At 57.4% G+C, this 57,671-nt stretch carries 44 protein-coding genes and 1 tRNA gene (1 of these 45 running past the window's edge); 24 read left to right on the top strand and 21 right to left on the bottom strand.

Translation table 11 applies throughout. From position 1 onward, the window contains the following. The 7 genes from menD to FHC52_RS18440 form a co-directional block, all read left to right on the top strand. Nucleotides 1-1,640 carry the 3' portion of a 2-succinyl-5-enolpyruvyl-6-hydroxy-3-cyclohexene-1-carboxylic-acid synthase gene (gene menD, locus FHC52_RS18470; protein ID WP_023344580.1) on the top strand. Its footprint begins 31 nt before the window's first position, so 1,640 of the gene's 1,671 nt are visible here — the last part of the coding sequence; its start codon lies beyond the left edge, outside the window; its stop codon occupies nucleotides 1,638-1,640. After that, the gene (gene menH, locus FHC52_RS18465; RefSeq protein ID WP_220420192.1) at nucleotides 1,637-2,413 is read left to right on the top strand and encodes a 2-succinyl-6-hydroxy-2,4-cyclohexadiene-1-carboxylate synthase; all 777 of its coding nucleotides are present in this window, start codon (nucleotides 1,637-1,639) and stop codon (nucleotides 2,411-2,413) included. The genes menD and menH overlap by 4 nt, the downstream gene beginning before the upstream one ends. Then, entirely contained in the window at nucleotides 2,410-3,267 is an 858-nt protein-coding gene (menB, locus tag FHC52_RS18460) for a 1,4-dihydroxy-2-naphthoyl-CoA synthase (protein ID WP_008500223.1), read from the top strand. Before menH ends, menB begins: the two co-directional genes overlap by 4 nt. Then, nucleotides 3,267-4,232: an o-succinylbenzoate synthase gene (gene menC, locus FHC52_RS18455; protein WP_220420191.1), complete on the top strand. Its 966-nt coding sequence runs from the start codon at nucleotides 3,267-3,269 to the stop codon at nucleotides 4,230-4,232. The genes menB and menC overlap by 1 nt, the downstream gene beginning before the upstream one ends. Further along, on the top strand, nucleotides 4,229-5,590 hold the full coding sequence (gene menE, locus FHC52_RS18450) for an o-succinylbenzoate--CoA ligase (protein ID WP_126289559.1): 1,362 nt from the start codon (nucleotides 4,229-4,231) through the stop codon (nucleotides 5,588-5,590). The genes menC and menE overlap by 4 nt, the downstream gene beginning before the upstream one ends. 124 nt (nucleotides 5,591-5,714) lie before the next feature. Then, complete coding sequence (locus FHC52_RS18445) at nucleotides 5,715-6,254, top strand: YfaZ family outer membrane protein (RefSeq protein ID WP_023616384.1); 540 nt, start codon at nucleotides 5,715-5,717, stop codon at nucleotides 6,252-6,254. A gap of 93 nt (nucleotides 6,255-6,347) precedes the next feature. Further along, nucleotides 6,348-7,547: a nicotinamide mononucleotide deamidase-related protein YfaY gene (locus FHC52_RS18440; RefSeq protein WP_126289561.1), complete on the top strand. Its 1,200-nt coding sequence runs from the start codon at nucleotides 6,348-6,350 to the stop codon at nucleotides 7,545-7,547. A gap of 33 nt (nucleotides 7,548-7,580) precedes the next feature. On the opposite strand, the gene glpC is transcribed toward FHC52_RS18440, so the two are convergent. Genes glpC through glpA form a run of 3 tightly spaced genes read right to left on the bottom strand, consistent with a single transcriptional unit; the run spans nucleotide 7,581 to nucleotide 11,603 of the window. Then, nucleotides 7,581-8,771: an anaerobic glycerol-3-phosphate dehydrogenase subunit GlpC gene (glpC, locus tag FHC52_RS18435; RefSeq protein WP_126289564.1), complete on the bottom strand. Its 1,191-nt coding sequence runs from the start codon at nucleotides 8,769-8,771 to the stop codon at nucleotides 7,581-7,583. Continuing rightward, the gene (gene glpB, locus FHC52_RS18430) at nucleotides 8,768-9,985 is read right to left on the bottom strand and encodes a glycerol-3-phosphate dehydrogenase subunit GlpB (RefSeq protein WP_126289566.1); all 1,218 of its coding nucleotides are present in this window, start codon (nucleotides 9,983-9,985) and stop codon (nucleotides 8,768-8,770) included. Before glpB ends, glpC begins: the two co-directional genes overlap by 4 nt. Beyond that, complete coding sequence (glpA, locus tag FHC52_RS18425) at nucleotides 9,975-11,603, bottom strand: anaerobic glycerol-3-phosphate dehydrogenase subunit A (RefSeq protein ID WP_220420190.1); 1,629 nt, start codon at nucleotides 11,601-11,603, stop codon at nucleotides 9,975-9,977. The genes glpB and glpA overlap by 11 nt, the downstream gene beginning before the upstream one ends. A gap of 251 nt (nucleotides 11,604-11,854) precedes the next feature. Between glpA and glpT the strand changes: the two genes are divergently transcribed. Together glpT and glpQ are read left to right on the top strand one after the other, a co-directional pair. Continuing rightward, entirely contained in the window at nucleotides 11,855-13,207 is a 1,353-nt protein-coding gene (glpT, locus tag FHC52_RS18420) for a glycerol-3-phosphate transporter (protein ID WP_025913159.1), read from the top strand. 11 nt (nucleotides 13,208-13,218) lie between these two features. Continuing rightward, nucleotides 13,219-14,274 carry a glycerophosphodiester phosphodiesterase gene (gene glpQ, locus FHC52_RS18415; RefSeq protein WP_063615900.1) on the top strand — a complete coding sequence of 352 codons (1,056 nt, stop codon included), beginning with the start codon at nucleotides 13,219-13,221 and terminating at the stop codon, nucleotides 14,272-14,274. 89 nt (nucleotides 14,275-14,363) lie between these two features. Here glpQ and yfaE read toward each other — a convergent pair whose 3' ends face one another. The 4 genes from yfaE to ubiG all read right to left on the bottom strand — a co-directional run bounded on the left by yfaE (nucleotide 14,364) and on the right by ubiG (nucleotide 19,165). Beyond that, nucleotides 14,364-14,618, bottom strand: coding sequence for a class I ribonucleotide reductase maintenance protein YfaE (gene yfaE / locus FHC52_RS18410; protein WP_023294104.1), 255 nt, complete (start codon nucleotides 14,616-14,618; stop codon nucleotides 14,364-14,366). Then, entirely contained in the window at nucleotides 14,618-15,748 is a 1,131-nt protein-coding gene (gene nrdB / locus FHC52_RS18405) for a class Ia ribonucleoside-diphosphate reductase subunit beta (protein ID WP_008500235.1), read from the bottom strand. Before nrdB ends, yfaE begins: the two co-directional genes overlap by 1 nt. Before the next feature lie 54 nt (nucleotides 15,749-15,802). Next, the gene (gene nrdA / locus FHC52_RS18400; protein ID WP_008500237.1) at nucleotides 15,803-18,088 is read right to left on the bottom strand and encodes a class 1a ribonucleoside-diphosphate reductase subunit alpha; all 2,286 of its coding nucleotides are present in this window, start codon (nucleotides 18,086-18,088) and stop codon (nucleotides 15,803-15,805) included. Nucleotides 18,089-18,436: 348 nt separating this feature from the next. Then, nucleotides 18,437-19,165, bottom strand: a complete 729-nt coding sequence (gene ubiG, locus FHC52_RS18395) for a bifunctional 2-polyprenyl-6-hydroxyphenol methylase/3-demethylubiquinol 3-O-methyltransferase UbiG (protein WP_025913163.1) — start codon at nucleotides 19,163-19,165, stop codon at nucleotides 18,437-18,439. Between the two features lie 146 nt (nucleotides 19,166-19,311). Between ubiG and gyrA the strand changes: the two genes are divergently transcribed. Together gyrA and rcsC are read left to right on the top strand one after the other, a co-directional pair. Further along, nucleotides 19,312-21,948 carry a DNA topoisomerase (ATP-hydrolyzing) subunit A gene (gene gyrA / locus FHC52_RS18390; protein ID WP_008500239.1) on the top strand — a complete coding sequence of 879 codons (2,637 nt, stop codon included), beginning with the start codon at nucleotides 19,312-19,314 and terminating at the stop codon, nucleotides 21,946-21,948. A gap of 135 nt (nucleotides 21,949-22,083) precedes the next feature. After that, nucleotides 22,084-24,930, top strand: coding sequence for a two-component system sensor histidine kinase RcsC (gene rcsC, locus FHC52_RS18385; RefSeq protein WP_008500240.1), 2,847 nt, complete (start codon nucleotides 22,084-22,086; stop codon nucleotides 24,928-24,930). Between the two features lie 78 nt (nucleotides 24,931-25,008). On the opposite strand, the gene rcsB is transcribed toward rcsC, so the two are convergent. Together rcsB and rcsD are read right to left on the bottom strand one after the other, a co-directional pair. Further along, nucleotides 25,009-25,659 carry a response regulator transcription factor RcsB gene (gene rcsB, locus FHC52_RS18380; RefSeq protein ID WP_003859405.1) on the bottom strand — a complete coding sequence of 217 codons (651 nt, stop codon included), beginning with the start codon at nucleotides 25,657-25,659 and terminating at the stop codon, nucleotides 25,009-25,011. Nucleotides 25,660-25,675: 16 nt separating this feature from the next. After that, nucleotides 25,676-28,348 (bottom strand): phosphotransferase RcsD, encoded by a 2,673-nt coding sequence (gene rcsD, locus FHC52_RS18375; RefSeq protein WP_021241536.1) that lies wholly within the window; start codon nucleotides 28,346-28,348, stop codon nucleotides 25,676-25,678. A 743-nt stretch (nucleotides 28,349-29,091) separates the two neighbouring features. Between rcsD and FHC52_RS18370 the strand changes: the two genes are divergently transcribed. From FHC52_RS18370 to mgtE, 6 genes are all read left to right on the top strand, one after another. After that, nucleotides 29,092-30,204, top strand: coding sequence for a porin OmpC (locus FHC52_RS18370; RefSeq protein ID WP_008500242.1), 1,113 nt, complete (start codon nucleotides 29,092-29,094; stop codon nucleotides 30,202-30,204). Between the two features lie 114 nt (nucleotides 30,205-30,318). Continuing rightward, nucleotides 30,319-31,374, top strand: coding sequence for an FAD:protein FMN transferase ApbE (gene apbE, locus FHC52_RS18365; protein ID WP_008500243.1), 1,056 nt, complete (start codon nucleotides 30,319-30,321; stop codon nucleotides 31,372-31,374). 72 nt (nucleotides 31,375-31,446) lie between these two features. Further along, the gene (gene ada / locus FHC52_RS18360) at nucleotides 31,447-32,505 is read left to right on the top strand and encodes a bifunctional DNA-binding transcriptional regulator/O6-methylguanine-DNA methyltransferase Ada (protein ID WP_023344569.1); all 1,059 of its coding nucleotides are present in this window, start codon (nucleotides 31,447-31,449) and stop codon (nucleotides 32,503-32,505) included. Next, nucleotides 32,505-33,161 carry a DNA oxidative demethylase AlkB gene (gene alkB / locus FHC52_RS18355; protein ID WP_023344568.1) on the top strand — a complete coding sequence of 219 codons (657 nt, stop codon included), beginning with the start codon at nucleotides 32,505-32,507 and terminating at the stop codon, nucleotides 33,159-33,161. Before ada ends, alkB begins: the two co-directional genes overlap by 1 nt. A 69-nt stretch (nucleotides 33,162-33,230) precedes the next feature. Beyond that, nucleotides 33,231-34,874, top strand: a complete 1,644-nt coding sequence (locus FHC52_RS18350; protein WP_032638019.1) for a multidrug ABC transporter permease/ATP-binding protein — start codon at nucleotides 33,231-33,233, stop codon at nucleotides 34,872-34,874. A gap of 190 nt (nucleotides 34,875-35,064) precedes the next feature. Then, nucleotides 35,065-36,501 (top strand): magnesium transporter, encoded by a 1,437-nt coding sequence (gene mgtE / locus FHC52_RS18345; RefSeq protein ID WP_023344566.1) that lies wholly within the window; start codon nucleotides 35,065-35,067, stop codon nucleotides 36,499-36,501. Here the strand turns inward: mgtE and FHC52_RS18340 are convergent. Continuing rightward, nucleotides 36,464-37,753 (bottom strand): SulP family inorganic anion transporter, encoded by a 1,290-nt coding sequence (locus tag FHC52_RS18340; RefSeq protein ID WP_172513854.1) that lies wholly within the window; start codon nucleotides 37,751-37,753, stop codon nucleotides 36,464-36,466. The genes mgtE and FHC52_RS18340 overlap by 38 nt on opposite strands. A gap of 187 nt (nucleotides 37,754-37,940) precedes the next feature. Here FHC52_RS18340 and mqo point away from each other — a divergent pair, with 187 nt between their 5' ends. Next, nucleotides 37,941-39,590 carry a malate dehydrogenase (quinone) gene (mqo, locus tag FHC52_RS18335; RefSeq protein WP_023325740.1) on the top strand — a complete coding sequence of 550 codons (1,650 nt, stop codon included), beginning with the start codon at nucleotides 37,941-37,943 and terminating at the stop codon, nucleotides 39,588-39,590. A 93-nt stretch (nucleotides 39,591-39,683) separates the two neighbouring features. Here mqo and eco read toward each other — a convergent pair whose 3' ends face one another. Next, entirely contained in the window at nucleotides 39,684-40,187 is a 504-nt protein-coding gene (gene eco, locus FHC52_RS18330; protein ID WP_032652775.1) for a serine protease inhibitor ecotin, read from the bottom strand. Between the two features lie 209 nt (nucleotides 40,188-40,396). Here eco and FHC52_RS18325 point away from each other — a divergent pair, with 209 nt between their 5' ends. Beyond that, a complete protein-coding gene (locus FHC52_RS18325; RefSeq protein ID WP_008500962.1) occupies nucleotides 40,397-40,657 on the top strand; it encodes a DUF2534 family protein in 261 nt (86 codons plus the stop codon). Between the two features lie 124 nt (nucleotides 40,658-40,781). Beyond that, nucleotides 40,782-41,969 carry an MFS transporter gene (locus FHC52_RS18320; protein WP_046091527.1) on the top strand — a complete coding sequence of 396 codons (1,188 nt, stop codon included), beginning with the start codon at nucleotides 40,782-40,784 and terminating at the stop codon, nucleotides 41,967-41,969. Between the two features lie 37 nt (nucleotides 41,970-42,006). Here the strand turns inward: FHC52_RS18320 and FHC52_RS18315 are convergent. The 3 genes from FHC52_RS18315 to FHC52_RS18305 all read right to left on the bottom strand — a co-directional run bounded on the left by FHC52_RS18315 (nucleotide 42,007) and on the right by FHC52_RS18305 (nucleotide 44,163). Beyond that, nucleotides 42,007-42,083, bottom strand: a tRNA-Pro gene (locus tag FHC52_RS18315). A gap of 72 nt (nucleotides 42,084-42,155) precedes the next feature. Continuing rightward, on the bottom strand, nucleotides 42,156-43,916 hold the full coding sequence (gene yejM / locus FHC52_RS18310) for an LPS biosynthesis-modulating metalloenzyme YejM (RefSeq protein ID WP_023294051.1): 1,761 nt from the start codon (nucleotides 43,914-43,916) through the stop codon (nucleotides 42,156-42,158). Nucleotides 43,917-43,935: 19 nt separating this feature from the next. After that, a complete protein-coding gene (locus tag FHC52_RS18305) occupies nucleotides 43,936-44,163 on the bottom strand; it encodes a YejL family protein (RefSeq protein ID WP_008500958.1) in 228 nt (75 codons plus the stop codon). Between the two features lie 134 nt (nucleotides 44,164-44,297). On the opposite strand from FHC52_RS18305, the gene yejK reads away from it, so the two are divergent. Then, on the top strand, nucleotides 44,298-45,305 hold the full coding sequence (yejK, locus tag FHC52_RS18300) for a nucleoid-associated protein YejK (protein WP_008500957.1): 1,008 nt from the start codon (nucleotides 44,298-44,300) through the stop codon (nucleotides 45,303-45,305). 50 nt (nucleotides 45,306-45,355) lie between these two features. Here the strand turns inward: yejK and rplY are convergent, their stop codons facing one another. Both rplY and FHC52_RS18290 read right to left on the bottom strand, forming a co-directional pair. After that, a complete protein-coding gene (gene rplY / locus FHC52_RS18295; RefSeq protein ID WP_008500956.1) occupies nucleotides 45,356-45,640 on the bottom strand; it encodes a 50S ribosomal protein L25 in 285 nt (94 codons plus the stop codon). A gap of 125 nt (nucleotides 45,641-45,765) precedes the next feature. Further along, nucleotides 45,766-47,526, bottom strand: a complete 1,761-nt coding sequence (locus tag FHC52_RS18290; protein WP_126289502.1) for a DEAD/DEAH box helicase — start codon at nucleotides 47,524-47,526, stop codon at nucleotides 45,766-45,768. Between the two features lie 281 nt (nucleotides 47,527-47,807). Here FHC52_RS18290 and rsuA point away from each other — a divergent pair, with 281 nt between their 5' ends. From rsuA to FHC52_RS18275, 3 genes are all read left to right on the top strand, one after another. Further along, on the top strand, nucleotides 47,808-48,515 hold the full coding sequence (rsuA, locus tag FHC52_RS18285; protein WP_008500954.1) for a 16S rRNA pseudouridine(516) synthase RsuA: 708 nt from the start codon (nucleotides 47,808-47,810) through the stop codon (nucleotides 48,513-48,515). A gap of 15 nt (nucleotides 48,516-48,530) precedes the next feature. After that, the gene (locus FHC52_RS18280; RefSeq protein WP_220420189.1) at nucleotides 48,531-49,727 is read left to right on the top strand and encodes a Bcr/CflA family multidrug efflux MFS transporter; all 1,197 of its coding nucleotides are present in this window, start codon (nucleotides 48,531-48,533) and stop codon (nucleotides 49,725-49,727) included. A gap of 279 nt (nucleotides 49,728-50,006) precedes the next feature. Beyond that, complete coding sequence (locus tag FHC52_RS18275; RefSeq protein WP_008500952.1) at nucleotides 50,007-50,351, top strand: YejG family protein; 345 nt, start codon at nucleotides 50,007-50,009, stop codon at nucleotides 50,349-50,351. 3 nt (nucleotides 50,352-50,354) lie between these two features. On the opposite strand, the gene yejF is transcribed toward FHC52_RS18275, so the two are convergent. From yejF to FHC52_RS18250, 5 genes are all read right to left on the bottom strand, one after another. Further along, nucleotides 50,355-51,944 (bottom strand): microcin C ABC transporter ATP-binding protein YejF, encoded by a 1,590-nt coding sequence (gene yejF / locus FHC52_RS18270; RefSeq protein WP_021241521.1) that lies wholly within the window; start codon nucleotides 51,942-51,944, stop codon nucleotides 50,355-50,357. 1 nt (nucleotide 51,945) lies between these two features. Continuing rightward, nucleotides 51,946-52,971: an ABC transporter permease gene (locus FHC52_RS18265; protein ID WP_008500950.1), complete on the bottom strand. Its 1,026-nt coding sequence runs from the start codon at nucleotides 52,969-52,971 to the stop codon at nucleotides 51,946-51,948. Next, nucleotides 52,971-54,065 carry a microcin C ABC transporter permease YejB gene (locus FHC52_RS18260; protein ID WP_220420188.1) on the bottom strand — a complete coding sequence of 365 codons (1,095 nt, stop codon included), beginning with the start codon at nucleotides 54,063-54,065 and terminating at the stop codon, nucleotides 52,971-52,973. The genes FHC52_RS18265 and FHC52_RS18260 overlap by 1 nt, the downstream gene beginning before the upstream one ends. Nucleotides 54,066-54,074: 9 nt before the next feature. Next, complete coding sequence (locus FHC52_RS18255) at nucleotides 54,075-55,880, bottom strand: extracellular solute-binding protein (RefSeq protein ID WP_220420187.1); 1,806 nt, start codon at nucleotides 55,878-55,880, stop codon at nucleotides 54,075-54,077. Between the two features lie 73 nt (nucleotides 55,881-55,953). After that, nucleotides 55,954-57,510, bottom strand: a complete 1,557-nt coding sequence (locus tag FHC52_RS18250) for a cyclic di-GMP phosphodiesterase (protein WP_008500947.1) — start codon at nucleotides 57,508-57,510, stop codon at nucleotides 55,954-55,956. Between the last annotated feature and the right edge of the window lie 161 nt (nucleotides 57,511-57,671).

Below are 57,671 nucleotides of genomic sequence, written 5' to 3'. Positions count from 1 at the left end.
CGGCGGTGATCCTTGAAGCCCTGACGCGCCATGGCGTCAGGCACGTGTGTATTGCACCGGGTTCTCGCTCAACGCCGCTGACGCTGGCGGCCGCCGAAAACCGGGCGTTGATTCACCACACCCACTTTGATGAGCGCGGCCTCGGTCATCTTGCGCTCGGTCTGGCGAAGGTCAGCAAAGAACCCGTGGCGGTGATTGTCACTTCCGGTACTGCCGTGGCGAACCTCTATCCGGCTCTGATTGAAGCCGGGTTAACCGGTGAAAAGCTGATTCTGCTGACGGCCGATCGTCCCCCTGAGCTTATCGACTGCGGCGCCAATCAGGCCATCCGTCAGCCGGGACTCTTTTCTTCGCATCCTTCGCAGACGATTTCGCTGCCCCGTCCCACCCAGGATATTCCGGCAAGCTGGCTGGTCTCCACCGTCGATCATGCCATGGAGACGCTGCGCGGCGGGGCGCTGCATATTAACTGCCCGTTTGCCGAGCCGCTGTATGGCGAGCTGGACGATACGGGTCTTGACTGGCAGCAGACCCTCGGTGACTGGTGGCAGAGTGAAAAACCGTGGCTGCGCGAGCAGACGCACCTTGAGAGCGCGAAGCAGCGCGACTGGTTCTTCTGGCGGCAGAAGCGCGGCGTGGTTATCGCCGGGCGCATGAGCGCTGCCGAAGGCAAGCTGGTCGCCGAATGGGCGCAAACCCTGGGCTGGCCGCTGATCGGCGACGTGCTTTCCCAGACCGGGCAGCCGCTGCCGTGCGCGGATCTCTGGCTGGGTAATGCCAAAGCGGTCACCGAGCTGTCGCAGGCGCAGATTGTGGTCCAGCTTGGATCGAGTTTAACCGGCAAGCGGTTACTGCAGTGGCAGGCCACCTGCACACCGGACGAATACTGGCTGGTGGACGCGCTGGAAGGGCGTCTTGATCCGGCGCACCACCGCGGTCGTCGTCTGGTCAGCCGTATCGACGCCTGGCTGGCGCTCCATCCGGCTGAAAAACGCAAACCCTGGGCGGTTACCCTCCCGGACCTGTCGCGCCAGGCGTGGGAATTGACCCATGCGCGCTGTGAAGCGTTCAGCGAGGCCGGGCTGGCGCACCGTATTCGCCAGTACCTGCCCGAGCAGGGGCAGCTGTTTGTCGGCAACAGCCTGGTCGTGCGGCTGATTGACGCCTTTTCGCAGCTGCCCGCGGGCTACCCGGTGTACAGCAACCGTGGCGCCAGCGGCATCGACGGGCTGATCTCGACGGCGGCGGGCGTGCAGCGCGCCAGCGCAAAATCGACGCTGGCCATCGTGGGGGATCTCTCCGCGCTTTACGATCTCAACGCGCTGGCGCTGCTGCGTCAGGCGTCTGCCCCGTTTGTGCTGATCGTGGTTAACAACAACGGCGGGCAGATTTTCTCCCTGCTGCCCACGCCGCAGAGCGAGCGCGAGCGCTTCTATCTGATGCCGCAGAACGTGCAGTTCGAACACGCCGCGGCGATGTTCAGCCTGAAATATCATCGCCCGGAAAGCTGGGAACAGCTGGATGCGGCGTTAAGCACCGCCTGGAAGCAGCCCGGCGCGACGCTGATTGAGCTGGTGGTGAACGAGGCTGACGGTGCGCAGGCCCTGCAAAGCCTGCTGGCGCAGGTGAGCCAGCTGTGATCCTCTCTGGCGTGCAGCAGGCTGGAAAACCAGGCTATCCCTGGCTGGTCTTTTTGCACGGTTTTTCCGGCGATTGCCGCGAGTGGCAGGGTGTTGGTGAGCGGCTTTGCGATTACCCCAGGCTGTATCTGGATCTGCCGGGACACGGCGGATCCCGGAATCTGGGCGTAACGGGCTTCGACGAGATGAGCGCGTTGCTTACCCGAACTTTTGTTAGTTACAACATACTGAAATTCTGGCTCGTCGGGTACTCCCTCGGCGGCCGCATTGCGATGTTCCATGCCTGCCAGCAGCCGAAGGGGCTGTTGGGCGTGACGGTAGAAGGCGGCCATCCGGGCCTGCAGGATGCCGATGCGCGACAGGCGCGGCTGGCATCCGACCGCCGCTGGGCGACGCGTTTTCGCAGCGAACCGCTGGAAAAGGTATTCGCTGACTGGTACCAACAGTCCGTGTTTGCCTCCCTGACGGACGCCCAGCGCGACGCGCTGATTACCCTGCGCAGCCAGAACAGCGGCGCGGCGCTGGCGATGATGCTCGAGGCGACGTCGCTGGCCGTGCAGCCCGACCTGCGTACCGCGCTCAGCGCACGTGATTTCACTTTTGATTATCTCTATGGCGAACGTGATGAGAAGTTTGCGGCCCTTGCTGCGGAGCTGAACGCCGTTTGCCATGCAATTCCCAACGCCGGACACAACGCCCACCGGGAAAACCCCGACGCGGTTGCCGCGAGTCTGGCTCAGATACTGCGTCTTCGAATAAAGGACACTCTATGATCTATCCTGATGAACACATGCTTTACGCCCCGGTTGAATGGCAGGACTGCTCCGAAGGCTACACCGACATTCGTTACCACAAATCCACCGACGGTATTGCCAAAATCACCATCAACCGCCCGCAGGTGCGTAACGCCTTCCGTCCGCTGACCGTGAAAGAGATGATTCAGGCCCTGGCGGATGCGCGCTACGACGACAACATCGGCGTGATTGTCCTGACCGGCGAAGGCGAGAAAGCGTTCTGCTCCGGTGGCGATCAGAAAGTGCGCGGTGACTACGGCGGATACCAGGACGACGCGGGTACGCATCACCTGAACGTCCTCGATTTCCAGCGTCAGATCCGCACCTGTCCAAAACCGGTGGTGGCGATGGTGGCGGGCTATTCCATCGGCGGTGGCCACGTGCTGCATATGATGTGCGACCTGACCATTGCCGCCGAGAACGCCATCTTTGGCCAGACGGGCCCGAAAGTGGGATCTTTCGATGGCGGCTGGGGGGCCTCCTACATGGCGCGCATCGTCGGTCAGAAGAAAGCCCGCGAAATCTGGTTCCTGTGCCGTCAGTACAACGCGCAGGAAGCGCTGGATATGGGCCTGGTGAACACCGTGGTGCCGCTTGCCGATCTCGAAAAAGAGACCGTGCGCTGGTGCCGTGAAATGCTGCAAAACAGCCCGATGGCGCTGCGCTGCCTGAAAGCGGCACTCAACGCCGACTGTGACGGTCAGGCGGGGCTGCAGGAGCTGGCGGGCAATGCCACCATGCTGTTCTACATGACCGAAGAGGGCCAGGAAGGGCGCAACGCGTTTAACGAAAAACGCCAGCCAGACTTCAGCAAATACAAACGGAATCCGTAATGCGTCGCGCGCAGGTTTACCGCTGGCAGATACCGATGGACGCGGGCGTGGTGCTGCGTGAACGGCGGTTAAAAACCCGTGACGGCTTCTTTGTGCATCTGCAGCAGGGCGAGCGGGAAGGCTGGAGCGAGATTTCGCCTCTGCCGGGATTTAGCCTCGAGTCGCTGGATGACGCGCGGGCGGCCTTGCTGGCGTGGGCGGACGCGTGGCGCGAGGGTGCAAATCCGGCGCTGCCGGAGGTGCCTTCCGCGGCCTTTGGTATCAGCTGCGCGCTGGCCGAGCTGGACGGCAGCCTGCCGGAGGCGGGGAATTACCGCACAGCACCGCTCTGCACGGGCGATCCGGACGAGCTGTTCGCGCTGCTCTCCGCCATGCCGGGCGAGAAAGTCGCGAAAATCAAAGTCGGGCTGTATGAAGCGGTGCGCGACGGCATGGTCGCCAACCTGCTGCTGGAGGCGATCCCCGATCTGCATCTGCGTCTGGACGCCAACCGCGCCTGGACGCCGCTCAAGGCGCAGCAGTTTGCGAAGTACGTCAACCCGGCCTACCGCAGCCGCATTGCCTTCCTGGAAGAGCCGTGCAGAACCCGCGAGGATTCGCGCGCGTTTGCCCGCGAAACGGGGATTGCCATCGCCTGGGATGAAAGCCTGCGCGAGGCCGATTTTGAATTTGCTGCAGAGCCCGGCGTCAGCGCGGTAGTGATTAAACCGACGCTGACCGGCAGCCTGGCGAAAGTGCGCGAGCAGGTCGCGGCGGCGCATGCCCTAGGGCTGACGGCGGTGATCAGCTCGTCGATTGAGTCCAGCCTTGGGCTAACCCAGCTGGCGCGCGTGGCCGCCTGGCTAACGCCGGATACGGTGCCTGGCCTCGACACGCTGAACCTGATGCAGGCTCAGCTTCTCCGCCCGTGGCCGGACAGCGCGCTGCCGTGCCTGGGCTCCGAGGCGCTGGAGCCGTTGCGATGAGTTTTACCGACTGGCCGTGGCGACACTGGTGCGCGCTGTTTGCCGATAAACCGGCCCTGAGGCTGAACGATGAGGTGCTCAGCTGGCAACAGCTGTGCGCGCGCATCGACAGCCTTGCGGCGGGCTTTCACCGGCAGGGCGTGGAGGAGGGCTGCGGCGTGCTGCTGCAGGCCCATAATCATCCGCAAACCCTGCTGGCGTGGCTGGCGCTGCTCCAGTGCGGGGCGCGTATTCTTCCCGTTAATCCGCAGCTACCGCGCCCGCTGCTGGACGTGCTGCTCCCGCAGATGACGCTGCGCTTTGCGCTGGTGCTGGACGGCAGCTACGACGCTCTTCCTGCCCTGTGCATGCGCGAGACAGCCGATGCGTATTGCGCTTCGTGGCAACCGGCGCGGCTGGCCTCCATGACGCTGACCTCCGGCTCCACCGGGCTGCCGAAAGCGGCGGTCCATACCTGCGAGGCCCACCTTGCCAGCGCGCGCGGCGTTTTGGCGCTGATGCCCTACGGTGAAGACGACGACTGGCTGCTTTCGCTGCCGCTGTTTCACGTTTCCGGCCAGGGGATCTTATGGCGCTGGCTGCAGGCTGGCGCGCGGTTAACCGTACGCGAGAAACAGCCTCTGGAGCAGGCGCTGTGCGGCTGCACCCACGCCTCGCTGGTGCCAACCCAGCTCTGGCGTCTGCTGAATGCCCACCAGCCTGTCGCACTGAAAGCGGTGCTGCTTGGCGGGGCGGCCATCCCTGTTGAATTGACCGAACAGGCGCGAGAGCAGGATATACGCACCTTCTGCGGCTACGGTCTGACCGAGTTTGCCTCTACCGTCTGTGCGAAAGAGGCGGACGGCGAGCCGGACGTGGGCTGTGCGCTGCCGGGCAGAGAGGTGCAGGTCGTTAACGGTGAAGTCTGGATCAGGGCGCAAAGCATTGCCTCAGGCTACTGGCGGGATGGCGAACTGATTCCGCTGACCAACGCGCAGGGATGGTTCGCCACACGCGATCGCGGCGAATGGCATGACGGCCGTCTGACGATCCTTGGCCGCATGGACAACCTCTTTTTTAGCGGCGGAGAAGGGATCCAGCCGGAATCGCTGGAGCGCGTTATCGCCACGCACCCACAGGTTAACCAGGTGTTTATCGTTCCGCTGGACGACGCTGAATTCGGGCAACGTCCGGTGGCGGTCGTGGAGTGCGAGCCGGAAACGGATATCACCTGCTTACCCGACTGGGTCAGGGACAAGGTGGCGCGTTTTGAGCAACCCGTCCGCTGGCTGCTGCTGCCGACTGAACTCAAAAATGGCGGCATTAAAGTTTCGCGCCGCGCGCTGCAGGAGTGGGTTAACGCAGCGCTGAAGGGATAATAGCCGTTTCAAATAGTTACAATCTACTGACCGGCCGCACGCAGAGTGCTTGATCCCCGGAAGACCCAGGTTAAAATCTCGCGGTTTTGGGACTTCTCTATAAAAATTGTGCGGGATCACGACAATGAAAAAAGTGGCATTACTGGGCTTCGGCCTGATGGTTGTATCTGCGGCGGCGAACGCCATTAGCATTAACGGCTCGGCGGGTCAGGATTATACCCACCTGGGCTTTGGCATGGGTACCGAGACATCCGGTCTGGCGATGACCGGCGGCTGGACGCATAACGATGACGACGGCGACGCGGCCAGCCTCGGCCTGGGTCTCAACGTTCCTCTTGGCCCGTTCCTGGCGACCGTCGGCGGTAAAGGTATCTATACCAACCCAAATGACGGTGATGAAGGGTACGCGGCAGCAGTGGGCGGCGGTCTGCAGTGGAAAATTGGCGACAGCTTTGGCCTGTTTGGTGAGTACTACTACTCTCCAGATTCCCTCTCAAGCGGTATCGACAGCTATGAAGAGGCCAACGCTGGCGCACGCTGGACCATCATGCGTCCAATCACAATCGAAGCAGGCTATCGCTATCTGAACCTGGCCGGCAAAGACGGTAACCGCGATAACGCGCTGGCCGACGGCCCGTACGTGGGCGTCAGCGCAGGCTTCTAATCTCTCCGGCGCGGCATGCTGTCGCGCCAGTTTCTCTCTGCTCCACCCCGCGTTTGCGCTATAGTGTTTTGACCAAATAAGCGGGAGAACACAATGATTAACGTGGAGATGTTATCCACCGGCGACGAAGTGCTGCATGGACAAATTATTGATACCAATGCTGCCTGGCTGGCCGATCTTTTCTTTGAGCAAGGATTACCGTTAACGCGCCGCAATACGGTGGGCGACAATCTTGAGTCACTGGTCGCTGTTCTGCGCGAGCGCAGTGAACAGTGCGACGTGCTGATTGTGAACGGCGGGCTCGGCCCCACCAGTGACGATCTCAGTGCCCTGGCCGCCGCGACCGCAAAAGGCGAAGGGCTGGTGCTGCATGAGGCGTGGCTCTCGCAGATGGAGCGTTTTTTCTCCGAACGTGGCCGCGTCATGGCCCCCAGCAACCGCAAACAGGCTGAAATTCCCGCCAGTGCTGAACTGGTCGATAACCCGGTCGGTACCGCGTGTGGGTTTGCCATGCAGTTGAACCGCTGTCTGATGTTCTTCACGCCGGGCGTGCCCTCAGAATTTAAAGTGATGGTCGAGCAGCAGATCCTGCCGCGCCTTCGCGATCGTTTTACCCTGCCGGAACCGCCGCTGTGCCTGCGTCTGACCACCTTTGGTCGCTCGGAAAGCGATCTGGCCCAGAGCCTCGATCACCTTCCGCTGCCGCCGGGCGTGTCCATGGGCTATCGCTCCTCCATGCCGATCATTGAGCTTAAGCTGACAGGCCCGGCCGAACAGAAAGAGGCGATGCTGGCGTTGTGGCCCGAGGTGCAGCGCGTGGCGGGCGAAAGCCTGATCTTTGAAGGTACGGAAGGGTTGCCCGCGCAGATTGCGAAGCAGCTGCAGGCGCGTCAACTGAGCGTGACCTTAAGCGAGCAGTTCACCGGTGGCCTGCTGGCACTTCAGCTGTCGCGCGTCAATGCGCCGCTGCTGGCGAGCGAAGTGGTGCCGTTCCAGCAGGAGACCCTGGCGCAGACCGCCCGCTGGGCGTCCGAGAGAAGGGTGAAGCATTTTGCCGGTCTGGCGCTGTTTGTCGGCGGGCTGGATGAAGAACATCTCAACTTCGCGCTGGCGACGCCTGAGGGCACCCACGCCCTGCGGGTGAAAATGAGCATTACCCGCCATAGCCTGGCGGTGCGTCAGGAGGTGTGCGCCATGATGGCGCTGAACATGCTGCGCCGCTGGCTGAATGGCAAAGAGGTGGCCAGCGAGCACGGCTGGATTAACGTGGTTGAGTCGCTGTTCGTGGAGTAACGCCTGTGCCGGGGCCTTTCGCCCCGGCCATGTTCACCCGAGCGCCTTTGCCAGCAGCGTAATCGGATGCTCGCAGCGCTTGCTGGTGGACATCTCAATCTGCCACTTGCAGGTTTCGCAGTCCGTCACCACGATATCCGCGCCGCTCTCCTCAATCTGACGGAACAGCGGAGCGCCGATCGCCTGCGACGTTTCGTAGTTTTCACGCTTAAAGCCGTAGGTTCCCGCAATCCCGCAGCAGCGCGAGTCCAGCACCGTCAGCTCCAGCCCCGGGATTAACCGCAGCAGCTCCAGCGTATAGAGCGACCAGCCCATCTTCTCCATATGACACGGCGTGTGATACACCACTTTCAGCGGCAATTTCCCCAGCGGCAACGTCTGCCCGCTGTCCAGCTTGCGCCACAGGAAGCGTGTTGCCAGCTCGATGTGCTCTCGCAGGCCGGTGTTATCTACGTCCAGCAGATGCGGATACTCATCGCGCAGGGTGAAGGTACAGGTGGACGAGGTCGCCAGCACCGGTATGCCCTTGTCGACGATGGCTTCGCGCAGGGAGGTGACATTGCTTTGAGCCTGCCTGCGCGCTTTATCGGTAAACCCGTTAGCAATCAGCGGCACGCCGCAGCACTTCTCCTTGCTAAGCAGCTGTACGCCGGTTCCCATGGCGTTCAGCACCTTCAGCAGATCTTTACCCAGCTGCGGATGGTTGTAATTCACATAGCAGCCGTGGAAAAAGGCCACCTGCTCGGCGTACTGCGCCTGCTCCGCCGCCACGGATTTATACCAGCGGCGGAAGGTGCCGTGGGAATATTTCGGCAGGCTGCGGTGATGGTCTATCTTCAGCGTGGCATCCAGCAGTTGGCGCACCGGTTTGAGAGCGGTCGCGGCATTCACGATGGGGGCAAAGGGCGTAGAGACGCTGCCCATCAGATCGGTGTGGCTCAGAATCGCGTCCCGCAGCGACGGCTTTTGCGTACTGTAGCGCGCCCGGGCGCGCTGGATAATATCGCCGATTTTCACATCCGACGGGCAGGCGACTTCGCAGCGTTTGCAGTTGATGCAGTATTTCAGGGCTTCATCGTACAGCTTGCCGTCCTTCAGGCGCAGACGCTCGCCGTCCGGCCCGGCCTGTTTAGGGCCGGGATAGCGTGGGTTCACGCCGCTGACCGGGCAGACGGTGGTACACACCGTGCATTTGATGCAGCTTTCAAAACGGGTGTCGTTCATTGTTCAGCCTCCGTGCGCTGGCTAATCTGCTCTGCCACATACAGCGCCGTGATGGCGCAGACTCCGCCACCGCATCCCTGGGCGATGGGATCGTATCCGCCCAGCAGCGAACCGATGGCAAAAAGAGTACTGACGGGCTTACCGGAAAGCTGCGGATGCAGGTGGTTATCGACAATCACGCCGAACTGCTGCCAGGGCTGCGGCGAGAAGAAATCACTCTGATACCAGTCCGCGCGAGAGGCTCGCTGGCGAACATCCAGCCCCATAATGGCTTCCCGAATGCCTTCCCGGCTGCTCAGCAGCCCGTTGCTGAAGAAACTGCCGCTTGCCAGCACCGTATAGCGGGCGCGAAGCGGAATATCCTCGTGGTTTCGCGTCCAGATTTCGCTTACCGCGCCGTCCACCAGGGTAATTTTCTTCACCTCATCCCCCGCCATCCACACGCCGCCCTGGGCAACAAACTGGCGCTGGAGCTGGGTGTGCAGGCGGATGCCGGGGACAGACGGGGGCAGCGTTGGCAGCAGGCCGAGCGAGCAGGGCAGACGATCCGAGAGCCAGCGCCAGAGCCGGTTGTCGCGTAAACCGAAGCAGGCGGGCATCAGCAGGGCGTCACAGTTGTCGCTAAGCGGCCTGAGGGCGTCATACAGCAGCGGCCATTTTTCTTCGTTATCCAGAAAACGGGCGATATTCACCGCGCGAAACTCGCTCGGGTTATCGCGCAGGACATCAAGCTCAGGTAGTTCTATCTCTGCCGTTTCGGCGTTAACGCCCTGGCGACAGAGCGATGCCGCCGCGAGATGGGGCTGGAAATCCAGAAAGCCGCTAATCCCTACCACCCGCACGCGTTCCGCGCGAATGGGGGCAACGGGCACCTCCTCCGGGCTGAGCCACGCGGAACGCAGGGTGCCGAGCGGCGTGACGCGCTGGTGATTGAGCCGGGCGCTGCCCTGCAGACGTGCGCCGCAGTCCGCCAGCAGCGCTTCGGTCTCCAGCGCAAAGCGGTCAATATGCTGCGCGCCAATCAGGTGATACGGATGCTCGGGTGGCAGCTTATCGCGGTACGCTTCGTCCACCAGATCCAGCGAGCCCGACGAGAAGTGCAGGGCGCTCTGCCCCCGGGTGATAATGGCGCAGCGCAGCCCCTGCTTCGTGAGCTTAATGCCGCAGAGCAGGCCCGCCAGCCCGCCGCCGACAATCACGGTATCAAATTTCATCGTGTTGCTCCTTCTCCAGACCGCAAAGTCCCTGGTAGACCCAGCGGGTAAATTCACTTTCACGCAGGGCATCGCCCCAGGCGACAGGCTGAATGCCTTTCCAGCGCTCGTTTAAAAACGCGCTGAGCTGATCGAGCGACTGGGTGGCGGTGGTGGTATGAAAACGCTGCAGCAGCCCCGCAGCACGGCAGGCGCACAGCTCGCCCTGACAGGTGCCCATTCCGACGCGGGTGCGGCGGCGGAGATCGAGCAGGCTGTTGACCATCAGGTTCTCCACCGCGTACTGCACTTCCCCGGCCGTCACGGCTTCGCACTCGCACACCAGGCTGCGGCTCAATCTTCCTTCACCAAGCCACGGTGGCGTTCTGTCGCCGTGGCGGTATACCGCGGACCCGCGCAGCGGCGCGGGCAGGGAGATAATTTTTTGCAGCGTTTTTTCGGTGGACTGCCGCGAGCCGGGCAGGGCTTGTTCTGCCGTCACGCACCGTTCGGTATTGCCCAGCTTGCGGCAGACGGCATCGGTCGCCCACTCGGCCATCAGGCGGTAGGTCATCAGCTTGCCGCCGGTGATGGTGATAAACCCGTCCATGCCGTCGCGCGCGGCGTGATCGAGCAGCACGATGCCCCGGCTGACGTTCCGTCCGCTCGGGTCGTTGTCGCTGGCGACCAGCGGACGCACGCCCGCGTAGGCGCGCAGAATCCGCGTCTTGGCCATCACCGGGGCCAGTTTTTCCCCTTCCCGCAGCAGGATATCTACCTCTTCAGCGGTGACGCGGTTGTAATCAATCTCGCTGTAGTCCACGTGCGTTGAAGTCGTCCCGATTAACGAAATGGTGTCGCCCGGAACGAGGATATCGGCGTCAGACGGCTTGCGGCAGCGGTTAATCACGTGGTTATTGATGCGGTGGTCGAGGATCAGCAGCGAGCCTTTCGCCGGGAACATGCGCACCGACAGGTCCGCATATTCCGCTATACGCTGGCCCCAGATCCCCGCCGCGTTAACCACTACGGCGGCATACAGCTCGCCGTGCTCGTTGTACTGCGTATCAAACACCCGCACCCCACAGATGCGATGACCTTCGCGAATAAGCCCGGTCACTTCATGTCCGGTCAGAATGCGTGCGCCATGCTCACGGGCGTCCAGCATGTTGGCGGCGGTCAGGCGAAACGGATCGACGGTACCGTCAGGGACTTTAACCGCGCCGATAAGCGCCGGGTTGACCGACGGTTCCAGCCGCCGCGCCAGCGCCGGATCCATGGCCTCCGCCTGAATGCCCGCGGCAGTGCAGGCGGTAATAAAGGTCTCCTGAAAGGCGAGGTCATCTTCGGGAAGGGTAATAAAGAGGCCGTCGGTCGGCTCAATGCAGTGGCGTGCGATACGCTTGAGGATCTGGTTTTCAGCAATACATTCGCGCGCGGATTCCGCGTCGGTGACCGCATACCGGGCACCGCTGTGCAGCAGGCCGTGGTTCCGTCCGGTTGCGCCCGTGGCGATATCATGGCGTTCCAGAAGCGTAACGCTTAAGCCGCGAAGGGCGCAATCGCGCGCGATCCCGGCGCCGGTTGCGCCACCACCAATGATTATCACATCACTATAACGAGGATCGTGACTGGTCATTGTTTACCCTCTATGTTCGTTTTTTATCATTTAGCCATAGTAATTTTGTGGTTTGTTTGATTTCGAACATAAACGCGCGGAATTCGAAAGTGAAACGTGATTCCATGCGCTTTTTTGCGCATTCTGTCATATTTCTGTAACAATCTGTGCGTTGATTCACAGTAACAATCACCGTGATTTCTTAACATCCCCGCCTCTGGAATTCAGGTGCGAGCCACCTGCTCATTCATTTCAAGGCCACGGAGGCTGTTATGCTCAGTATCTTCAAACCTGCGCCCCACAGGGCGCGTCTGCCAGAGGCAGAAATAGATCCGCTCTATCGCCGTCTGCGTTGGCAAATCTTCCTGGGGATCTTCTTCGGGTACGCGGCGTACTACCTTGTACGTAAAAACTTCGCGCTCGCCATGCCGTATCTGGTAGAGCAGGGCTTCTCCCGCGGCGATCTGGGGTTCGCGCTGTCGGGGATATCCATCGCCTACGGTTTTTCCAAATTCATCATGGGTTCCGTGTCGGATCGCTCGAATCCGCGCGTGTTCCTGCCTGCCGGTCTGATCCTGGCGGCAGCGGTGATGCTGTTTATGGGCTTTGTGCCATGGGCAACCTCCAGCATTGCCATCATGTTCGTGCTGCTGTTCCTCTGCGGCTGGTTCCAGGGAATGGGGTGGCCGCCGTGCGGACGCACCATGGTGCACTGGTGGTCGCAGAAAGAGCGCGGCGGCATCGTGTCGGTGTGGAACTGCGCCCATAACGTGGGCGGCGGTATTCCGCCGCTGCTGTTCCTGCTGGGGATGGCCTGGTTCAACGACTGGCACGCGGCGCTCTACATGCCTGCCTTTGGTGCCATTCTGGTGGCGATTATTGCCTTCGCCCTGATGCGCGATACGCCGCAGTCCTGCGGCCTGCCGCCGATTGAAGAGTACAAAAACGACTATCCGGATGATTACAGCAAGGAGCACGAAGAAGAGCTGACCGCAAAACAGATCTTCATGAAGTACGTCCTGCCGAACAAGCTGCTGTGGTACATCGCGGTCGCCAACGTGTTCGTTTACCTGCTTCGCTACGGCATCCTCGACTGGTCCCCGACCTACCTGAAAGAGGTGAAGCACTTCGCGCTGGATAAGTCCTCCTGGGCGTACTTCCTGTATGAATACGCCGGGATCCCGGGCACGCTGCTTTGCGGCTGGATGTCAGATAAGGTGTTTAAAGGCAACCGCGGCGCGACGGGCGTGTTCTTTATGACCCTGGTGACCATCGCGACGGTAGTGTACTGGCTCAACCCGCCGGGAAATCCGGGTGTGGATATGGCCTGTATGATCGTCATCGGCTTCCTGATTTACGGTCCGGTGATGCTGATCGGTCTGCACGCCCTGGAGCTGGCGCCGAAGAAAGCGGCAGGCACGGCGGCGGGCTTTACCGGCCTGTTCGGCTACCTCGGCGGTTCGGTCGCGGCGAGCGCCATCGTGGGCTATACCGTTGACTTCTTCGGCTGGGACGGCGGCTTTATGGTGATGATCGGCGGCAGCGTGCTGGCGGTACTGCTGCTGGTTGTTGTGATGATCGGTGAAAAACGTCACCACGCGGAAGTGCTGGCGCGTCGTCAATAAGGAGCTTTGCGATGAAATTAACTCAGTTAGCAACCGGCCTGCTGCTGGCGGGCCTGATGACAGGCTCCGCGCTGGCGGCGGATAAAATCGTTATTGCCCACCGAGGTGCGAGCGGCTATCTGCCAGAGCATACGCTGCCGGCAAAAGCGATGGCCTATGCGCAGGGGGCGGATTACCTGGAGCAGGATCTGGTGATGACGAAGGACGACCAGCTGGTCGTCCTGCACGACCATTATCTTGACCGCGTGACGGACGTGGCAGAGCGTTTCCCGGATCGCGCCCGCAAAGATGGCCGCTTCTACGCCATTGACTTCACGCTGGCGGAGATCCGCTCCCTGAAGTTCACCGAAGGCTTCGAGATTGAAAACGGCAAGAAGGTGCAGGTCTATCCGGGACGTTTCCCGATGGGCAAATCTGACTTCCGGATCCATACCTTCCAGGAAGAGATTGAGTTTGTTCAGGGACTGAACCACTCCACCGGTAAAAACATCGGCATCTACCCGGAAATCAAAGCCCCATGGTTCCACCATCAGGAAGGGAAAGACATTGCCGCGAAGACGCTGGAGGTGCTCAAACAGTACGGCTACACCAGCAAGCAGGACAAAGTCTACCTGCAGTGTTTTGACGCCGCCGAGCTGAAGCGCATCAAAACCGAGCTGGAGCCGAAGATGGGCATGAACCTCAATCTGGTGCAGCTGATCGCCTATACCGACTGGAATGAAACCCAGGAGAAGCAGCCGGACGGCAAGTGGGTGAACTACAGCTACGACTGGATGTTTAAGCCGGGCGCGATGAAGCAGATTGCGCAGTACGCCGACGGCATCGGGCCGGATTACCACATGCTGGTGGCGGAAGGCTCAACGCCGGGCCACGTGAAGCTGACGGCGATGGTGAAAGAGGCGCATGCCAGCAAGATGCAGGTGCATCCGTACACGGTGCGTGTTGACCAGCTGCCGCCGTATGCCACGGATGTGAATCAGCTTTATGAGGTGTTGTATAACCAGGCGGGCGTGGACGGACTGTTTACGGATTTCCCGGATAAAGCGGTCAGCTTCCTGAAGGATTAACGCTGAAATTGCCGGGTGGCGGCTGCGCCTTACCCGGCCTACGAACTGCGGTTTTGTAGGTCGGGTAAGCGAAGCGCCACCCGACACCATCACATCTCGATCTCGATATCGCCTTTTGCCCGGCAGCAGCAGGGCAAAATTTCCCCTTCGTTGATAAAGGCCAGCGGTTCGGTCAGCCAGTCCACCTGGCCGGCGACCAGACGGCAGCGGCAAGAACCGCAGTAGCCGGAACGACACTGGTACTCTACTTCGACCTGATGCGCCTCAAGCGCCACCAGCAGAGAAGGGTGCTCTTCCCGACACAGTACCTCAGTGCCGGAAAGACGTAACGTGACGCGTGACATCAGAGCTGGAAGTCGCTCAGGTCGTCGGTGTTGACTTCAGAATCAATCTGACCGACCAGATAAGAACTCACTTCCACTTCCTGCGGCGCAACCTGCACGTTATCGGACACCAGCCAGGTGTTGATCCACGGGATAGGGTTAGAGCGCGTCTGGAACGGCAGGTCGAGACCGACCGCCTGCATGCGGATGTTGGTGATGTACTCAACGTACTGGCACAGGATGTCTTTGTTCAGGCCAATCATGGAGCCGTCGCGGAACAGGTAGTCTGCCCACTCTTTCTCCTGCTGAGCCGCCAGCACGAACAGGTCGTAGCACTCCTGCTTGCACTCTTCGGCGATTTCCGCCATCTCCGGATCGTCCGTGCCGCTGCGCAGCAGGTTCAGCATGTGCTGGGTACCGGTCAGGTGCAGGGCTTCATCGCGGGCAATCAGACGGATGATTTTGGCGTTGCCTTCCATCAGCTTGCGCTCGGCAAAGGCGAAGGAGCAGGCGAAGCTGACGTAGAAGCGGATCGCTTCCAGCGCGTTAACGCTCATCAGACACAGGTACAGCTGTTTTTTCAGCGCGCGCAGGTTCACGGTGATGGTTTTACCGTTCACATGGTGAGTGCCTTCGCCCAGCAGGTGCCAGTAGCTGGTCATCTCGATCAGCTCATCATAGTAATGGGCAATGCCTTCCGCGCGCTTCTGGATCTGCTCGTTGGTGACGATATCGTCAAATACCACCGCCGGATCGTTCACGATGTTGCGAATGATGTGGGTGTAAGAGCGGGAGTGGATCGTCTCAGAGAACGCCCAGGTTTCCACCCAGGTTTCCAGCTCAGGAATCGAGATCAGCGGCAGCAGCGCCACGTTCGGGCTACGGCCCTGGATGGAGTCCAGCAGCGTCTGGTACTTCAGGTTGCTGATGAAGATATGTTTTTCGTGATCCGGCAGCGACTGGTAGTCAATACGGTCGCGGGAGACGTCCACTTCTTCCGGACGCCAGAAGAAGGAGAGTTGCTTTTCAATCAGCTTTTCGAAGATGTCATATTTTTGCTGATCGTAGCGTGCCACGTTGACCGGCTGGCCGAAGAACATCGGCTCTTTGAGCTGGTCGTTTTTCGTCTGTGAAAAGGTGGTATATGCCATGAGTGTGTCCTAAAAACGTAGGCCGGGTAAGCGTAGCGCCACCCGGCATTTACATTAGATCTTACATGCGCCGCTTTCGCAGCCATCGTCCTGAATTGACGGAACCAGGTCATCCTGCGCGTCTTCCGCACCGTCACGGGTGTTGTGATAGTACAGCGTTTTCACGCCAAACTTGTAGGCGGTGAGCAGGTCTTTCAGCAATTGCTGCATCGGAACCTTGCCGGACGGGAAGCGCGTCGGGTCATAGTTGGTATTGGCAGAGATCGACTGGTCGATAAACTTCTGCATGATACCCACCAGCTGCAGGTAGCCGTCGTTGTTTGGCATTTCCCACAGCAGCTCGTAGTTGTCACCCAGCGTCTCGTAATCCGGTACCACCTGACGCAGCACGCCGTCTTTCGAGGCTTTGATGCTGACGTGGCCGCGCGGCGGCTCAATACCGTTGGTGGCGTTAGAGATCTGCGAAGAGGTCTCGGACGGCATCAGGGCAGAGAGCGTGGAGTTACGCAGGCCGTGAGTCTTGATGGACTCGCGCAGGCCTTCCCAGTCGAGGTGCAGCGGCTCGCTGACGATCGCATCCAGGTCTTTCTTGTAAGTGTCGATCGGCAGAATGCCTTTCGCGTAGGTGGTTTCGTTGAACCACGGGCACGCGCCTTGCTCTTTCGCCAGCTCGTTGGACGCTTTCATCAGGTAGTACTGAATCGCTTCGAACGTCTGGTGCGTCAGGTTGTTGGCGCTGCCGTCGGAGTAACGCTTGCCGTTTTTCGCCAGCCAGTAGGCGAAGTTGATCACGCCGATACCCAGGGTACGACGTCCCATCGCACCGCGTTTCGCGGCCGGGATTGGGTAATCCTGGTAGTCCAGCAGGGCGTCGAGCGCACGAACCGCCAGCACGGCCAGCTCTTCCAGCTCGTCCAGGCTCTTGATGGCACCCAGGTTGAACGCGGACAGCGTACACAGCGCAATTTCACCGTTTTCGTCGTTCACGTCTTCCAGCGGTTTGGTCGGCAGGGCGATCTCCAGGCACAGGTTAGACTGGCGCACTGGTGCAACCACCGGATCAAACGGGCTGTGGGTGTTGCAATGGTCAACGTTCTGGATGTAGATACGGCCGGTAGAGGCACGTTCCTGCATCATCAGGGAGAACAGGTCCACCGCCTTCACGCGCTGCTTGCGGATGCTGTCGTCTTTTTCGTATTTGGTGTACAAACGCTCGAATTCGTCCTGATCGGCGAAGAACGCGTCGTACAGGCCCGGGACGTCGGACGGGCTGAACAGGGTGATCTCTTCGCCCTTCAGCAGGCGGGTGTACATCAGCTTGTTGATCTGCACGCCGTAGTCCATGTGACGCACGCGGTTGCCTTCAACACCACGGTTGTTTTTCAGGACCAGCAGGCTTTCCACTTCCAGGTGCCACATAGGGTAGAACAGGGTCGCAGCACCGCCGCGCACGCCGCCCTGAGAGCAGGATTTTACTGCCGTCTGGAAGTGCTTATAGAACGGGATACAGCCGGTGTGGAACGCTTCACCGCCGCGAATCGGGCTGCCCAGCGCACGGATGCGACCGGCGTTAATGCCGATACCGGCACGCTGGGAAACGTATTTCACGATGGCGCTGGAGGTGGCGTTGATGGAATCCAGGCTGTCACCACACTCGATCAGTACGCAGGAGCTGAACTGACGGGTTGGGGTGCGCACGCCAGACATGATTGGCGTCGGCAGTGAAATCTTGAACGTCGATACCGCATCGTAGAAACGCTTCACGTAATCCAGACGGGTGTCACGCGGATAGTTAGAGAACAGGCAGGCGGCCACCAGAATATAGAGGAACTGGGCGCTTTCGTAGATCTCACCGGTTACACGGTTCTGAACCAGGTATTTGCCTTCGAGCTGCTTCACCGCCGCGTAGGAGAAGTTCATGTCGCGCCAGTGATCGATAAACCCGTTCATCTGCTCGAACTCTTCTTCCGTATAGTCTTCCAGCAGATGCGTGTCGTATTTGCCCAGCTCAACCATTTTCACCACGTGATCGTAAAGCTTCGGCGGCTCAAACTGGCCGTAGGCTTTTTTACGCAGGTGGAAAATCGCCAGACGTGCAGCGAGGTACTGATAATCCGGTGCTTCGCGGGAGATGAGGTCCGCCGCCGCTTTAATGATCGTTTCGTGGATATCAGACGTTTTGATGCCGTCGTAGAACTGGATGTGTGAACGCAGTTCAACCTGGGAGATAGATACGTTGTTCAGTCCTTCTGCTGCCCAGTCGAGAACTCGATGGATTTTGTCCAGATTGATACGCTCGGTAGTACCGTCGCGCTTTGTCACCAGCAGACTCTGATTCATGTGGGGTTTACCTGTCCGTGAAATAAAAAAATATCCCCCGCTTATCCACAGAACCGTCTTGTGACTAACTCTGTGGATAAATACTACATATAGGGGGTTTGCGATAAGAAAAACGCTATATGGTGAGTATTCTAGTAAGGATTCTTTTCAGTACAAGGGTTGATTTTGACGTTAAATTGAGGTTGTGAAAGGGTAAAAAAGGCTAAGTCCTCGTGCTGTAAGGCCTGGAAGACATGTCAATAATTAAGAAAAAAAATTCAAAATTTGATCGAGTGCTGATTTCTTCAACGGGCGGTCAGAATTGCGCAACATGATGTCGCGCAATCTTTATAAGAATAACGAATGACGTTAGTCGTTTTTGGCGGTTGTATGCAACATATAGTTAACATCAACGCCCGGTGCGAGTTTGAATTTATTGGTCAGCGGATTGTAGTGCAGACCGGTGATGTGCTGCTCCTTGAGCCACGTCTGGTCGACCCAGCCTAACAGTTCGGCAGGCTTGATGAATTTCTTCACGTCATGCGTGCCTTTCGGCACCATGCGCAGCACATACTCCGCGCCAACGACGGCCATCAGCCAGGCTTTACCGTTGCGGTTGATGGTCGAGAAGAAGACCTGTCCACCCGGTTTCACCAGTTTTGCACAGGCGTGCACCACGGACTGCGGATCGGGAACGTGCTCCAGCATCTCCATGCAGGTCACCACATCGTACTGATGGGCATGTTTTGCCGCGTGTTCTTCCACGGTTTCCTGCACGTAGTCCACCTGTATGCCAGACTCCAGCGCATGAAGACGAGCAACCTGCAGCGGTTCAAAGCCCATATCCAGGCCCGTGACGTTCGCCCCTTCGCGCGCCATGCTTTCCGCCAGGATACCGCCGCCGCAGCCGACATCGAGCACTTTTTTACCGAACAGACCGCCGGAGCGCTCCGCGATATAGCCCAGACGCAGCGGGTTAATACGGTGCAGCGGTTTGAACTCGCCTTCGAGATCCCACCAGCGGGACGCCACCGCTTCAAATTTGGCAATCTCTTCGTGGTCAACGTTGTGAGCCACCGGGGATTTTTCGGCATTCATGGGCGCTTTTACTCCTTATTTAGCAAGACGAATGAGTATATCAGGCAATCCCTGTGAATAAAGCGTATAGGTTTACCTCAATCATCTCGGCTGTGTTATAATTTGCGACCTTTGAATCCGGGATACAGTAGAGGGATAGCGGTTAGATGAGCGACCTTGCGAGAGAAATTACACCGGTTAACATCGAGGAAGAGCTGAAGAGCTCCTATCTGGACTATGCGATGTCGGTCATTGTTGGCCGTGCGCTGCCGGACGTCCGCGATGGCCTTAAGCCGGTACACCGTCGCGTACTATACGCCATGAACGTATTGGGCAATGACTGGAATAAAGCCTATAAAAAATCTGCCCGCGTCGTCGGTGACGTCATCGGTAAATATCACCCGCATGGTGATACCGCCGTTTATGACACCATCGTTCGTATGGCGCAGCCATTCTCCTTGCGCTACATGCTGGTAGATGGTCAGGGTAACTTTGGTTCAGTCGACGGCGACTCCGCTGCGGCGATGCGTTATACGGAAATCCGTATGTCGAAAATCGCTCATGAGCTGATGGCCGACCTGGAAAAAGAGACCGTTGATTTCGTCGATAACTACGACGGCACCGAGCGCATCCCAGATGTGATGCCCACCAAGATCCCGAACCTGTTAGTGAACGGTTCGTCCGGTATCGCGGTCGGTATGGCAACCAACATTCCGCCGCACAATATCACCGAGGTGATCAACGGCTGTCTGGCTTATATCGACGATGAAGATATCAGCATTGAAGGGCTGATGGCACACATCCCGGGCCCGGACTTCCCGACGGCGGCGATCATCAACGGTCGTCGCGGCATTGAAGAAGCGTACCGTACCGGCCGCGGCAAGATTTACATCCGTGCCCGCGCTGAAGTAGAAGCGGACGCCAAAACCGGCCGTGAAACCATTATTGTTCACGAGATCCCGTATCAGGTGAACAAAGCGCGTCTGATTGAAAAAATCGCCGAGCTGGTAAAAGAAAAACGCGTTGAAGGCATCAGCGCGCTGCGTGACGAGTCTGATAAAGACGGTATGCGCATCGTGATTGAGATCAAACGCGACGCGGTGGGTGAGGTTGTCCTGAATAACCTGTACTCCCAGACGCAGCTTCAGGTCTCCTTCGGTATCAACATGGTTGCGCTGCACCATGGTCAGCCGAAGATCATGAACCTGAAAGAGATCCTGAGCGCGTTCGTCCGTCACCGCCGTGAAGTGGTGACCCGTCGTACCATCTTCGAACTGCGCAAAGCGCGCGACCGTGCGCACATCCTTGAAGCGCTGGCGGTTGCGCTGGCCAACATCGACCCGATCATCGAGCTGATCCGTCGTGCGCCAACCCCGGCGGAAGCGAAAACCGCGCTGGTTTCCCGTCCCTGGGATCTGGGCAACGTCGCCGCGATGCTGGAACGTGCGGGCGATGACGCGGCGCGTCCTGAATGGCTGGAACCTGAGTTCGGCGTGCGTGACGGTCAATACTACCTGACTGAACAGCAGGCCCAGGCGATTCTGGATCTGCGTCTGCAGAAACTGACCGGCCTTGAGCATGAAAAACTGCTCGACGAATACAAAGAGCTGCTGGAACAGATTGCTGAGCTGCTGCATATCCTGGGCAGCGCAGAGCGCCTGATGGAAGTGATTCGCGAAGAGCTGGAGCTGGTCCGCGATCAGTTCGGCGACGAGCGCCGCACCGAAATCACCGCCAACAGCGCGGACATCAACATCGAAGACCTGATCAACCAGGAAGACGTTGTGGTGACCCTGTCTCACCAGGGCTACGTGAAGTATCAGCCGTTAACGGACTACGAAGCACAGCGTCGTGGCGGTAAAGGTAAATCTGCAGCACGTATTAAAGAAGAAGACTTTATTGACCGCCTGCTGGTGGCGAACACCCATGACACGATCCTCTGCTTCTCCAGCCGCGGTCGTCTGTACTGGATGAAAGTCTATCAGCTGCCGGAAGCAAGCCGTGGCGCACGTGGTCGTCCAATCGTTAACCTGCTGCCGCTGGAAGCGAACGAACGCATCACCGCCATTCTGCCGGTACGCGAGTACGAAGAGGGCGTGAACGTCTTTATGGCGACCGCCAGCGGTACCGTGAAGAAAACCGCGCTGACCGAATTCAGCCGCCCGCGTTCTGCCGGTATTATCGCCGTGAACCTGAACGAAGGCGACGAGCTGATTGGCGTGGATCTGACCTCGGGCTCTGATGAAGTCATGCTCTTCTCTGCGGCCGGTAAAGTGGTGCGCTTCAAAGAAGACGCCGTCCGTGCAATGGGCCGTACCGCGACGGGCGTTCGTGGTATCAAACTGGCTGGCGAAGACAGCGTTGTTTCTCTGATTATTCCGCGCGGTGAAGGGGCTATCCTGACCGTCACGCAGAATGGTTACGGTAAACGTACGGCGGAAGGGGAATACCCAACCAAGTCTCGCGGCACGCAGGGCGTTATCTCCATCAAGGTGACCGAGCGCAACGGTTCCGTTGTCGGCGCGGTGCAGGTAGACGATGCCGACCAGATCATGATGATCACCGATGCCGGTACGCTGGTGCGTACCCGCGTGTCTGAGATCAGCGTGGTGGGCCGTAACACTCAGGGCGTGATCCTCATCCGTACAGCGGAAGATGAAAACGTGGTGGGTCTGCAGCGCGTTGCCGAGCCGGTGGATGACGAAGAGCTCGACTCCATCGACGGTAGCGTCGCGGAAGGCGATGAGGACATCGCGCCAGAAGCCGACACCGACGATGACGTAGCGGATGACGCTGACGAGTAATGTCTCCTGATGCAAAAAAGGGCCGGATTCCGGCCCTTTTCTTTTGCAGAAGCAGATAAGTCAACGTTGCGACCTGGCGCGTTTACCGCTACCTTAACCACATTCTTTTGACCCCGACGGCGGAGCCTCGCCCCCTTGAAATACCTCGTCTCCTTTCGTACTACGCTGAAAGTCTCTCGCTATCTGTTTAGAGCGCTGGCGCTCCTGCTTTGGCTGCTGGTGGCCTTGTTCTCGGTGTTTTACATCGTTAATGCGCTGCATCAGAAAGAAGCGGAGATCCGCCAGGAGTTTAACTTAAGCTCCGACCAGGCCCAGCGCTACATTCAGCGAACGTCTGACGTCATGAAGGAGCTGAAGTATATTGCCGAGAATCGTCTGACGGCGGAAAACGGTATTCTTGCGCTCCGCGGGCGTAACGACAAAACCGAAGTTCCGGACTTCCAGCCGCTGTTCCCGGATTCCGATTGCTCCACCATGAGCAATACCTGGCGCGGGTCGCTGGAATCGCTAGCCTGGTTTATGCGCTACTGGCGCGACAACTTCTCCGCCGCCTATGACCTGAACCGCGTCTTCCTGATTGGCAGCGAAAATCTCTGCATGGCTGACTTTGGCCTACGCGACGTGCCCGTTGAGCGTGACAATGCGTTGAAAAGCCTGCATGAACGTATTGTGAAATACCGCAATGCACCACAGGACGAGCGCGGGAATAACATCTTCTGGGTGAGCCAGGGCCCGCGCCCCGGTGTGGGCTATTTCTATGCCCTGACGCCGGTTTATCTCGGTAATCGCCTGCAGGCGCTGATGGGGATTGAGCAGACCATCCGCATGGAAAACTTCTTCACCCCTGGCAGCCTGCCCATGGGGGTGACCATTCTGGATGAAAACGGCCATCAGCTGATCTCGCTTGCCGGGCCCGATAACCGGCTGAACGTCGAACCGCACTGGATGCAGGAGCGGTCGTGGTTTGGCTATACCTCGGGCTTCCGCGAGCTGGTGCTGAAGAAGAGCCTGCCGCCTTCGTCGCTGAGTATCGTCTATTCGCTGCCGGTGGATATGGTACTTGAGCGGATACGCATTCTTATCATGAATGCGATTCTGCTCAACCTGCTGGCGGGGGGCGCGCTGTTTACGCTGGCGCGCATGTATGAGCGGAAAATCTTTATTCCCGCCGAAAGCGACGCCCAGCGCCTGGAGGAACACGAGCAGTTTAACCGCAAGATTGTTGCCTCGGCGCCGGTGGGGATCTGTATCCTGCGTACCCAGGACGGGACCAACATCCTGAGTAACGAACTGGCGCATAACTACCTGAACATGCTGACGCACGAAGACCGGCAGAGGCTGACGCAGATTATCTGCGGTCAGCAGGTTAACTTCGTTGACGTGCTCACCAGTACGCACACCAACCTGCAGATTAGCTTTGTCCATTCCCGCTATCGCAATGAAAACGTGGCGATTTGCGTGCTGGTGGATGTCTCCGCGCGCGTGAAGATGGAAGAGTCGTTGCAGGAGATGGCGCAGGCGGCGGAGCAGGCCAGCCAGTCAAAATCCATGTTCCTTGCGACCGTCAGCCACGAGCTGCGTACGCCGCTGTATGGGATTATCGGTAACCTCGACCTGCTGCAGACTAAAGAGCTGCCGAAAGGCGTCGACCGGCTGGTGACGGCGATGAACAACTCCTCCAGCCTGCTGCTGAAAATCATCAGCGATATTCTCGACTTCTCTAAAATTGAGTCCGAGCAGTTGAAAATCGAGCCGCGCGAGTTTTCACCGCGCGAGGTGATGAACCACATCAGCGCCAACTATCTGCCGCTGGTGGTGCGTAAACAGCTGGGGCTCTACTGCTTTATCGAACCGGACGTGCCGCTGACGCTGCACGGCGATCCGATGCGCCTGCAGCAGGTCATCTCTAACCTGCTCAGCAACGCCATCAAATTTACCGATACCGGCTGTATTGTGCTGCACGTCTGCCGGGCAGGGGATTACCTGAGCATTCGCGTGCGCGACACGGGGGTCGGCATTCCGGCGAAGGAGGTGGTTCGCCTGTTCGATCCGTTCTTCCAGGTCGGTACCGGCGTGCAGCGTAACTTCCAGGGCACCGGACTGGGGCTGGCGATTTGTGAGAAGCTCGTCAGCATGATGGACGGCGATATCTCCGTAGATACCGAGCCCGGCATGGGCAGCCAGTTCACCATCCGCATTCCGCTCTATTCTGCGCAATATCCGGCAAAAGCCACGGTAGATGGCCTGAGCGATAAGCGCTGCTGGCTGGCGGTGCATAACGCCTCGCTGAATGACTATCTGACGGCGCTGCTGACCCACTGCGGCGTGAGGGTGTGCCGCTATGAAGGTCAAACACCGGACGTTGACGATGTGCTGATCGCCGACGAGATGCAGGAGCAGCCGTGGCAGGGGAGAGGGTCGGTGCTCTTCTGCCGTCGCCACATCGGCATTCCCGTCGAGCGCGCGCCTGGGGAATGGGTACACAGTGTTGCGACGCCGCACGAGCTGTTGAGCCTGCTGGCACGCATCTACAAAGTGGAGCTGGAAGAGCGCGACGGCGCGGGCGGATTGCCGTCACCGGAGTCTCTGGCGTCGGTGAATGACGATATGATGATTCTGGTGGTGGATGACCATCCGATTAACCGCCGCCTGCTGGCTGACCAGCTTGGATCGCTGGGCTACCAGTGCAAAACCGCCAATGACGGCGTGGATGCGCTGAACGTACTGAGTAAGAATCATATTGATATCGTGCTGAGCGACGTCAACATGCCTAACATGGACGGCTACCGTCTGACGCAGCGCATCCGGCAGCTTGGCCTGACGCTGCCGGTGGTGGGCGTAACGGCGAACGCGCTGGCGGAAGAGAAGCAGCGCTGTCTGGAGTCAGGCATGGACAGCTGTCTGTCGAAACCGGTGACGCTGGACGTGCTGAAGCAGACATTGTCGATTTACGCAGAGCGCGTGAGAAAAACGAGAATATAAAAAAGGCCCGGAAGGGCCTTTTCTGCGGGGTCTGTAGGCCGGGTAAGCGTGAGCGCCACCCGGCATAGACAGCGGAGATCAATCTTTGTCAGTTGCACTCAGCGTGACGGAGGAGAGATAGTTCAGCAGAGCAATATCGTTGTCCACACCCAGCTTCATCATCGCTGATTTCTTCTGGCTGCTGATGGTTTTAATACTGCGGTTCAGCTTCTTGGCAATCTCGGTCACCAGGAAACCTTCTGCGAACAGGCGCAGAACTTCACTCTCTTTCGGCGACAGACGTTTGTCACCGTAGCCACCCGCGCTGATTTTTTCCAGCAGACGAGAAACGCTTTCAGGCGTGAACTTCTTGCCTTTCTGCAGCGCCGCAAGCGCTTTAGGCAGATCGGTCGGTGCGCCCTGTTTCAGCACAATCCCTTCGATATCCAGATCCAGTACCGCGCTCAGGATCGCCGGGTTGTTGTTCATGGTCAGAACAATGATCGAGATATCCGGGAAGTGACGTTTAATATATTTGATGAGCGTGATCCCATCACCGTATTTGTCTCCGGGCATGGAGAGATCGGTAATGAGCACGTGTGCATCAAGCTTTGGGAGGTTATTGATCAGTGCTGTAGAGTCTTCAAATTCACCGACTACATTCACCCACTCGATCTGTTCAAGTGATTTGCGAATACCGAACAGTACAATCGGATGGTCATCGGCAATAATTACGTTCATATTGTTCATGTATAAGGCTACCTTGCTACAGCAAGCTTTTGACGTAGGCGTCAATGTCGCTGATGTATTTTTCAATGCCAGAGGCATCTTTCTCACGAATTAGATGTTCCAGCGTTTCACATAACTGCTTGCCGGGAACCAGATTAAGCATGGCAAACACCCCTTTAAGCCGGTGTGCTGTCTGTGCCAGCGCTGCAAAATCATTCGCAGCGGACTCAGTATACAACCGCTTAACATCATCTGGTACTGTATCAACAAAGAGTGAATAGTATCCGCTGGCGTGAAGCTCGGCATTTTCATTACCGCCAAGCGGGGATTCCGCTATCTCTTCCTGCGCCAGCTGCTCTTCTATTAGTTGTAGTACAGCTTCCTGCATCGCATTGCTTATATTAAAGTTGACGCGCAGCTGGCCAGGGCCGATTTTCCGCACGCCTGACTCATCATCGCTTAAAAGCAAGCCGGAGGCAGTAAGATTAGACGGATTATCAGTTAAAAACAGATCAAATTCTTGACTTGCAAGTCTTTCATCCGGCGTGATGCAGGCCGCCCCCCAGTTTTCTAACTGACGAACGACAATATTGCGGATCTCGTTCGAGGTCACATCGACCATCACCACGACATCATCCAGCAGACGCTCTTCATCTTCTTCCTGCGGATTGGCCGCCATTTTCACGTGCAGAGAATAGCGGGTGCCGAGGGATTCACGGGCTTTGATATTCAGATGGCCGCCGAGCTTGCGTGCCAGCTGATCGCACAGCCAGAAGGTGAGGGCATTGGCCTTGCCGTAGCGATCGCTTTGCGTGTCGTTCAGGAACGGGAAGTGGAGATTATCAATTTCACTCGTGGTGACGCCTTCCCCGGTGTCGAGGATGCGGAACGTCAGGCGGTCTTCTGCCGACTCCTCCGTACTGACTTCGAGGGTGATCTTGCCGATCTGCGTGGTCGTCACCGCGTACTGAATGATCATCAACAGTATGCGGCGCAGCGCTTCACGATCGCCGTGGCGCTCGTCATTTGCTGGAAGATTGTTATTGATCAGCAGCTGCAACCCTTTACGCTTAATCACGGGCAGGACTTCCGGAACCACTTCATCGATCAGATCCTGAATAGAGAAGAGGGTTGGTGTTCCTTTCCAGAAATCATTCTCCAGCATGTTCGCCAGCTGGATCTCGTCAACCATTCTGACCAGCGAGTCGGCCTGACAGGCAAGCTGGTGGCTTTCTGACGTATTTAACGCCGCCGCCTGGGTCGCCAGCGTTTTTAACGGCTGCTTGAAGGCATCGCCAATATTCTGCATAAATGCGGCGCGCCCCTGCTGGTTTTTCTCATACAGTCTTTGCGCCTGCTTGAGCTTTTTATTCACCAGCACCTCGCGATCCTGATCGCGAATGATGAAAATTTGCGTGCGGGAGGCGACCTGGCTGCGGAACTGACGGATCTCGTACAGCTCATTGTTGATGGTGGCCTGGATCACCCCCTGGTGCTGATCCGCCATGGTGGTGATGTTCTGCAGGTTAAGATGCGGCAGCAGATGGTCGGCAATTTTATTGCTCATTACCGTACGATTCGCTTCCTGATCGTGAACTAAGACCCCAAGCGGCAGCACGGAAATAATCTCTTCATTTAGCGCACGTAACACGCGCAGTTCATTGCTGGTGCCTGCCGGGACCGCAGAGGCGTCGCTCTGACGCCCCGGCTGGAAACGGAAGGTGCTGTAGCCAAACAGCGCCAGCGCCAGCAGACCGATATTCAGCAGCAGAGGCAGCAGGATATTTTGCAGGGTATCGAGCAGCAGCGTGCCAAACGGCACCTGCCACACCAGACGCATACCGGTCGAGTTCAGGGACGAGGCAATTTCGATTTTTGAGCCGTTAAAGGAGATCGAGACGCTCTCTGCGGCCTCTTTGTCAGAAGCCGCACGCATGTTCTGGGTGCTGTTGTCGGGCTCCAGACGGAAGCTGTCGAGCGGCATGTCCGGCGGGATTAAATCGTTAATCGGTAAATCGAAGGCCACTACCGTCGCCAGATGTCCCGGCTGGTTGAAGGTGGTGCGCAGGGTAAAATAATGACCGTTTTGCCAGGCCAGACGACGCAGGGAAGAGAAGCTCTCACGTTCATCAAGGGCATTCGCCTGCTGCAGCATCTCTGCCCGGCGGGAGTCGACGATGCTGCCCACCGTGGTCTCTTTAAACCCGGAAGAGAGATCTTTTAACGGCAGGGTTGAGATCAGGATCATGCTGTTGTCCTGACCGTTCAGATAGTACATCGACCACGGCACCGTTTCGGCCCCCCAGAGGGTATCCAGATAGGTCGAAATACGCTGTGTCATCTCGAGCGTTGCGCTGTCGTGAGAGCCAAAAATGAGCGCCTCAGTCTTACGCTGCGGTTTTTCGAGGTAATAGACATCCTGCTTAAGCCGCGTCTCCTGAAGTCCATCTCCGGATGAGGAGGCCGGGGCGGCCGCAATATTGTCGTAAATCTGCCAGGTGGCGTAGCGCCAGGTATCGATGCGCTTATGCACGGCGTGGGTGATATCGACGACCTGATAGCTCTTATCCTTCAGCCAGGCGTTAACCGCGCTTTGTACCATCACCCCCATGGTCACTAACAGCACAACGATCAAAAGAAGAAAGAAACGGGTGATGCTCCCGGGGAGGAGGGAGAATTTGCTCGGGGCGGTGGTTTCAGTCTGACTCATTGATATCTTTAACCCGTCATGGTCATGCTCTGTGGCGATAGGGCAGTATAAAGGGTAATAACTGAATTTCCAGCGCCACCGTCCGGGAACAGGCGACTTTTTCAACGGACAATACCGGCGGCGGGTGGCGCGGTAAACATGTACAAACTCGTCCTGCGCGTACAAATAAAAAGTGCGCCTGGCCAGCAAATAGCACGAATTAACAAGAAATTAAGTTTTACATCAATTGTGTGTTAGCGAACGATCGCCGGGGAGAATTTAGTTAATAGTCGTTACAATTTCGGTGCGGTAGCACAAAAAATGAGGCGTTGCGTAAAGAAAGGTAAAAAAAAACCGAATGCGAAGCATCCGGCTCAATTAGGGATAAACAGACATTCAAAACTGAATGACGGTAATAAATAAAGTTAATGATGATAGCGAGAGATATTTTAGAGATTAGCCGCGATCTTGTTTTGTCATTCAGTGCTGTAACGATTTTTATTATAAGTATTTGATTGTTATATGTATGATTTTTATTTTGATTATAAGTGCTAAATTTATAAGCTATTTGTGCTTTGTAAAAGTTCCTTGATATTTACATTTTGAAACATCTTGATGGACAAATGAAACATCTTCAAAGTTTTCGTATCATATTCGCATTGGATTATTCTGTATTTTTGCGGAGAATGAAATTGCCGACTGGTTAATGAGGGTTAACCAGTAAGCAGTGGCAATTATAAGGCATATAACAGAGGGTTAATAAAATGAAAGTTAAAGTACTGTCCCTCCTGGTACCAGCACTCCTGGTGGCAGGCGCAGCAAATGCGGCCGAAATTTATAACAAAGATGGCAACAAATTAGATCTGTACGGCAAAGTCGATGGTCTGCATTATTTCTCTGACGACAAGGGTAACGACGGCGACAAGACCTACATGCGTCTTGGCTTCAAAGGTGAAACTCAGGTTAACGATCAGCTGACCGGTTATGGCCAGTGGGAATACCAGATTCAGGGCAACAAGGACGAAGGCGACAACCAGTCCTGGACTCGTGTGGCGTTTGCAGGTCTGAAGTTCGCGGAAGCAGGTTCATTCGATTACGGTCGTAACTACGGCGTGATTTACGACGTGACCTCCTGGACCGACGTTCTGCCAGAATTCGGCGGTGACACCTACGGTGCCGACAACTTCCTCCAGTCTCGTGCTAACGGCGTGGCAACCTACCGTAACCAGGACTTCTTTGGTCTGGTTGATGGCCTGAACTTTGCTCTGCAGTATCAGGGCAAAAACGGCAGCGTAAGCGGTGAAAACACCGACGGTCGCAGCCTGCTGAACCAGAACGGCGATGGCTACGGTGCATCCGTGACCTATAACCTGGGCGAAGGTTTCAGCGTGGGTGGTGCGATGTCCTCCTCCAAACGTACCGCCGATCAGAACGCACTGGGCGTATACGGTAAAGGGGATCACGCAGAAGTCTATTCTGGTGGCCTGAAGTACGATGCCAACAACATCTATCTGGCAGCACAGTACTCTCAGACCTACAACGCAACCCGTTTTGGTACCTCTAACGGCAGCAACCCAACTACCGCTTACGGCTTTGCTAACAAAGCGCAGAACTTCGAAGTGGTTGCTCAGTACCAGTTCGACTTCGGCCTGCGTCCATCCGTGGCTTACCTGCAGTCTAAAGGCAAAGACATCGAAAACTTCGGCGATCAGGATCTGCTGAAATATGTTGATGTGGGTGCGACTTACTACTTCAACAAAAACATGTCCACTTACGTGGATTACAAAATCAACCTGGTTGATGAAAATGAATTCACCCGTCAGGCGGGTATCGGTACTGACGATATCGTCGCGCTGGGTCTGGTTTACCAGTTCTAATCGTGCCATCGTGTGACGTAAGGGGCCTGATGGCCCCTTTTTTGTGCCTTTCTGATTCTCACAACTCACCCGTTTTGGTGTACTCTTGCCGCCCTGGCATGAGGATAATAATGAATGGACATGACTTTTTTACGCGCCAGCTTTCTGGCTATGCTTTTTTTCCTGACCGCGTGTAACGATCCCGCGCCCGTGGCGAAAACCGACGCACCTGCCGCGACGGTGCTCGAAGGCAAAACGATGGGCACCTTCTGGCGCGTCAGCGTGATGAACCTCGATAAAACGCGCACGGATGAGCTTCGCGGCAAAATCCAGGCACAGCTGGACGCCGACGATCAGCTGCTGTCGACCTATAAAAATGACTCGGCGCTGATGCGCTTTAACCTCTCAACCAGCACCTCTCTGTGGCCGGTGAGCGAGGCGATGGCCGATATCGTGACCGAGGCAATGCGCGTAGGTTATAAAACCAACGGGGCGATGGATGTGACCGTCGGTCCTCTGGTGAACCTCTGGGGTTTTGGCCCGAATAAACAGCCGGTGAAGACGCCCGAACAGGCGGCCATTGATGACGCCCGCGCCCGGACCGGGCTACAGCATCTGACCGTCATCAACCAGTACGGGCAGCAGTACCTGCAGAAAGATATTCCCGATCTGTTTGTCGATCTGTCGACGGTCGGGGAAGGCTATGCGGCGGATCATCTTGCTGCACTGATGGCGCAGGAGGGGATTTCCCGTTATCTGGTCTCCGTGGGCGGCGCGTTGGTCAGTCGGGGCATGAACGCCAGCGATAAACCGTGGCGCGTGGCGATTCAAAAACCGACGGATCGGCAAAATGCCGTGCAGGCGATAGTGGATATCAACGGACATGGCATCAGCACCTCCGGAAGCTATCGCAACTATTACGAGCTTGACGGGAAGCGTATTTCGCACGTGATTGATCCGCAGACCGGCCGCCCCATCACGCATAACCTGGTCTCGGTGACGGTCATTGCCCCCACCGCGCTGGAAGCGGATGCCTGGGATACCGGATTAATGGTTCTTGGCCCGGAGAAAGCCAAAGAGGTGGTTCGTCAGGAAGGGCTGGCGGTTTATATGATCACCAAAGAGGGCGACGGGTTTAAAACCTGGAGCTCGCCGCAGTTCAACAGTTTCCTGGTCAGCGACAAAAATTAAAAAGCAAGGTTGCGGGTTTTTTATCGGTGGCGCTCAGGCACGCTCTATGTATGCTTATACGAGGAGCCGATCATGAAAAACCCAACCTTCACTACCGATGAGGATCGCTGGCAGGCCGTGCTGGCCCGCGATCCGCTCGCTGACGATCAGTTTGTTTTCGCCGTGCAGACGACGGGTATTTTCTGCCGCCCGTCATGCCGTGCCCGCCACGCGCTGCGTAAAAATGTCCGTTTTTATCCTGATGCCCGGCACGCCACTCAGGCAGGTTTTCGTCCGTGCAAGCGCTGCATGCCGGACAAGCGCGATCCGCAGGCGCAAAAGCTGGCAAAAGTGGAACACGCCTGTCGGCTTCTGGAGCAGGATCCTGCGCTAACTCTGGAGAGGTTGGCGGAGCAGGTTGCCATGAGTCCTTTCCATTTCCACCGCCTGTTTAAATCCGTGACCGGCATGACGCCAAAAGCCTGGCAGCAGGCGGCGCGGGGTCAGCGTCTGCGCACCGCGCTTGCGCAGGGAGACAAAATTACCGATGCCGTGCTGGCAGCGGGATTTCCCGACAGCAGCAGCTATTATCGTAAAGCCAACGATGCGTTGGGCATGACGGCGAAGCAGTACCGTAAAGGAGAGGTGGCCGTTCGGTATGCTATCGATGACTGTTCGTTAGGACGCTGTCTGGTCGCCGAAAGCGAGCGGGGGATCTGCGCGATTCTGCTGGGTGACACCGATGCTGAATTAACCGCAGAGCTTGCCACGCAATTTCCAAAAGCAACGCACGCGCCGCGGGACGACGCCTTCGTACAGCGGATCCACCAGGTCATTGCCAGTATTGATAACCGCGACGTACCGCTTGCGCTGCCGCTGGATATTCGCGGTACCGCGTTCCAGCAGCGCGTCTGGCAGGCCCTTCGCGCAATTCCCTGCGGTGAAACGGCAAGTTACCAGCAGGTGGCGCAGGCGATTGGTCAGCCCAGTGCGGTACGCGCCGTCGCCGGAGCCTGTGCGGCCAACACGCTGGCGATTGTGATCCCCTGTCATCGCGTGGTTCGCAACGACGGCGCACTGTCGGGCTATCGCTGGGGGGCGGCGCGAAAAGCGCTATTGTTAAAACGTGAGGCGAAACGCCGGGAGGGATAATGCTCGATCTTTTTGCGGATGCTGAACCCTGGCAGGAGCCGCTTGCGCCGGGGGCGGTTATCCTGCGCCGCTTTGCTCTCTCCCGTGCGGGGGCGTTGCTTGCCGGTATTGAAGAGGTCACAGCGGCTTCACCGTTTCGCCATATGGTGACGCCGGGCGGCTACACCATGTCGGTGGCCATGACCAACTGCGGCGAACTGGGCTGGGCGACAAACGAACGTGGGTATGTGTATGCTCCGAACGATCCCACGACAGGTCGGCCGTGGCCTCCCATGCCTGCGGTTTTCCAGGGACTTTGTCACGAGGCTGCCGTGGCGGCGGATTATCCTGACTTCCGTCCTGACGCCTGTCTGATCAACCGCTACGCCGTCGGGGCGAAGCTCTCGCTGCATCAGGACAAGGATGAGCCCGATCTGCGCGCGCCTATCGTTTCGGTATCGTTAGGCCTGCCCGCCGTCTTTCAGTTTGGGGGATTACGCCGCAACGATCCGCTCAAACGCATCATGCTGGAACATGGCGATGTGGTGGTGTGGGGCAGGGAATCGCGGCTTTACTATCACGGCATTCAGCCGCTGAAACCCGGCGTTCACCCCCTCACGGGCGAGTACCGCTTTAATCTGACCTTCCGTCAGGCGGGGTACAGTAAACTAAAATAAGAATTATTCTTGATGTCCGCGCAGGGCAGTTTACACTGCTGGCTGATTTTTATTGTCCGGATTGCCTGCATGCAACTACTTCTCCTCGTCTGGCGTCAGTACCGCTGGCCCTTCGTCGCCGTCATGGCGTTAAGCCTGGCCAGCGCCGCGCTGGGTATTGGCCTGATCGCGTTTATTAACGTGCGGTTGATTGAAATGGTCGACACCTCGCTCTCCGTATTGCCGGAGTTTCTCGGCCTGCTGCTTTTGTTGATGGCGGTTACGCTCGGCTCCCAGCTGGCACTGACTGCGCTCGGCCACCATTTCGTTTTTCGCTTGCGCAGCGAGTTTATCAAGCGGATCCTGGACACTCAGGTCGAGCGCGTCGAGCAGCTCGGCAGCGCCTCCCTGCTGGCGGGGCTGACCAGCGACGTTCGCGCCATTACTATCGCATTCGTTCGTCTGCCGGAGCTGGTGCAGGGGATCATTCTGACCTTCGGCTCGGCGGCCTATCTCGCCTGGCTCTCCAGCAAAATGCTGGCGGTGACTGCGCTGTGGATTGCCATCACCATCTGGGGCGGTTTTGTGCTGGTGTCCCGCGTCTATAAACACATGGCGGTCCTGCGCGAAACTGAAGATAAGCTCTATAACGATTACCAGACGGTACTGGAAGGGCGCAAAGAGCTCACCCTGAACCGCGAGCGCGCCGAGTATATCTTTAACCATCTCTATATTCCGGACGCGCGCGAATACCGGCACCATATCATTCGCGCCGATACCTTCCACCTGAGCGCGGTGAACTGGTCAAACATTATGATGCTGGGCGCCATTGGCCTGGTGTTCTGGATGGCGAACAGCCTGGGCTGGGCGGATACCAACGTCGCGGCAACCTACTCACTGACGCTGCTGTTTTTGCGCACGCCGCTGCTCTCGGCGGTGGGCGCATTGCCCACCTTGCTGAGTGCGCAGGTGGCCTTTAATAAACTCAAAAAATTCGATCTCGCGCCGTTTAAGCCCGAATTCCCGCGCCCGCAGGCCTTCCCGAACTGGCAGACGCTCGAGCTGCGTAACGTCACGTTCCGTTATCAGGACAGCGCCTTCTCCGTGGGGCCGCTCAATCTGACGATCCGCCGCGGCGAGCTGCTGTTCCTGATTGGCGGCAACGGCAGCGGTAAATCGACGCTGGCGATGCTGCTCACTGGCCTTTATCAGCCTCAGTCGGGCGAGATTTTACTGGATGGCAGAGCGCTGAGCGCGGAGAAGCCCGAGGACTACCGCAAGCTTTTCTCGGCGGTGTTCACCGACGTCTGGCTGTTTGATCGGCTGCTGGGGCCGGAAGGGCAGCAGGCCAATCCTGCGCTGGTGGAAAAATGGCTGGCGCACCTGCAGATGTCGCACAAGCTGGAACTTCAGGACGGCAAGATCCTTAACCTCAAACTCTCCAAAGGGCAGAAAAAACGCGTGGCGCTGCTGCTGGCGCTGGCGGAAGAGCGTGACATCATTCTGCTCGACGAGTGGGCGGCGGATCAGGACCCGCACTTCCGCCGCGAGTTTTATCAGGTGCTGCTGCCGCTGATGCAGGAGATGGGCAAAACCATTTTCGCCATCAGCCACGACGATCATTACTTTATTCACGCTGACCGCTTGCTGGAGATGCGCGACGGCAGGCTGAGCGAGCTGACCGGTGAAGCGCGCGATGCGGCCTCGCGTGACGCGGTGGCGCGCACGGCCTGATGCCCGTGTGCCGGGTGGCGGCTTCGCCTTACCCGGCCTGGGATTTTGTAGGCCCGTGCAGCGTAGCGCCGCCGGGCACAATGATTTGCACGATATGCCGCTTTTTTCTCCATCCCGGCCCGTTGTTTATTCTTATTTACATATCCTCGCGCTATGCTTAATACCAACTTATTTCATGGATTTATGATTGATGTCGGTATTAAAGAAAAACAGCGCCAGACAGCGTGACCAGGAACGTGCGCGACTGATCTGGATTCTCACGACCGATAAAGCGGTCACGTCTACGCTATTAGGCAAACTGACCCTGGCTGAGCAATATGATGTCGGCACGTTAGCCGACGATATTGCTGAGGTAGGTGCGCTGGTTGCTCACTTACCCCCGCCGGATCTGGCGGATACTCTGGAAGCGCTTCCCTCGGAAGAGCGTCATGCCCTGTGGAGGCTGGTGCAGGATCACGAGCGCGGACAGGTGCTGCTTGAGGCCTCGGAAAACGTCTGGGACGACCTGATCGACGAGATGAGCGACCGGGATATTCTCGACGCTCTGCAAACCCTGGATATCGACGAACAGATTTACCTGGTTCAACACCTGCCGCGAAACCTGACCGGCCGCCTGCTGGCGTCCCTGCCTGCCGATGAACGCGCGCGCGTGCGCCAGGTGATGCATTACGAGAAAAACAGCGTCGGCGCGATTATGGAGTTCGGCGTTATCACGGTGCGCCCGGACGTGACGCTCGGCACCGTGCAGCGCTATCTGCGTCGCCTGGGCAAAATGCCGGATAACACCGATAAGCTGTTTGTCACCTCCCGGGATAAAACCCTCCTCGGCGAGCTGGAGCTGAAAACCATCCTGCTCAACAGCACCCAGCGGAAGGTGAGCGAGGTGATGGAAAACGAGCCGATGGTCTTCTCCCCGGAGGACGATGCGGAGAAAGCGGCGCGTACCTTCGAACGTGACGACCTCGTGAGTGCCGCCGTCGTGGACTCCGTCGGCAAACTGATGGGGCGTCTGACCATCGACGAGATCGTTGACGTGGTTTATGAAGAAACCGATAACGATCTGCGTGCGCTGGGGGGGATCAGCGCGGAAGATGACGTCCATGCCTCCGTCGGCAAGGCGGTGAAAACGCGCTGGGCGTGGCTGGCCATTAACCTGTGTACCGCGTTCATCGCCTCCCGCGTGATTGACGGCTTTGAACACACCATTTCGCAGCTGGTGGCGCTGGCCTCGCTGATGCCGATTGTGGCCGGGATTGGCGGCAATACCGGAAACCAGACCATTACCATGATCGTCCGCGCGCTGGCGCTGGAAAATATTCAGCCCGGCAACTTCGCCTTTCTGATCTTCAGAGAGATGGGCGTGGCGCTGATCAACGGCCTGGTGTGGGGCGGCATTATGGGCGGCATCACCTGGTGGCTGTATGACGATATGGCGCTAGGCGGCGTGATGATGCTGGCGATGGTGCTGAATCTGCTCGTGGCATCGATGATGGGCGTTATTATCCCGTTGACCATGACCAAACTGGGGCGCGACCCCGCGGTGGGGTCGAGCGTGATGATCACCGCCATCACCGATACCGGCGGTTTCTTTATTTTTCTTGGGCTGGCGACGATTTTTCTGCTTTAAGCCGACGCTTAATGCGGGCGGGAAGCAGCACCATGACGATAATCCCGCCCAGCACGCCAATCGCCAGATTGCCGGTTGATACCGTGGCGGCAACGGTGACCAGCATGACGACCGTTTCTGCAATCGGGGCCGTTTTCAGCGCGGCCGGCTGAAGGCTGTGCCAGCTGAAGGTTTTAACGGCGACGATGGCCATAATGCCCGCCAGCACCGCCATCGGGATGTTGGCCATCACGTCGCTAAGCACCGTCACCAGGATCAGCAGCACGATGCCCGCAGCGAAGGTTGAAATGCGGCTTCGGCCTTTCCCCATCTCCACGTTAACGATGGTTTGTCCGATCATCGCGCAGCCCGCAATCCCACCGTAAAATCCGGCCAGGATATTGCCGACGCCTAATCCAATGCTTTCGCGGCGTTTACTTGACGGCGTCGCGGTCAGCTCATCCACCAGCTTTGCGGTCAGCAGGGATTCCAGCAGGCCGACAAACGCGATGCTCAACGCGCACGGCCAGATTATGCTCAGCGTCTGTAGATTGAGTGGGACCAGAAGTTCGCTAAGACCCGGCAAGCCGCCGCTCATGGCGCCTTCATCGCCTACGGTCGGCAGGCTTTGCCCGGTTGAAACGGTAAACAAGGTTAACAGCACAATCGCAATCAGTGGGGAAGGGATGCTTTTGAAATAGCGCGGCACCCACAGCACGATCAGTACCGTCAGCACGAATAGGCCCACAATCAGCGGGCTTCGGCTCCAGAAATGGGGAACCTGCGCAAAGAAAATCAATATCCCGAGGGCGTTAACAAACCCGGTCATGACCGACTGGGGAATAAAGCGCATCAGCCTTGCCATGCCCAGCACGCCAAACAGAATCTGAATTACGCCAGCCATGAGCACGGCGGGAAGAATGTACTGTACGCCGTGCTGATGCACCATGGGTCCAATAACCAGCGCCACGGAACCGGCCGCGGCCGTGACCATCGCCGGGCGACCGCCCAGTACAGACAGGGCAAGACACAGCACCACGGAAGCGATCAGGCTGACCTTCGGGTCAACGCCCGCCACCACCGAAAATGAGATGACCTCGGGGATCAGCGCCAGGGCGGTAATCACGCCAGCCAGCGTTTCACGCGTCAGCTGTTTAGGGGAACGCAGCACGCTGGCGACACGGTTTTCGGGAGAGACAGCAGAATGGGGTAGGGACATAACGTTTCGCTGGTTAGGGCAGGCTTCCGTGCGCGCGATCACAAAACGCAACATACTAGCCAGTTAAACCGCGCTTTACCAGACGCTTCGATAATTCCTCACAAACAATCCATCATTAAATTTCACAATTACAATAATTTCGTAACCTTTAAACAATATTTAAAAGTTGTTACCGTGCCCCCGCAGCTTGTTTCACCTGCAATTTCCACGCATCAAGCACTTTTACACTAAGGCATAAATTATGAAAAAAATGACTGCCATGCTCTTTTCTCTGGCCGTGGGGCTTAACACCGTCTCTATGGCGGCGAAAGCTGACGCACCAAAAGAGCAGGAAACGGACGTCCTTTTAATCGGTGGCGGTATCATGAGCGCCACGCTGGGAACCTATCTGCAAGAACTGCAGCCGGACTGGTCAATGACCATGGTCGAGCGCCTTGATGGCGTGGCGCAGGAGAGTTCGAACGGCTGGAACAACGCCGGTACCGGCCATTCGGCACTCATGGAACTGAACTATACGCCGCAGAAAAAGGACGGTTCCATTAGTATCGAGAAGGCGGTAGAGATCAACGAGGCGTTCCAGGTATCTCGCCAGTTCTGGTCTCACCAGGTTAACAGCGGCGTATTGCACGACCCGCACTCTTTCATCAACACCGTACCGCACATGAGCTTTGTGTGGGGCGAGCAGAACGTCAACTTCCTGCGCGCGCGCTACGCCGCACTGCAGCAGAGCACGCTGTTCCGCGGGATGAAATACTCTGAAGACCACGCGCAGATTAAAGAGTGGGCTCCGCTGGTCATGGAAGGTCGTGACCCGAACCAGAAAGTGGCGGCGACCCGTACCGAAATTGGTACCGACGTCAACTACGGTGAAATTACCCGTCAGCTGGTGACGTCTTTGAAGAAAAAAGAGAACTTCAACCTGCAGCTCAGCACCGAAGTGCGCGGTTTCAAGCGCAACGCGGATAACAGCTGGAGCGTGACCGTTGCCGATCTGAAAAACAACGAAGCCGAGCACGTCATCAAGGCGAAGTTTGTCTTTATCGGTGCGGGCGGTGCCGCGCTGAAACTGCTGCAGGAGTCCGGTATTCCGGAAGCGGATGACTACGCGGGCTTCCCGGTGGGCGGTCAGTTCCTGGTGTCCGATAACCCGGAAGTGGTGAATCGTCATCTGGCAAAAGTGTACGGTCAGGCTTCCGTGGGCGCGCCGCCAATGTCTGTTCCGCACATCGATACCCGTATGCTTGACGGCAAACGCGTGGTGCTGTTTGGCCCGTTCGCGACCTTCTCCACTAAATTCCTGAAAAACGGCTCCCTGTGGGATCTGCTGAGCGCAACCACCACCTCTAACGTCAAGCCGATGATGGACGTGGGGCTGGATAACTTCGATCTGGTGAAATACCTGATTAGCCAGGTGATGCTCTCTGACGACGACCGTTTCGAAGCGCTGAAAGAGTACTATCCTGAGGCGAAGAAAGAAGACTGGCGTCTGTGGCAGGCGGGTCAGCGCGTGCAGATCATCAAGCGCGATCCGAAAGAGGGTGGCGTGCTGCGTCTGGGCACCGAAGTGGTGAGCGATAAGGACGGCACCATCGCCGCGCTGCTGGGTGCGTCACCGGGTGCGTCTACCGCTGCGCCAATCATGCTGCACCTGATGGAAAAAGTGTTTAAAGATAAAGTCGCCAGTCCGGAATGGCAGGCGAAGCTGAAGACCATTATTCCATCCTACGGCACGAAGCTGAACGGTAACGTGAGCGCGACGGAGCAGGAGCTGGAATACACCAGCCGCGTACTGCAGCTGCAGTACATCAAACCGCAGGCTGCGGATGCTGCGCCAAAAGCGGAGCTGAAGCCTCAGCCGGAAAACAAACCGGTTGCGGATATCGCGCTGTAAGGTAAAAAAGCCGGGTGGCGCTGACGCCTACCCGGCCTATGTTCGGTGTTGTTTTGTAGGTCGGGTAAGGCGAAGCCGCCACCCGACTTAATTTCAACGTACGACAGCCTGCTCAATCTTCTCTTCAGCCTTCCACACGCGATACTTCACTTCCACATTTTCAGGCGTATAAACCACGATCGGCAACTTGCTGTTGTAGCGCAGCAGGCTGTTGTCGCCCAGATAGGCGGTCACAAATTTCTTCTCTTTCTTGCCATCCGGGCAGGCCATCATGGTGGAGACCGGCGAGGTCACTTTATCAAAGACGTAGTAGTCGTAACCCCAGCCTTCCAGCGTTTTGCTTTCCAGCTGACCACCCAGACGATGCTGGTTGCAGTCCACTTCCAGCGTCTTGCCAATTAACAGCTCCACTTTGTAGTTCGCTTCATCCTGCTGAACCGGAAGCTGAATCACCTGACGCGTCATCCCTTTATCCGCTTTCGGATACGGGGCGACTTTTTCCAGCGGCTGCGCTTTAGGTGTTTCGCTGGCGAAAGCGCTGGTGCTGACGCACGCGGCGGCGATGAGTGCGATGGCAAATTTAGGTGCGTTTTTCATTGTCATTCCTTTATGTCAAAACGATCTTGCACAGGTTAACATAGCGACTGTGAATGATTGGTGTTATTTACTTACATTTTCAATATTAATAGCGTAATAAACCATATATTTGCCACTTAAGTGGAGATTTGTACTGGCGTGGAGTCCGGCAGGCGTTTGTGTTATTTTAGACCCTCTATAATGTTATTCATCTGTAAAAGGGAAGAGAGATGGTTCGTGCAAAACTGAAAACGCCTGAAGGCCGCAAGTTCCTCCTGGCGCTGCTGGTCGTGTTTATGATTGCTGCCGCGTGCGTGGGGCGTGCCACGATTGTTGGCGTCATCGAACAGTACAACATTCCTCTCTCTGCCTGGACAACCAGCATGTACGTCCTGCAGTCGGCGATGATCTTTGTCTACAGTCTGGTATTCACCGTTCTGCTGGCTATTCCGCTGGGTATTTTTTTCCTGGGCGGACGTGAGAAGCACTAAGCACCGATTTGCGATAACTGAGCCATCCTGCGGGGTGGCTTTTTTTATGCCTGATAATTTTTATTCGCCTTTCCAGGATATTCTGTTGAGAGCACCTTTGTTTACAGAAAGCAGGAGAGGCTTAATGCAATCCCGGTTTGCCACGCTCCGCCAGATCCCAAAAGGTGTCTGGGTGGTCGGTGGAGTAAGTATGTTGATGGATATCTCTTCGGAGATCATTCACAGCCTGCTGCCATTGTTTATGGTCACGACGCTGGGCGCCAGCGTCATTTTCATTGGTTTGATTGAAGGCCTGGCTGAGGCCACTGCGCTGTTTATCAAGGTGTTTTCCGGCGCCATCAGTGACTATCTGGGCAAGCGTAAAGGGCTGGCGGTTCTGGGCTACGGTCTTGGCGCGTTGAGTAAACCGTTGTTCGCTATCGCCTCTTCTTCCGGCATGATTCTGGGGGCACGCTTAATCGACCGGGTCGGGAAGGGGATCCGGGGAGCGCCGCGCGATGCGCTGGTTGCTGACGTTACGCCGCCGGAACTTCGCGGCGCGGCCTTTGGGCTGCGTCAGTCCATGGACACCATCGGCGCATTTCTCGGGCCGCTGCTGGCCGTAGGATTGATGCTGCTGTGGAACGATGATTTCCGCACGATTTTCTGGATCGCGGTGATCCCCGGCGTGCTCGCCGTGGCGCTGCTTTTCTTCGGCCTGCATGAACCGAAAACGCCCGTCGAACATAAACGCACGAACCCCATCAAAAAAGAGAACCTCAGGCGTCTCGGGAAAGGCTGCTGGTGGGTTATTGGTCTGGGGGCCATCTTCACGCTCTCACGCTTCAGTGAAGCCTTTCTTGTCCTGCGCGCACAGCAGTCGGGGGTGCCGCTGGCGCTGATCCCGCTGGTGATGGTGACCATGAATCTGCTCTATTTCCTCTCTGCCTATCCGTTTGGCAAGTTATCGGACCGGATGAGCCACACCCGGCTACTGCAGTGGGGTCTGGTGATGCTGATTGGAGCAGATATTGTGCTGGCGCTGAGCACCCACTGGGCTGGAATGCTTCTGGGCGTTGCGCTTTGGGGAGTGCATATGGGGATGACGCAGGGGCTGCTGGCGGCAATGATCGCAAAAACGGCGCCTGCGGATCTGCGCGGTACCGCCTACGGCATTTTTAGTCTGGTCAGCGGCGTGGGATTGTTAGTCGCCAGCCTGGGGGCAGGAGCCATCTGGGAAACGTTTGGGGCGGAATATACGTTTTATGCCGGGGCGGTGATTTGTCTGGTAACGCTTGTATACCTGCGCAAAACGCCGGACGAGGCGAAATAAAAAACCAGCCATAAGAGGCTGGTTTTCAATATGTTTTTGGTCGGCACGAGAGGATTTGAACCTCCGACCCCCGACACCCCATGACGGTGCGCTACCAGGCTGCGCTACGTGCCGACGCATAGAAAGAATACTACTCGATTCCGTTTTGAATGCAAGGAAATCCGTCGCTAACTGGTTTATTATTAATCAGTTAGCGACAAAACGCTTCTCATCCGTCAGGACCTGCAGCAGCAGGCTCAGCTGCGGTTTCTGGTCTTTTAGCCGCTCACCCTGCAGGTTATACGTCTGATAATTCCCGTTGCTGTTCAGCACCAGCGTCAGCTTCGGCGTGGTCACCACCAGCGTATTATTCCCTGCTGCCGTAACCCAGTTATGGCGGCGCGCGGCGCTGAAGAGATCCTGGCCCTGCGAATACTCGTTTGCTGGCGTGCTGACGTGCAGCAGGCGTTGCATCAGGGTGGTCATCACATCTTTATGCTCGGTAAGCATAGTGATGCGCTGCGCCGGGGTGCCCGGCCAGTGGATGACCAGCGGAACCTGCAGGTTAGGGCGTGACCAGCTCATGCTCTTCGTCTCGTCACCTAACGGGACGCCATGGCCTGCCGTCACGATCACCACGGTGTTGTCCAGCTTGCCGGACTCACGTAGCGCGTCAAGCACGCGGGCAATCTGCGCATCAACATCACCCGCCGCGCGGCCGTAGCGGCGCGCGAAATCACTCTTATTGCTGTTAGCAAGCGTTGTGCCGTTAAAGGCAACCCATGAGAACCAGCGGTTATCTTCCTGGGCATAGCGCTGCAGCCAGTTTATCCATTGGCTGGCGGTCTGCGCATCGGACTGATTCTGTGCCGCCGGCAGTGAGAAATCAGACAGCAGCGCCTGGCGGTAGAGCGGGCTGTTAAAGCCATCGGATGAGAACAACCCTAACTGATAGCCCTGCTGATTCAGCCCGGTGATCAGCGCCGCAGGCGTGCGGGTAGAGAGTACGCCGTCCATATATCCGGCTGAAATGCCATAGAAGAGGCCAAAGATGCCCGCGTCGGTTGTGTTACCGGAGCTCATGTGCTGAGTAAACGTGACGTTTTGACTCGCGAAATTGGCCAGGGCTGGCATCTGCTTCTCATAACGGGAATAGTTCAGGCCGTCGACGGTGATGAGCAGGACGTTTTGCCCGCGGCCCATATCGCGATAGCGCAGGTCGCTCAGAGGATACTGAACGCTGACGGCTTCCGGGTTACCCTGCTCGATAAGACGGCGCTGGTACTCCTGCGCATCAAGCAGGCCATGTTTCTCGAGGAAGCGACGGGCCGTCATCGGGTACGAGAGCGGCAGGTTCGCGCGCTGCATAGTAATAGGACGATAGAAGTTCGCATCCGCCCAGATATACATGATGTGCGAACTGATAAAGGAGACGAAGAAGAGCGCGGCGACGGGCTTCGCGTAGTGGCGTCGGCGGGTCAGGCTACGCAGTTTTTGCCAGCTCCAGGTGGCAAACAGCATCTCAATCAACAGGATCACCGGGACGCTGATAAACATCAGCTGCCAGTCGCGGGCCGTTTCGTTCTGGTCGGGGTTAATCACCAGCTCCCAGACGATGGGGTTGAGATGCAGGTGGAAGCGGGTGAACACTTCACTGTCGATAAGCAGCAGCGTCATCCCCACCGTCGCAAGGATGGCGGACAAGAATCGCATCAGACGCTGCGACATGACGATAAACGTCAGGGGGAACAGGATCAGCAGATAGGTGGCGAAAACCAAAAAGCTAAAGTGACCGACAACGCTTATCCAGGAGTAGATACGCCCGGTGAGCGTTGTTGGCCAGTCTGCGACAAACAGATAACGACAGCCAATGACCGTCGCCAGCAGAATGTTGAACAGGGCAAACCAGTGCCCCCAGCTGACCATCTGGGAGACTTTTTCACGGTAGCGCTGACGATTCGTCACCATAAACTGTTGTTCGTATCCCTTAATGGGCCGGGTCGTTGCTGACGGACGACTGTAAAGCCTGGGCGAAAGATTTTGCGATCGCCTGACGCTGAGCCGGAGCAACGCTGGTGTTAATCAGGTTGGTGACCATATTTCCCAAAACCATCAGGGAGAGATCGGTCGGCGTTTTATGTTTTTCCAGTACGTTGACCAGCTCACTGAGCAGTTGTTCAACGTGTTCATCACTGTAGCGGGAATGTTGTGGCATAAATCAAAATCAGTTTGTTGATGAAAGGGCAACATATTACCGTAGCAACAGCTTTTTTTCCCCTTTTTTATCTGTTGTTGCACACATGTCCTGGTGGTGGTTGAATACCGCCCGGTCTAAAAGGAGAGTTTATCATGAGTCTGGAAATCAACCAGATTGCCCTGCACCAGCTTATCAAGCGCGATGAGCAAACCCTTGAAGTGGTGCTACGCGATTCGTTACTGGAACCTACGGCGACCGTTGTGGAGATGATGGCAGAACTGCATCGCGTCTACAGCGCCAAAAATAAAGCCTATGGGCTGTTCAGCGAAGAGAGTGAACTGGCCGATAGCCTGCGCCTGCAGCGCCAGGGTGAAGAGGATTTCCTGGCGTTTAGCCGTGCGGCAACCGGGCGTCTGCGCGATGAGCTGGCGAAATACCCGTTCGCCGACGGCGGGATCGTGCTGTTCTGCCACTACCGCTATCTGGCGGTCGAGTACCTGCTGGTTACCGTGCTGAATAACTTAAGCAGCATGCGCGTGAACGAGCAGCTGGATATCAGCTCAACGCACTATCTGGACATTAACCATGCGGATATCGTGGCGCGTATTGATTTGACCGAGTGGGAAACCAACCCGGAGTCGACCCGCTACCTGACTTTCCTGAAGGGACGCGTGGGCCGCAAAGTGGCGGATTTCTTCATGGACTTCCTCGGTGCCAGTGAAGGGCTTAACGCCAAAGCGCAGAACAAAGGGCTGCTCCAGGCGGTTGACGATTTCACAGCCGAAGCGCAGCTTGATAAATCTGAGCGCCAGACGGTGCGCCAGCAGGTTTACAGCTACTGCAACGAACAGCTGCAGGCTGGGGAAGAGATTGAGTTGGAGTCGCTGTCAAAAGAGCTGGCGGGCGTCAGCGAAGTCAGCTTCCAGGAATTTACCGCAGAGAAGGGCTATGAGCTTGAAGAGAGCTTCCCGGCGGATCGCAGCACGCTGCGTCAGTTAACCAAGTTTGCCGGCAGCGGCGGCGGGTTAACCATCAACTTTGATGCGATGCTGCTGGGGGAACGTATCTTCTGGGATCCGGCCACCGATACGCTGACCATTAAGGGGACGCCGCCGAATCTGCGCGATCAGCTTCAGCGCCGCACCTCGGGCGGTAAATAGCAGGCACAAAAAACCCCGCAGAAGCGGGGTTTTTTTCGACAGGTTTGCGATTACGCGCGAACGAAGTCGATGTGAGTCAGTTTTGGCTTGAACGCGTGACGCTGAACAGCCTGAACTTTCACTTTTTCTTCTTTACCGCCAACAACGATGGTCAGAACTTCGCTGTAGAATTCAGCTTTGGTCTGCAGGTTCCACAGTTTGTCGTGATCCAGTTCGATTGCAACTGGAGCAGCTTCGCCACCGTAAACGATAGCCGGGAACTTGTTAGCGGTACGCAGGCGGCGGCTCGCACCCTTACCCTGCACGTTACGTACTTCTGCTTCGATAGTGAACATTGATTTCTCTCTGTATTTAAAACCCTACTACAGGCGACCCAGCAGCAGGTGAGTGTTCTGCCTCACGGATGTGAAGCGGGCGGCATTTTATACTCAAATGCCCCCCACATCAATGAAAAGTCCCGCTAACCGCGCAATTCGTTGGCGCGACGGAAGCGACCTTCGTAGTCAAAGAGCTTCTCGCGCACCTGCCAGTACTGGCCTTTCTTACGGGCGACGACAAAATCCGGATGGCGCAATAGCACCTGCTGGCGCACGATATCGGCCACGGTGATCCAGCGCAGGGGCACGCCCGGGGTGCGGGTGTGCGGGCGAATAAACAGCTGTTCGAAGGCCGTTCGCTGGGCAGGCGTCTGGACCCGGAAGCGCTCGCTGACGTCCGCCCCGTCCTCGTCGTAATAGGTGATTTTCAGCCATTCGCCTTTTTCATCCGCGCCGGGCTGCAGCGCCATGCCGGAACAGCGCAGCACCAGCGCATCTTTCAGCTTTAGCGCCGCTTTCAGCATGTCGTCCGGGTCAACCAGCACCGTGTCGCACTCCCGACAGCGGCGAGCGGCAATGTCATTTTCGGCGTTGCACTGCGGGCAGTTTTTGAAGCGGAAACGAAAATCGCACTGCTCGCGATGCCCTTCATCATCTTCAAACCAGCCCTGACAGCGGCGGCCAAAATGTTCGATCAGCGTGCCGTCGGCGGTGGTTTTGCCCCAGAAGGTGTTGGCAAACCCGCAGGCAGGGCAAAAGACCTGCACGGGCACGTTGTCGCTTTTTCCTTTTGGCGCGCCGACCTCAGGCGTATAGAGATCGTGCGGGTTACCGGCATAATCCAGAATCAGGCAGTCGGTTTTCCCCGGCGCCAGACGCAGGCCGCGGCCAACAATTTGCTGATACAGGCTGACCGATTCGGTCGGGCGTAAAATGGCGATCAGGTCGACGTGCGGGGCGTCAAAGCCGGTGGTCAATACCGACACGTTAACCAGATAGCGGAACCGCTGGGCCTTAAACGCGTCGATCAGGCCGTCGCGCTCGGGGCCGGGCGTCTCGCCGGTGATGAGCGCCGCGTCGCCGGAGGGCAGTAACCCGGTGATTTCCCGCGCGTGCTCAACGGTGGCGGCAAAGATCATCACCCCTTTGCGCGTCGTGGCGAACTCCTCAATCTGGCTGATGATATGCGGCGTAATGCGCTTTTGCTTTTTCAGCTCCTGGTTAAGATCCGCTTCGCTGAATAACCCGTTGCTCTGCGCCTGCAGGCGGCTGAAATCGTACTGCACCACCGGCATATCCAGCCGTTCAGGTGGCGTCAGGTAGCCATGTTTAATCATGTAGCGCAGCGGAAGCTCGTAGATGCAGTCGCTAAACAGGGCCTTGTCATCGCCGCGCACCATGCCGTGATAATGGTAACGATAGATCCAGCCTTTACCCAGACGAAACGGGGTCGCCGTCAGGCCCAGCAGGCGCAGGTGAGGGTTCACGTCTTTCAGGTGCGTCAGGATTTGCTGATACTGGCTGTCGTCGTCATCGCTGATGCGGTGACACTCGTCGACAATCAGCAGCGAAAATTCGCTGCGAAACAGATCCAGATTGCGGGCCACCGACTGCACGCTGCCAAACACCACCTTGCCGTGGCTCTCTTTACGCTTTAGCCCGGCGGCGAAAATGTCGGCTTCCAGTCCAAGCGCACAATACTTGGCATGGTTTTGCGCGACGAGCTCTTTAACGTGCGCCAGCACCAGCACGCGGCCGCGGGCCAGACGCGCCAGTTCGGCAATGACCAGGCTTTTGCCTGCACCGGTCGGGAGCACAATCGCCGCCGGCTCGCGATGTTTACGGAACCAGGCGAGGGTGGCGTCAACGGCTTCCTGCTGATAGGGACGAAGTGTAAAAGTCATGGGGTCTCGGTTTTGTTATTCCGCACATATACCCGTCATACTTCAAGTTGCCTGTGCGTTGGCTGCACTCGTTCACCCCGGTCACTTACTTATGTAAGCTCCCGGGGATTCACTCCTTTGCCGCCTTCATGCAACTCGAATTATTTAGGGTATAGATAGTATGCCACGAAACTTTTTCCCTTGAGTGGCGCAACCAGACCATTATACTGAACCGTTCCAGACTGCTTCTATTTTCGGACCTGTTGTCCGACTTCCTGCACCATTAAGGCTAAAAAGATTTCATGCGACTTGATAAGTTTATCGCTCAGCAACTCGGCGTAAGCCGCGCTATTGCCGGGCGCGAAATTCGCGCCAGCCGCGTTACCGTGGATGGCGACATTGTGAGAGACAGCGCGTTCAAACTGCAACCTGACCATCAGGTGGAGTATGACGGCAATCCGCTGACCCAGCAGCACGGTCCTCGCTACTTCATGCTCAATAAGCCGGAAGGCTACGTCTGCTCAACGGACGATCCGGATCACCCGACGGTGCTCTATTTCCTCGACGAACCGGTGGCGCACAAGCTGCATGCCGCAGGCCGCCTCGATATCGACACCACCGGTCTGGTGCTGATGACCGACGACGGTCAGTGGTCGCACCGCATCACCTCTCCGCGCCACCACTGCGAGAAAACCTATCTCGTGACGCTGGAGTCACCGGTGTCGGATGACACGGCAGAGCACTTCGCGAAAGGCGTGCAGCTGCATAATGAAAAAGATCTGACTAAACCGGCGGTGCTTGAAGTCATCACCCCGACGGTGGTCCGTCTGACCATCAGCGAAGGGCGCTACCATCAGGTGAAACGTATGTTTGCCGCGGTGGGGAACCACGTTGTTGGCCTGCATCGCGAACGGATTGGTGCGATTGAACTCGATCCCGACCTTGCGCCAGGCGAATACCGTCCGTTAACGGAAGAAGAGATCGCCAGCGTCGGTCTGCCTTCGCACTAATTTCAGGAGAACCCTGTGACCACCAGGCCACACTCGTCGTTCAAAATCGTCTTCATTCTTGGCCTGCTGGCCATGCTGATGCCGCTGTCTATTAATATGTACCTGCCCGCGCTGCCGGTCATTTCCGCGCAGTTTGGCGTCCCGGCGGGCAGCGCGCAGATGACGCTCAGCACCTATATTCTCGGCTTTGCCCTCGGCCAGCTGTTTTATGGCCCGATGGCGGACAGCCTTGGACGCAAGCCCGTCATTCTGGGCGGGACGCTGGTCTTTGCGGCCGCTGCGGTTGCCTGTGCGCTGGCCCAGACCATCGATCATCTGATCATCATGCGCTTCTTCCACGGTCTGGCAGCGGCAGCGGCAAGCGTGGTGATTAACGCCCTGATGCGCGATATCTACCCGAAGGAAGAGTTCTCCCGCATGATGTCTTTCGTGATGCTGGTGACGACGATTGCGCCGCTGGTGGCGCCAATGGCGGGTGGTGCGGTGCTGGTGTGGTTCAGCTGGCATGTGATTTTCTGGATCCTGGCCCTGGCCGCGCTGCTGGCCTCGGCAATGATCTTCTTCTTTATAGATGAAACGCTTCCCGTCGAGCGCCGCCAGAAGTTTCACATCCGTACCACCATCGGCAACTTTGCCTCGCTGTTTCGCCACAAGCGCGTGCTCAGCTATATGCTGGCAAGCGGGTTCAGCTTTGCCGGAATGTTCTCTTTCCTGAGCGCCGGGCCGTTTGTCTACATCGAGCTTAACCACGTGTCGCCGCAGCACTTCGGCTATTACTTTGCGCTTAACATCGTCTTCCTGTTCATCATGACCATCATCAACAGCCGCTTTGTCCGGCGGGTGGGGGCGCTGAACATGTTTCGCGCGGGGCTGTGGATCCAGTTTGTGATGGCGATCTGGCTGGTGGTGAGCGCGTTTCTGGGCGTGGGCTTCTGGGCGCTGGTGGTCGGCGTAGCGGCCTTTGTCGGCTGCGTGTCGATGGTGTCGTCCAATGCGATGGCGGTGATCCTGGATGAGTTCCCGCACATGGCGGGGACCGCCTCTTCCCTGGCGGGGACGTTCCGCTTCGGCATTGGCGCTATCGTTGGCGCGTTGCTTTCTATGGCCACCTTTACGACGGCATGGCCCATGCTGTGGGCGATGGCTTTTTGTGCAACCAGCTCGATACTCTTCTATCTTTACGCCAGTCGACCGCGAAAAGCGGCCCACTAAAACACAGAGAAGGCCCGGCAGGGCCTTTTTTGTTGATGCATATCAACCAAACCCCCGTTCGTTTATGCCGTGTTTGTTTATTTTATGTAAAATCTATTTGTGTAAAAAGTCACATCATTGTATTCAAAAAGGTTGAGTTAGATCGCAGAAACGGGTACATATAGCGCCGACGCGAGCCTGAATACCGATAAAAAAGTGCTGAATAGTGCAGGCTGGCGATGATGTGTTACTATAAATGTAAATAAATTGTGAAGTAAATTTTGCTTCCGGGGAACGAACGTGAATACATTACAACTTTCTATTGTCCATCGCTTGCCCCAGAGCTATCGCTGGTCGGCGGGTTTTGCTGGTTCGAAAGTTGAACCGATTCCGCAAAACGTCGCGGGCTGTGAAAACTGCCTGGTGGCGCTCAAGCTGCTGAGCCCGAGCGATGAAAATGCATGGCGGGTGATGGAGCGTCTCAGTCAGGCCCTGACGGATATCGAAGTGGACAGCTCCGTGCTGGAATGCGAAGGGGAGCCGTGCCTGTTTGTGAAAAGCCAGGACGAGTTTGCTGCCACCTGCCGCCTGAAAAATTTTGGCGTTGCTATTGCAGAGCCTTTCTCCGGCCAGTATCCATTCTGAGCGCTAGTCTGACGACAACAGCTGGCGCGTGTAGCGCTGCGTTGGCGCGCTAAATACGCGCTGGCACTCTCCCTGCTCGACCACCTCTCCCTGTCGCAACACAATCACCTGATGGCATAGCGCCCGCACCACCTGCAAATCATGGCTGATAAAGATATAGGCCAGCCGGTGCTTTTCCTGTAGCCCTTTAAGCAGCGCCAGGATCTGCGCCTGTACGGTCCTGTCCAGAGACGATGTCGGTTCATCCAGAATAATTAGCTCTGGTTTCAGGATCAGCGCGCGGGCAATGGCGATACGCTGGCGCTGCCCGCCGGAAAATTCCGCAGGATAGCGGTGGCGCGTCTCGGGATCTAAACCCACTTCAACCATTACCCGCATGACCTCCTGCTCGCGCTGCTGCGCGCTCAGGCCGGGCTGATGGACGCGCAGGCCCTCTTCGACAATCTGTAACACGCTGAGCCGCGGGTTAAGCGAGGAGTTGGGGTCCTGAAAGACCACCTGCATGCGAGGACGTACGGGCAGCATCTGGCGGCGGTTCCAGCGGTGCAGCGGCATGCCGTCAAACAGGATTTCGCCCTGTGAGGCAATTAAGCGCAGCAGCGCCAGACCGGTGGTGCTTTTACCCGAGCCGGATTCGCCCACCAGCCCGAGGGATTCGCCCGGGCGCAGCGAGAAGCGGATATTTTTTAACACCGGGTTGCGATCGACAATGCGGCGCAGAATACCTTTGCGGATCGGGAACGAGACGGACAGATCCTCAACGCGCAGCAGCGGCGTGCTGTCAGCGTCGAGGGGAACCGGGTCGCCGGAGGGTTCGCTGTCGAGCAGGCGCTGCGTATAGGGGTGTTGCGGCGCGCTCAGCAGCGTGGACGCCGCATTCTGTTCAACACAGCGGCCGTTTTGCATCACCGCGACGCTGTCGGCCAGCTTTCTCACAATGCTCAGGTTGTGCGTGATAAACAGCAGGCTCATGTTTAGCTCGTCACGCAGGTCCCGCAGCAGCGTCAGTATTTGCGCCTGTACCGTCACGTCCAGCGCCGTTGTGGGCTCGTCGGCAATCAACAGCTCGGGGCGCGTCAGCAGCGCCATGGCGATCATCACGCGCTGGCGTTCGCCGCCGGAGAGCTGATGCGGAAAATCATTCAGCCGTTTGGCCGCATTGCGTATGCCTGTGCGTTCAAGACAATCCAGAATTTCTCCCCGCGCGGCCTCTTTGCGCATCCCACGGTGCAGGGAGAGCACTTCATAGAGCTGTTTTTCCAGGCTGTGCAGCGGGTTAAGCGACACCATCGGCTCCTGAAAGATCATCGCGATTTTGTTGCCGCGAATGCCGCGCAGGGTCTGTTCGTCGGCGTGCAGCAGCGAACGGCCGTGAAAAAGGATATCCCCTTGCGGGTAGCTCACCGGCGGAGAAGGCAGCAGCCGCAGGATGGAGAGCGCCGAGACGCTCTTGCCTGAACCCGACTCACCCACCAGGGCCAGCGTTTCACCGCGCTGGATCTGCAGCGTCAGGTCGCTGACCACGGTGCGCGTCTCATCCTGCTTTGAAAAAGCAATCGACAGGTTATCAATACGGAGCAGGGGCTGGGTCATCTTATACCGCCTTGTTCGGATCAAAGGCATCGCGCACGGCTTCGCCAATAAAAATCAGCAGCGACAGCAGCACGGCCACGGAAAGAAAGGCGGCGATGCCTAACCACGGCGCCTGCAGGTTGTTCTTGCCCTGCAGCAGCAGTTCGCCAAGCGACGGGGAACCCAACGGTAGCCCGAAACCGAGAAAATCCAGTGAGGTGAGGGTGGTGATGGAGCTGCACAGAATAAACGGCAGGAAGGTGAGCGTTGCCACCACGGCGTTGGGCAGCATATGGCGGAAGATGATCCCGCGGTCGCTCACGCCAAGCGCCTGCGCGGCGCGAATATAGTCGAAATTACGGGTGCGCAGAAACTCGGCCCTGACCACACCGACCAGCGCCATCCAGCCGAACAGGACGGTGATGCCTAATAGCCACCAGAAGTTGGGCTGTACGACGCTGGAAAGCAGGATGATCAGAAACAGCGTCGGCATGCCTGACCAGACCTCAATCACCCGCTGGCCCCAGAGGTCAATTTTCCCGCCGTAGTAGCCCTGAATGGCGCCCGCCACGACGCCCATCACGCTGGAGAAGATCGTCAGCATCAGCCCAAAGAGAAGCGAAATACGCGTGCCATACAGGATGCGCGCCAGCACGTCGCCGCCGTTAGCATCCGTTCCCAGCCAGTTTTGCGCGGAGGGCGGGGAAGGGAAGGGGGTCGTGGTGGCGAAGTTAATGCTGTTTGCGCCAAAACGCACCGGCGCCCAGAGCGCCCAGCCGTGCTGCTCAATCTGCTGGCGAAGCCACGGATCCTGATACTCCGCCGGCGTCGCAAACGGGCCGCCAAAGTCGCTTTCGTTGTAATTGGCGATGACCGGCACGTACCAGCGGTCGTTAAAATGCACCAGCAACGGTTTATCGTTAGCGATCAGTTCTGAAAACAGGCTTAAGACAAACAGCACGGCAAAAATCCACAGCGACCAGTAGCCGCGGCGGTTGTGGCGAAAGCGGGCCCAGCGGGCCTGGTTGACGGGGCTTAAACGCGGCATCATCGGCCCTCAAAATCGATTCGGGGATCGACCAGCGTATAGCTGATATCGCTGATGATATTCAGCAGCAGGCCAATCAGGGTGAAAATATAGAGCGTGCCGAACATTACCGGATAATCACGCGACACGGTGGCCTCATAGCCCAGCAGGCCCAGACCGTTAAGCGAGAACATCACCTCTATCAGCAGCGAGCCGGTAAAAAACATACTGATGAACGTGGCCGGAAATCCGGCGATCACCAGCAGCATGGCGTTGCGGAACACGTGCTTCCACATGATCTGCTTCTCGCTCACGCCTTTAGCGCGGGCCGTGACGACGTACTGTTTACGAATTTCATCGAGAAAGGCGTTTTTGGTCAACATGGTCAGGGCCGCAAACCCGCCAATGACCGTGGCCAGAACCGGCAGCGTGATATGCCAGAGGTAGTCGGTGATTTTCTGGTACCAAGGCAGGGAGCTGAAATCGGCGGAGACGAGCCCCCGCAGCGGGAAGAGATCAAAATAACTGCCCCCGGCAAAAAAGACGATCAGCAGAACGGCGAACAGAAACGCCGGGATGGCATAGCCGATAATGATGAACGTGCTGCTCCAGATATCGAACCGGCTGCCGTTGTACACCGCTTTGCGGATCCCAAGCGGTATAGAGACCAGATAGATGATCAGCGTACCCCACAGCCCGAGCGTGATCGAAACCGGCAGGCTTTGCTTGATCAGCGTCAGCACTGACGCACTGCGAAACAGGCTATCGCCAAAATCAAAGCGGATGTAATCCCAGAGCATCTTGAAATAGCGCTCGTGAATCGGTTTATCAAAGCCGTAGCGGTGGGTGATCTCGGCGATCACCTCCGGATCCAGCCCGCGTCCGCCGCGGTAATGGCTTTCGCTGATATTCCCTACGCCAGTTCGCGCATGGCTGGCGCCCATCCCTTCACCGCCGCCGCCCGGCATGCCGCCGCTGTTGCCAAATTCAATGGCGGCAATGGCCTGATCGACCGGCCCACCGGGAGCGATTTGCACGATAAAAAAGTTAATCGTGATGATGGCCCACAGGGTGGGGATGACCAGCAGCAGACGGCGGAGAAGATAGACACCCATGATAATTCCTTATCGCCGCTCAGCGGGAAGACTGGCGGCTTTGTTAACGTCATACCACCAGGTGTCAAAACCCAGAGAATAGACCGGGCGCACGGCAGGCACGGAGAACTTATCCCAGCGCGCAAGGCGATCTTCGCCCATATACCACATCGGCAGCATGTAGTAGTTCCAGGTTAAGACCCTGTCGAGGGCGCGCCCGAGCGGCACGAGCTTGTCTTTATCCCCCTGCGCCGCCACGATTTTCGCAATGAGCGCATCAATCGCCGGGCTTTTTACCCCCGGCGCATTGTACGAGGAGTCGATGTAGCTGGAGGCCCAGGAGATTTGCAGGTCCGAGCTAGGCCACGGCTGCGCGGGCCACAGGCGCTGCATCATGTCGTAATCACGGCTGCGCATGCGGCTGGTGATCTGCGCGTTATCAACCTGGCGAATGTTCATGGTCACGCCCAGCCGCTCAAGGTTGTGCTTAAACGGCAGCACCCACTGGTCGTTGCCCCCGGACGAGAGCAGCAGCTCAAAGCTGAGTGGCTTGCCCGTTTTGGCATCCACACGTTTTTGATTCTTCAGGTACCAGCCTGCGTCATCCAGCAGCTTGCTGGCTTTGAGCAGGTTGTCGCGGTCGTAACCGTCACCCTTCGATGCGGGCGGCTGAAACACCGTTGTAAACACCTCTTGCGGTACCTCTGCTTTAAGGGGGGCCAGCAGAACCAGTTCGTCGGCTTTCGGATAATCGCGCGCGGCGTATTCGGTATTCTGAAAATAGCTGTTGGCGCGGCTATAAGCCCCGTAAAACAGTGCTTTGTTCATCCACTCAAAATCAAAGGCCAGGGAGATGGCTTCCCGCACCCGGCGGTCATTAAATACCGGACGCTGAATATTAAACGCCAGCCAGCGGGTGTCCTGGGCAGATTCATTTTTGTGTTCGTCTTTGACGATATAGCCTTTGGCGAAATTTTTGCCGATATAGCGGGTCGCCCAGTTTTTGGCGCTGCTCTCGACGCGCAAATCGAATGCCCCGGCTTTGAACGCTTCAAACGCCACGTTATCGTCGAGGTAGTAATCATAGCGAAGGGTGTCGAAGTTCCAGCGTCCGCGGTTGACCGGCAGATTGGCCGCCCAATAGTCTTTGACGCGGGAATAAACGACATATTGCCCCATTCGCCAGTCGGTAATGCGGTAGGGGCCGCCAGCCAGAGGAGGCGTTGAAAGCGGGTCGCTCAGCTTATGATTTTTCCAGAACGATTCCGGCATCACCGGCAGCGAGAACAGGCTGAGCATATTCTCTTTGTTCGGTTCGCTCAGCTCAATGCGCACAGTGAGCGGCGCGATGGCTCTGACCGACGCGCCTTTATATACGATGCGGAACTGGGGGACGCCTTCGGTCATGAATTTATGGAAGGTGAACGCAACGTCGCTGGCCTTCACTGGTGTGCCATCGTGAAAACGTGCCCGCGGGTTCAGCGAGATTTCCGCCCAGGCGAAGTTATCGGCGTAACGCACGTTCTCGGCAATGAGCGGATAGTAGCTGCCGGGCTCGTCATCGGAGGTGACAAAGAGCGTATCGTAAAGCGATTCCGTACGCGCGGCTGCCACGCCGCGCAGGGCGTAGCGGTTGAAATTGTCGAAGGTTCCCGTGGCGGAAAGCGTGACCTTACCGCCTTTTGGCGCGGCAGGGTTGACGTAATCGAAGTGCGTAAAATTGACCGCGTATTTCGGCTCGCCAATCACCGCGAAGGCGATATTCTCTTTGATGGTTTGCGCCTGGCTGGACAGGCTCGTGAATGCCAACATCAGCAACATAAAGCGCATAAGCATCTCGCGGCAGCTCCCTCTCTACAGACCGGCTCGGTTAAGCTGAATAATAAGTGACGTCACGGGCAATGTGAAATTAATCGCCTTCGGGCGAAATGTCAGGCCGCCATTCGCGGAACTGCGCCAGCGGCATCGGGCGGCTAATCCAGTATCCCTGCAGGAAGTTAACGCCGTGTTCGCGCAGCCAGGCCGCCTGTTCCGGCGTCTCTACCCCTTCGGCGACGGTCGACATATTCAGTCGTCTTGCCAGCGTCAGAACAGCATCCAGCACCGGCGACGTCACGGTCTCGGTACCGATCGCATTAACAAAACCACGGTCGATTTTGAGGTAGTCCATGGTGAAATGCTCAAGGTAAATCAGCGCGCTGTGGCCGGTACCAAAATCATCAATGGCGATTTCAAACCCTTCGTTATGCAGCCATTCGAAAAGGGTGTTGGCCTCCCGATGGTTGAGCATATCGCGCTCGGTAATTTCCAGCACGATCTGGAAGTAATCCGGCGGCAGCAGGGCTTTGAAGGTGCGCATATCGTCCTTGAAGCTTTCCGCATGCAGATGCCCCGGTGCAATGTTAATACCCACCTTTGCGCCCGGAGGTAACAGCGTTTGTAACACGGGCGCATCGTGAATGATAAGGTCAAAGAGATGCAGCGTCAGCGGGACAATCAGCTTCTGTGCTTCGGCAAAATTGATAAACGCGTCCGGCGGAATTTCCCCCATTGTCGGGTGTTTCCAGCGCATCAGGACTTCGAGCCCGGTCATCCTGAGCGATTTGGCATCGACGACGGGCTGATAAACCACATAAAACTGACCGCGCTTGATAGCGCTTAAAATTTCTTTACCCGGGTTGAGCCGAATGCTGAGGATGTAGTAGTTAAGCGATCCGGCACAAATCCCGCATACCAGCCCGAAGAACAGCGCGTAGAGAATTTCATCGCTGGTCCATGCGTCCGCATACAGGTTGATGGTCAGGGGGAGGTCTTTCAGCGTCGCCGTGCGGACCGGGATGTCATGCAAGTCGCGGGTATGAACCAGCGTGCTGGACCGCGTCGACAAGGCGTTATCGCCGATAATGATAGCGATACCCGCGAACTCGTCCTGGCGCTCAGTATAGAGCAGGTAAGGCGTCAGATTAATATTCACAGAAGTGAACACCCCGCCGTCCTTCACTAATGGGTTGCGGTACCAGATCGCAATCGCAGGTTCATCAGGCAGCATGGGGGTACCCGGAAGCAACGCCATATCGATCTGTTTATTGATGTTCAGCTCAGGTATGAGCGTCTCCATCGGGGCATTCATCGGGCCTGTTGCCGAGGAGCAGAATGCCATCTTGTCCCGGACCAGCAGGAAGGCGCGAACGTTAATGCTGAAGGCCGCGCGTGAGGTGAGTTCCTGGTTGACGTCCTGGCACGTGTTCAGCGTGAGAGGCTGGAGGACATTGACCGCTTTTTTTAGGTCTTCGAAATAGCTCCCCATGTAGGCGCTCACATCATTCACCAGGGTGTCGAATTTGACTTCCCGCTTGTGGTAACTCCACGAAAATTGCAGGGAACCCAGAAGCAGGGCAGTGATGAGACCCGTGATAATACTGAGGATCAGTATTTTACGATTACTGGAAAAGTAGCGGGTGAGCATAGACGTCGTGATTCCTGAAAAGCCGCTTGATGTATTCAGTGTAACGGTGATGTAGCCCCCTGAAACACCAGACAGTAGCTGTATCTCCAGATAAGAGATAGGCTTGAATATATGTCTAACACTAACACCAATTTTGAGATGACCGGGATCCTGTTAGGGCA

Origin of the sequence: Enterobacter sp. EC_64 (assembly GCF_019584165.1) — a bacterium.
GTDB classification, from domain to species: domain Bacteria; phylum Pseudomonadota; class Gammaproteobacteria; order Enterobacterales; family Enterobacteriaceae; genus Enterobacter; species Enterobacter roggenkampii.
Note: the sequence above shows the minus strand (reverse complement) of the source record. Positions and strands in the feature narration are given on the sequence as shown.

Bases quoted from the DNA above. Each gene is read 5' to 3' on its own strand.
- menB (WP_008500223.1), top strand. From the start codon at position 2,410: ATGATCTATCCTGATGAACACATGCTTTACGCCCCGGTTGAATGGCAG.
- menC (WP_220420191.1), top strand. From the start codon at position 3,267: ATGCGTCGCGCGCAGGTTTACCGCTGGCAGATACCGATGGACGCGGGC.
- menE (WP_126289559.1), top strand. From the start codon at position 4,229: ATGAGTTTTACCGACTGGCCGTGGCGACACTGGTGCGCGCTGTTTGCC.
- FHC52_RS18445 (WP_023616384.1), top strand. From the start codon at position 5,715: ATGAAAAAAGTGGCATTACTGGGCTTCGGCCTGATGGTTGTATCTGCG.
- FHC52_RS18440 (WP_126289561.1), top strand. From the start codon at position 6,348: ATGATTAACGTGGAGATGTTATCCACCGGCGACGAAGTGCTGCATGGA.
- glpC (WP_126289564.1), bottom strand. From the start codon at position 8,771: ATGAACGACACCCGTTTTGAAAGCTGCATCAAATGCACGGTGTGTACC.
- glpB (WP_126289566.1), bottom strand. From the start codon at position 9,985: ATGAAATTTGATACCGTGATTGTCGGCGGCGGGCTGGCGGGCCTGCTC.
- glpA (WP_220420190.1), bottom strand. From the start codon at position 11,603: ATGACCAGTCACGATCCTCGTTATAGTGATGTGATAATCATTGGTGGT.
- glpT (WP_025913159.1), top strand. From the start codon at position 11,855: ATGCTCAGTATCTTCAAACCTGCGCCCCACAGGGCGCGTCTGCCAGAG.
- glpQ (WP_063615900.1), top strand. From the start codon at position 13,219: ATGAAATTAACTCAGTTAGCAACCGGCCTGCTGCTGGCGGGCCTGATG.
- yfaE (WP_023294104.1), bottom strand. From the start codon at position 14,618: ATGTCACGCGTCACGTTACGTCTTTCCGGCACTGAGGTACTGTGTCGG.
- nrdB (WP_008500235.1), bottom strand. From the start codon at position 15,748: ATGGCATATACCACCTTTTCACAGACGAAAAACGACCAGCTCAAAGAG.
- nrdA (WP_008500237.1), bottom strand. From the start codon at position 18,088: ATGAATCAGAGTCTGCTGGTGACAAAGCGCGACGGTACTACCGAGCGT.
- ubiG (WP_025913163.1), bottom strand. From the start codon at position 19,165: ATGAATGCCGAAAAATCCCCGGTGGCTCACAACGTTGACCACGAAGAG.
- gyrA (WP_008500239.1), top strand. From the start codon at position 19,312: ATGAGCGACCTTGCGAGAGAAATTACACCGGTTAACATCGAGGAAGAG.
- rcsB (WP_003859405.1), bottom strand. From the start codon at position 25,659: ATGAACAATATGAACGTAATTATTGCCGATGACCATCCGATTGTACTG.
- rcsD (WP_021241536.1), bottom strand. From the start codon at position 28,348: ATGAGTCAGACTGAAACCACCGCCCCGAGCAAATTCTCCCTCCTCCCC.
- FHC52_RS18370 (WP_008500242.1), top strand. From the start codon at position 29,092: ATGAAAGTTAAAGTACTGTCCCTCCTGGTACCAGCACTCCTGGTGGCA.
- apbE (WP_008500243.1), top strand. From the start codon at position 30,319: ATGGACATGACTTTTTTACGCGCCAGCTTTCTGGCTATGCTTTTTTTC.
- ada (WP_023344569.1), top strand. From the start codon at position 31,447: ATGAAAAACCCAACCTTCACTACCGATGAGGATCGCTGGCAGGCCGTG.
- alkB (WP_023344568.1), top strand. From the start codon at position 32,505: ATGCTCGATCTTTTTGCGGATGCTGAACCCTGGCAGGAGCCGCTTGCG.
- FHC52_RS18350 (WP_032638019.1), top strand. From the start codon at position 33,231: ATGCAACTACTTCTCCTCGTCTGGCGTCAGTACCGCTGGCCCTTCGTC.
- mgtE (WP_023344566.1), top strand. From the start codon at position 35,065: ATGTCGGTATTAAAGAAAAACAGCGCCAGACAGCGTGACCAGGAACGT.
- FHC52_RS18340 (WP_172513854.1), bottom strand. From the start codon at position 37,753: ATGTTGCGTTTTGTGATCGCGCGCACGGAAGCCTGCCCTAACCAGCGA.
- mqo (WP_023325740.1), top strand. From the start codon at position 37,941: ATGAAAAAAATGACTGCCATGCTCTTTTCTCTGGCCGTGGGGCTTAAC.
- eco (WP_032652775.1), bottom strand. From the start codon at position 40,187: ATGAAAAACGCACCTAAATTTGCCATCGCACTCATCGCCGCCGCGTGC.
- FHC52_RS18325 (WP_008500962.1), top strand. From the start codon at position 40,397: ATGGTTCGTGCAAAACTGAAAACGCCTGAAGGCCGCAAGTTCCTCCTG.
- FHC52_RS18320 (WP_046091527.1), top strand. From the start codon at position 40,782: ATGCAATCCCGGTTTGCCACGCTCCGCCAGATCCCAAAAGGTGTCTGG.
- yejM (WP_023294051.1), bottom strand. From the start codon at position 43,916: ATGGTGACGAATCGTCAGCGCTACCGTGAAAAAGTCTCCCAGATGGTC.
- FHC52_RS18305 (WP_008500958.1), bottom strand. From the start codon at position 44,163: ATGCCACAACATTCCCGCTACAGTGATGAACACGTTGAACAACTGCTC.
- yejK (WP_008500957.1), top strand. From the start codon at position 44,298: ATGAGTCTGGAAATCAACCAGATTGCCCTGCACCAGCTTATCAAGCGC.
- rplY (WP_008500956.1), bottom strand. From the start codon at position 45,640: ATGTTCACTATCGAAGCAGAAGTACGTAACGTGCAGGGTAAGGGTGCG.
- FHC52_RS18290 (WP_126289502.1), bottom strand. From the start codon at position 47,526: ATGACTTTTACACTTCGTCCCTATCAGCAGGAAGCCGTTGACGCCACC.
- rsuA (WP_008500954.1), top strand. From the start codon at position 47,808: ATGCGACTTGATAAGTTTATCGCTCAGCAACTCGGCGTAAGCCGCGCT.
- yejF (WP_021241521.1), bottom strand. From the start codon at position 51,944: ATGACCCAGCCCCTGCTCCGTATTGATAACCTGTCGATTGCTTTTTCA.
- FHC52_RS18265 (WP_008500950.1), bottom strand. From the start codon at position 52,971: ATGCCGCGTTTAAGCCCCGTCAACCAGGCCCGCTGGGCCCGCTTTCGC.
- FHC52_RS18260 (WP_220420188.1), bottom strand. From the start codon at position 54,065: ATGGGTGTCTATCTTCTCCGCCGTCTGCTGCTGGTCATCCCCACCCTG.
- FHC52_RS18255 (WP_220420187.1), bottom strand. From the start codon at position 55,880: ATGCTTATGCGCTTTATGTTGCTGATGTTGGCATTCACGAGCCTGTCC.
- FHC52_RS18250 (WP_008500947.1), bottom strand. From the start codon at position 57,510: ATGCTCACCCGCTACTTTTCCAGTAATCGTAAAATACTGATCCTCAGT.